General features: G+C 71.7%; 56 protein-coding genes (1 of these 56 only partly in view). 33 read left to right on the forward strand and 23 right to left on the reverse strand.

Annotated features, from left to right (window positions below; genetic code table 11):
- Positions 1–240 precede the first annotated feature (240 nt).
- Positions 241–1,746 carry an acyl-CoA synthetase gene (locus IE134_RS29835; RefSeq protein ID WP_189432253.1) on the forward strand — a complete coding sequence of 502 codons (1,506 nt, stop codon included), beginning with the start codon at positions 241–243 and terminating at the stop codon, positions 1,744–1,746.
- Positions 1,747–1,756: 10 nt separating this feature from the next.
- Here the strand turns inward: IE134_RS29835 and IE134_RS29840 are convergent, their stop codons facing one another.
- From IE134_RS29840 to paaK, 4 genes are all read right to left on the reverse strand, one after another.
- Positions 1,757–2,521, reverse strand: coding sequence for an amino acid ABC transporter ATP-binding protein (locus tag IE134_RS29840; protein WP_097883524.1), 765 nt, complete (start codon positions 2,519–2,521; stop codon positions 1,757–1,759).
- Positions 2,518–3,396, reverse strand: coding sequence for an amino acid ABC transporter permease (locus IE134_RS29845; RefSeq protein WP_097883526.1), 879 nt, complete (start codon positions 3,394–3,396; stop codon positions 2,518–2,520). Before IE134_RS29845 ends, IE134_RS29840 begins: the two co-directional genes overlap by 4 nt.
- The gene (locus tag IE134_RS29850) at positions 3,393–4,274 is read right to left on the reverse strand and encodes an ABC transporter substrate-binding protein (RefSeq protein ID WP_030719516.1); all 882 of its coding nucleotides are present in this window, start codon (positions 4,272–4,274) and stop codon (positions 3,393–3,395) included. Before IE134_RS29850 ends, IE134_RS29845 begins: the two co-directional genes overlap by 4 nt.
- A 110-nt stretch (positions 4,275–4,384) precedes the next feature.
- The gene (paaK, locus tag IE134_RS29855) at positions 4,385–5,686 is read right to left on the reverse strand and encodes a phenylacetate--CoA ligase PaaK (RefSeq protein ID WP_030719518.1); all 1,302 of its coding nucleotides are present in this window, start codon (positions 5,684–5,686) and stop codon (positions 4,385–4,387) included.
- Between the two features lie 169 nt (positions 5,687–5,855).
- Here paaK and IE134_RS29860 point away from each other — a divergent pair, with 169 nt between their 5' ends.
- Positions 5,856–7,385, forward strand: a complete 1,530-nt coding sequence (locus IE134_RS29860; RefSeq protein WP_189432255.1) for an alpha/beta fold hydrolase — start codon at positions 5,856–5,858, stop codon at positions 7,383–7,385.
- A gap of 70 nt (positions 7,386–7,455) precedes the next feature.
- On the opposite strand, the gene IE134_RS29865 is transcribed toward IE134_RS29860, so the two are convergent.
- Positions 7,456–9,081, reverse strand: coding sequence for an acyl-CoA synthetase (locus tag IE134_RS29865; RefSeq protein WP_098017783.1), 1,626 nt, complete (start codon positions 9,079–9,081; stop codon positions 7,456–7,458).
- 167 nt (positions 9,082–9,248) lie between these two features.
- Here IE134_RS29865 and IE134_RS29870 point away from each other — a divergent pair, with 167 nt between their 5' ends.
- From IE134_RS29870 to IE134_RS29900, 7 genes are all read left to right on the forward strand, one after another.
- Positions 9,249–10,049, forward strand: a complete 801-nt coding sequence (locus tag IE134_RS29870) for a crotonase/enoyl-CoA hydratase family protein (RefSeq protein ID WP_030719524.1) — start codon at positions 9,249–9,251, stop codon at positions 10,047–10,049.
- A gap of 15 nt (positions 10,050–10,064) precedes the next feature.
- On the forward strand, positions 10,065–11,012 hold the full coding sequence (locus IE134_RS29875; RefSeq protein WP_030719528.1) for a Zn-ribbon domain-containing OB-fold protein: 948 nt from the start codon (positions 10,065–10,067) through the stop codon (positions 11,010–11,012).
- Complete coding sequence (locus tag IE134_RS29880; RefSeq protein ID WP_098895452.1) at positions 11,013–12,065, forward strand: thiolase family protein; 1,053 nt, start codon at positions 11,013–11,015, stop codon at positions 12,063–12,065.
- A complete protein-coding gene (locus tag IE134_RS29885) occupies positions 12,058–13,224 on the forward strand; it encodes a thiolase family protein (RefSeq protein WP_030719533.1) in 1,167 nt (388 codons plus the stop codon). Before IE134_RS29880 ends, IE134_RS29885 begins: the two co-directional genes overlap by 8 nt.
- A 77-nt stretch (positions 13,225–13,301) precedes the next feature.
- Positions 13,302–13,802 (forward strand): hypothetical protein, encoded by a 501-nt coding sequence (locus IE134_RS29890; RefSeq protein ID WP_003971159.1) that lies wholly within the window; start codon positions 13,302–13,304, stop codon positions 13,800–13,802.
- Positions 13,803–14,012: 210 nt separating this feature from the next.
- Positions 14,013–15,254, forward strand: a complete 1,242-nt coding sequence (locus tag IE134_RS29895) for an MFS transporter (RefSeq protein ID WP_098017788.1) — start codon at positions 14,013–14,015, stop codon at positions 15,252–15,254.
- 64 nt (positions 15,255–15,318) lie between these two features.
- Positions 15,319–15,876: a TetR/AcrR family transcriptional regulator gene (locus IE134_RS29900; protein WP_126932640.1), complete on the forward strand. Its 558-nt coding sequence runs from the start codon at positions 15,319–15,321 to the stop codon at positions 15,874–15,876.
- 96 nt (positions 15,877–15,972) lie between these two features.
- On the opposite strand, the gene IE134_RS29905 is transcribed toward IE134_RS29900, so the two are convergent.
- From IE134_RS29905 to IE134_RS29915, 3 genes are all read right to left on the reverse strand, one after another.
- Positions 15,973–18,186: a terpene synthase family protein gene (locus IE134_RS29905; protein ID WP_030719537.1), complete on the reverse strand. Its 2,214-nt coding sequence runs from the start codon at positions 18,184–18,186 to the stop codon at positions 15,973–15,975.
- Between the two features lie 136 nt (positions 18,187–18,322).
- The gene (locus IE134_RS29910; protein WP_030719539.1) at positions 18,323–19,003 is read right to left on the reverse strand and encodes a transglycosylase SLT domain-containing protein; all 681 of its coding nucleotides are present in this window, start codon (positions 19,001–19,003) and stop codon (positions 18,323–18,325) included.
- A 475-nt stretch (positions 19,004–19,478) separates the two neighbouring features.
- Positions 19,479–20,615 (reverse strand): aminoglycoside phosphotransferase family protein, encoded by a 1,137-nt coding sequence (locus IE134_RS29915; protein ID WP_030719541.1) that lies wholly within the window; start codon positions 20,613–20,615, stop codon positions 19,479–19,481.
- Between the two features lie 231 nt (positions 20,616–20,846).
- Between IE134_RS29915 and IE134_RS29920 the strand changes: the two genes are divergently transcribed.
- Positions 20,847–22,334: a DNA-binding protein NsdB gene (locus IE134_RS29920; RefSeq protein WP_030719545.1), complete on the forward strand. Its 1,488-nt coding sequence runs from the start codon at positions 20,847–20,849 to the stop codon at positions 22,332–22,334.
- A gap of 131 nt (positions 22,335–22,465) precedes the next feature.
- Here IE134_RS29920 and IE134_RS29925 read toward each other — a convergent pair whose 3' ends face one another.
- Positions 22,466–23,896, reverse strand: a complete 1,431-nt coding sequence (locus IE134_RS29925) for a PP2C family protein-serine/threonine phosphatase (RefSeq protein ID WP_189432257.1) — start codon at positions 23,894–23,896, stop codon at positions 22,466–22,468.
- Between the two features lie 285 nt (positions 23,897–24,181).
- On the opposite strand from IE134_RS29925, the gene rpmG reads away from it, so the two are divergent.
- Positions 24,182–24,346, forward strand: coding sequence for a 50S ribosomal protein L33 (gene rpmG / locus IE134_RS29930; RefSeq protein WP_030719551.1), 165 nt, complete (start codon positions 24,182–24,184; stop codon positions 24,344–24,346).
- A gap of 64 nt (positions 24,347–24,410) precedes the next feature.
- Entirely contained in the window at positions 24,411–24,671 is a 261-nt protein-coding gene (locus IE134_RS29935; protein WP_030719561.1) for a type B 50S ribosomal protein L31, read from the forward strand.
- Positions 24,672–24,895: 224 nt separating this feature from the next.
- Here IE134_RS29935 and IE134_RS29940 read toward each other — a convergent pair whose 3' ends face one another.
- On the reverse strand, positions 24,896–25,654 hold the full coding sequence (locus IE134_RS29940; protein ID WP_373296771.1) for a YoaK family protein: 759 nt from the start codon (positions 25,652–25,654) through the stop codon (positions 24,896–24,898).
- An 89-nt stretch (positions 25,655–25,743) separates the two neighbouring features.
- On the reverse strand, positions 25,744–26,244 hold the full coding sequence (locus IE134_RS29945) for a tetratricopeptide repeat protein (protein ID WP_030719571.1): 501 nt from the start codon (positions 26,242–26,244) through the stop codon (positions 25,744–25,746).
- Positions 26,245–26,390: 146 nt separating this feature from the next.
- Here IE134_RS29945 and IE134_RS29950 point away from each other — a divergent pair, with 146 nt between their 5' ends.
- Positions 26,391–27,131 (forward strand): VanZ family protein, encoded by a 741-nt coding sequence (locus tag IE134_RS29950; protein WP_030719574.1) that lies wholly within the window; start codon positions 26,391–26,393, stop codon positions 27,129–27,131.
- A gap of 112 nt (positions 27,132–27,243) precedes the next feature.
- Positions 27,244–28,032, forward strand: a complete 789-nt coding sequence (locus tag IE134_RS29955; RefSeq protein WP_098017799.1) for a DUF4389 domain-containing protein — start codon at positions 27,244–27,246, stop codon at positions 28,030–28,032.
- Here IE134_RS29955 and IE134_RS29960 read toward each other — a convergent pair.
- Positions 28,029–29,045, reverse strand: a complete 1,017-nt coding sequence (locus IE134_RS29960) for a helix-turn-helix transcriptional regulator (protein WP_098017802.1) — start codon at positions 29,043–29,045, stop codon at positions 28,029–28,031. The genes IE134_RS29955 and IE134_RS29960 overlap by 4 nt on opposite strands.
- Before the next feature lie 99 nt (positions 29,046–29,144).
- Here IE134_RS29960 and IE134_RS29965 point away from each other — a divergent pair, with 99 nt between their 5' ends.
- The 6 genes from IE134_RS29965 (at position 29,145) to IE134_RS29990 (ending at position 33,628) form a co-directional block, all read left to right on the forward strand.
- Positions 29,145–29,714, forward strand: coding sequence for a DinB family protein (locus tag IE134_RS29965; RefSeq protein WP_030719583.1), 570 nt, complete (start codon positions 29,145–29,147; stop codon positions 29,712–29,714).
- A 79-nt stretch (positions 29,715–29,793) separates the two neighbouring features.
- Positions 29,794–30,894, forward strand: a complete 1,101-nt coding sequence (locus tag IE134_RS29970) for a winged helix DNA-binding domain-containing protein (protein WP_098017808.1) — start codon at positions 29,794–29,796, stop codon at positions 30,892–30,894.
- 139 nt (positions 30,895–31,033) lie between these two features.
- On the forward strand, positions 31,034–31,738 hold the full coding sequence (locus IE134_RS29975; RefSeq protein ID WP_098017811.1) for a DUF4230 domain-containing protein: 705 nt from the start codon (positions 31,034–31,036) through the stop codon (positions 31,736–31,738).
- Positions 31,739–32,012: 274 nt separating this feature from the next.
- Positions 32,013–32,528, forward strand: a complete 516-nt coding sequence (locus IE134_RS29980; RefSeq protein ID WP_030719592.1) for a lytic polysaccharide monooxygenase auxiliary activity family 9 protein — start codon at positions 32,013–32,015, stop codon at positions 32,526–32,528.
- Positions 32,529–32,713: 185 nt separating this feature from the next.
- Positions 32,714–33,388, forward strand: coding sequence for a TNT domain-containing protein (locus IE134_RS29985; RefSeq protein ID WP_098017814.1), 675 nt, complete (start codon positions 32,714–32,716; stop codon positions 33,386–33,388).
- 6 nt (positions 33,389–33,394) lie between these two features.
- On the forward strand, positions 33,395–33,628 hold the full coding sequence (locus tag IE134_RS29990) for a hypothetical protein (protein WP_030719597.1): 234 nt from the start codon (positions 33,395–33,397) through the stop codon (positions 33,626–33,628).
- 16 nt (positions 33,629–33,644) lie between these two features.
- Here IE134_RS29990 and IE134_RS29995 read toward each other — a convergent pair whose 3' ends face one another.
- A complete protein-coding gene (locus tag IE134_RS29995) occupies positions 33,645–34,010 on the reverse strand; it encodes an iron chaperone (protein ID WP_030719599.1) in 366 nt (121 codons plus the stop codon).
- A 65-nt stretch (positions 34,011–34,075) separates the two neighbouring features.
- Between IE134_RS29995 and IE134_RS30000 the strand changes: the two genes are divergently transcribed.
- The 3 genes from IE134_RS30000 to lepB all read left to right on the forward strand — a co-directional run bounded on the left by IE134_RS30000 (position 34,076) and on the right by lepB (position 35,788).
- Positions 34,076–34,585 carry a mycothiol transferase gene (locus IE134_RS30000; RefSeq protein WP_030719601.1) on the forward strand — a complete coding sequence of 170 codons (510 nt, stop codon included), beginning with the start codon at positions 34,076–34,078 and terminating at the stop codon, positions 34,583–34,585.
- 112 nt (positions 34,586–34,697) lie between these two features.
- The gene (locus tag IE134_RS30005) at positions 34,698–34,988 is read left to right on the forward strand and encodes a hypothetical protein (RefSeq protein WP_030719604.1); all 291 of its coding nucleotides are present in this window, start codon (positions 34,698–34,700) and stop codon (positions 34,986–34,988) included.
- A 95-nt stretch (positions 34,989–35,083) separates the two neighbouring features.
- Positions 35,084–35,788: a signal peptidase I gene (gene lepB, locus IE134_RS30010; RefSeq protein WP_030719605.1), complete on the forward strand. Its 705-nt coding sequence runs from the start codon at positions 35,084–35,086 to the stop codon at positions 35,786–35,788.
- A 3-nt stretch (positions 35,789–35,791) separates the two neighbouring features.
- Here the strand turns inward: lepB and IE134_RS30015 are convergent, their stop codons facing one another.
- From IE134_RS30015 to IE134_RS30040, 6 genes are all read right to left on the reverse strand, one after another.
- Positions 35,792–36,226: a protein-tyrosine phosphatase family protein gene (locus tag IE134_RS30015; RefSeq protein ID WP_030719608.1), complete on the reverse strand. Its 435-nt coding sequence runs from the start codon at positions 36,224–36,226 to the stop codon at positions 35,792–35,794.
- A gap of 29 nt (positions 36,227–36,255) precedes the next feature.
- On the reverse strand, positions 36,256–36,528 hold the full coding sequence (locus tag IE134_RS30020) for an HPr family phosphocarrier protein (protein ID WP_030719610.1): 273 nt from the start codon (positions 36,526–36,528) through the stop codon (positions 36,256–36,258).
- Between the two features lie 53 nt (positions 36,529–36,581).
- Positions 36,582–38,597: a PTS fructose transporter subunit IIABC gene (locus IE134_RS30025; protein ID WP_030719612.1), complete on the reverse strand. Its 2,016-nt coding sequence runs from the start codon at positions 38,595–38,597 to the stop codon at positions 36,582–36,584.
- A gap of 121 nt (positions 38,598–38,718) precedes the next feature.
- On the reverse strand, positions 38,719–39,666 hold the full coding sequence (pfkB, locus tag IE134_RS30030) for a 1-phosphofructokinase (protein WP_030719614.1): 948 nt from the start codon (positions 39,664–39,666) through the stop codon (positions 38,719–38,721).
- On the reverse strand, positions 39,663–40,424 hold the full coding sequence (locus IE134_RS30035; protein ID WP_030719616.1) for a DeoR/GlpR family DNA-binding transcription regulator: 762 nt from the start codon (positions 40,422–40,424) through the stop codon (positions 39,663–39,665). Before IE134_RS30035 ends, pfkB begins: the two co-directional genes overlap by 4 nt.
- A 202-nt stretch (positions 40,425–40,626) precedes the next feature.
- Entirely contained in the window at positions 40,627–40,875 is a 249-nt protein-coding gene (locus IE134_RS30040; protein WP_030719618.1) for a DUF6296 family protein, read from the reverse strand.
- A gap of 199 nt (positions 40,876–41,074) precedes the next feature.
- Between IE134_RS30040 and IE134_RS30045 the strand changes: the two genes are divergently transcribed.
- Both IE134_RS30045 and IE134_RS30050 read left to right on the forward strand, forming a co-directional pair.
- A complete protein-coding gene (locus IE134_RS30045) occupies positions 41,075–41,863 on the forward strand; it encodes a PepSY domain-containing protein (protein WP_030719620.1) in 789 nt (262 codons plus the stop codon).
- A gap of 179 nt (positions 41,864–42,042) precedes the next feature.
- Entirely contained in the window at positions 42,043–43,032 is a 990-nt protein-coding gene (locus IE134_RS30050; protein WP_030719622.1) for an alpha/beta fold hydrolase, read from the forward strand.
- A 33-nt stretch (positions 43,033–43,065) separates the two neighbouring features.
- Here IE134_RS30050 and IE134_RS30055 read toward each other — a convergent pair whose 3' ends face one another.
- From IE134_RS30055 to IE134_RS30070, 4 genes are all read right to left on the reverse strand, one after another.
- Complete coding sequence (locus IE134_RS30055) at positions 43,066–44,376, reverse strand: serine hydrolase domain-containing protein (RefSeq protein WP_189432259.1); 1,311 nt, start codon at positions 44,374–44,376, stop codon at positions 43,066–43,068.
- A 134-nt stretch (positions 44,377–44,510) separates the two neighbouring features.
- Positions 44,511–45,014 (reverse strand): GNAT family N-acetyltransferase, encoded by a 504-nt coding sequence (locus IE134_RS30060; RefSeq protein WP_098017830.1) that lies wholly within the window; start codon positions 45,012–45,014, stop codon positions 44,511–44,513.
- A gap of 94 nt (positions 45,015–45,108) precedes the next feature.
- Entirely contained in the window at positions 45,109–47,142 is a 2,034-nt protein-coding gene (locus IE134_RS30065) for an ATP-binding protein (RefSeq protein ID WP_189432262.1), read from the reverse strand.
- 143 nt (positions 47,143–47,285) lie between these two features.
- Positions 47,286–48,260, reverse strand: coding sequence for an LLM class flavin-dependent oxidoreductase (locus IE134_RS30070; protein WP_030719631.1), 975 nt, complete (start codon positions 48,258–48,260; stop codon positions 47,286–47,288).
- Between the two features lie 163 nt (positions 48,261–48,423).
- On the opposite strand from IE134_RS30070, the gene IE134_RS30075 reads away from it, so the two are divergent.
- From IE134_RS30075 to IE134_RS30110, 8 genes are all read left to right on the forward strand, one after another.
- Positions 48,424–49,128, forward strand: coding sequence for an alpha/beta fold hydrolase (locus tag IE134_RS30075; protein ID WP_030719634.1), 705 nt, complete (start codon positions 48,424–48,426; stop codon positions 49,126–49,128).
- Between the two features lie 2 nt (positions 49,129–49,130).
- The gene (locus IE134_RS30080; protein WP_030719637.1) at positions 49,131–49,310 is read left to right on the forward strand and encodes a hypothetical protein; all 180 of its coding nucleotides are present in this window, start codon (positions 49,131–49,133) and stop codon (positions 49,308–49,310) included.
- A gap of 107 nt (positions 49,311–49,417) precedes the next feature.
- A complete protein-coding gene (locus tag IE134_RS30085) occupies positions 49,418–49,960 on the forward strand; it encodes a DUF6630 family protein (RefSeq protein ID WP_030719640.1) in 543 nt (180 codons plus the stop codon).
- A gap of 173 nt (positions 49,961–50,133) precedes the next feature.
- Positions 50,134–50,295: a hypothetical protein gene (locus IE134_RS30090; protein WP_010060665.1), complete on the forward strand. Its 162-nt coding sequence runs from the start codon at positions 50,134–50,136 to the stop codon at positions 50,293–50,295.
- 660 nt (positions 50,296–50,955) lie between these two features.
- On the forward strand, positions 50,956–52,308 hold the full coding sequence (locus IE134_RS30095; protein ID WP_098017832.1) for an ABC transporter substrate-binding protein: 1,353 nt from the start codon (positions 50,956–50,958) through the stop codon (positions 52,306–52,308).
- 5 nt (positions 52,309–52,313) lie between these two features.
- Positions 52,314–53,282: a carbohydrate ABC transporter permease gene (locus IE134_RS30100; RefSeq protein ID WP_189432264.1), complete on the forward strand. Its 969-nt coding sequence runs from the start codon at positions 52,314–52,316 to the stop codon at positions 53,280–53,282.
- A gap of 17 nt (positions 53,283–53,299) precedes the next feature.
- Positions 53,300–54,253 (forward strand): carbohydrate ABC transporter permease, encoded by a 954-nt coding sequence (locus tag IE134_RS30105; RefSeq protein ID WP_030719648.1) that lies wholly within the window; start codon positions 53,300–53,302, stop codon positions 54,251–54,253.
- Between the two features lie 167 nt (positions 54,254–54,420).
- Positions 54,421–55,083, forward strand: the beginning of a protein-coding gene (locus IE134_RS30110; protein WP_189432266.1) for a glycoside hydrolase family 13 protein. It continues 939 nt past the right edge of the window; only the first 663 of its 1,602 coding nucleotides appear in the window; it begins with the start codon at positions 54,421–54,423; the stop codon falls past the right edge of the window.

A 55,083-nucleotide genomic window follows, 5' to 3' on the forward strand; every position in this document is an offset into this window, starting at 1 on the left:
CTGGCCCCCCGCGAGGGCCTGGGCGTCCGCGACCAGGAAATGCGCGAGCAGCACATCGACGCCATCAACCGCTTCCGGGTTCTCTGAACTCGCCCGGTCACCTCGCCCACGGGGTGGGGGCAGAAGGTTTTCGAGACGCGGAGGAAGCCCGACCGGGCTTCCTCCGCTCGATCCCCGTGCTGTACCCGCTTCGGCATCCGGCCTCTTGACCCCGGGGCCCGGCCCGCACAGGATCACGCCATGACAGGTGTACGCAGCAGCACAGTCGACGGCGTCCTCACCCGCAGCGCCCGGCGCACCCCCGACCGGACCGCCGTACGGTACGCCGACCGGGCCTGGACCTACCGCTCGCTGGACGCCGCCGTCTCCACGGCCGCCGCCGTCCTCACCGAGGAGCACGCTCTCGCCCCCGGCGACCGGGTGGCCGCATACGCGCACAATTCCGACGCCTATCTGATCGGCTTCCTCGCCTGTGCCCGGGCCGGCCTAGTCCACGTACCGGTCAACCAGAACCTCACCGGTGACGACCTGGTCTACCTCCTCGACCAGTCCGGCTCCTCGCTCGTGCTGACCGACCCGGACCTCGCCGGACGGCTCCCCGCCGGCCGCTCCGTGCGCGCCCTGCGGGACGCTCCCGGTTCGCTGCTCGACGCCCTGAAGACGGAACGGCCCTTCGCCCCGGAGCGCCCGCACGCCTCCGACGACCTGGTGCAGCTGCTGTACACCTCCGGCACCACCGCCCTGCCCAAGGGTGCGATGATGACGCACGGCGCCCTGGTCCACGAGTACGTCAGCGCGATCACCGCGCTCGGCCTCGCCGCGAACGACCGGCCCGTGCACTCCCTGCCGCTCTACCACTCGGCGCAGATGCATGTGTTCCTGCTGCCCTATCTGGCCGTGGGCGCGGAGAACACCATCCTGGACGCGCCGGACGCCGTTCGTATCTTCGACCTCGTCGAAACGGGCCTGGGCGACAGCCTGTTCGCCCCGCCCACCGTCTGGATCGCCCTCGCCAACCACCCGGACTTCGCCACCCGTGACCTCGGCGGACTGCGGAAGGCGTTCTACGGGGCCTCGATCATGCCCGTGCCCGTCCTGGAGCGGCTGCGTGAACGCCTGCCGCACCTGGCCTTCTTCAACTGTTTCGGCCAGAGCGAGATCGGCCCGCTGGCCACCGTGCTGGGCCCCGACGAGCACGAGGGCCGCATGGAGTCCTGCGGTCGGCCGGTCCTCTTCGTGGAGGCCCGCGTCGTCGACGAGAAGGGCGAGGACGTCCCCGACGGAACCCCCGGCGAGGTCGTCTACCGATCGCCCCAACTGTGCTCCGGCTACTGGGAGAAGCCCGAGGAGACCGCCGAGGCGTTCCGTGACGGCTGGTTCCGCTCCGGCGACCTCGCCGTCCGCGACGCCGAGGGTTTCCTCACCGTCGTCGACCGGGTCAAGGACGTCATCAACTCCGGTGGCGTCCTCGTCGCCTCCCGCCAGGTCGAGGACGCCCTCTACACCCACCCCGCCGTCGCCGAGACCGCCGTCATCGGCCTCCCCGACGACCGCTGGATCGAGGCCGTCACCGCCGTCGTCGTCCGGCGCGCCGAAGCGAGCGTGGACGAGGGCGAACTCATCGCCCACGCCCGGGAGAAGCTCACCGCCTTCAAAGCGCCCAAGCGTGTGGTGTTCGTCGACGAACTGCCGCGCAACGCCAGCGGAAAGATCCTCAAGCGGCAACTGCGGGACGAACTCAGCTGACAGCCGGCTCCTACAGCCGCCCCGCCGCCACGATCCGCCGCAGGAACCGCTGCGTACGCTCCTCGCGCGGTGCGCCGAACACCTCCTCGGGCGTGCCGTGCTCCAGCACCACCCCGGCGTCCAGGAAACACACCTGGTCGGCGACCTCACGCGCGAACGCCATCTCGTGCGTGGCGATCACCATCGTCATGCCGTCCTCCTTCACCTCCCGGACGAGACCCAGCACTTCGCCCACCAGCTCCGGGTCCAGGGCCGCCGTGATCTCGTCCAGGAGCAGCAGCCGGGGGCGGACGGCCAGCGCCCGCACGATCGCCGCCCGCTGCTGCTGCCCACCGCTGAGCCGGTCCGGGTACTCGTCCGCCTTCGCCCCGAGCCCCAGCCGCTCCAGCAGCTCCCGGGCATCCGCCTCGGCCCGGGGCCGGGAGAGCCCGTGGACACGGCGCGGGGCCAGGGTGATGTTCTGCAGCACGGTCAGATGCGGGAAGAGGTTGTAGGCCTGGAACACCACGCCGATCCGGCGGCGCACCGCGTCCGCGTCGGCCCGGGGGTCGGTGATCTCCTCACCGTCCAGGAAGATCGCCCCGTCGTCGACCTCCTCCAGGAGGTTGGCGCAGCGCAGCAGCGTCGACTTCCCCGACCCGGAAGCGCCGATCAGGGCGGTCACCGTGTGCGGGGCCACCTCCAGGTCCACGTCCCGCAGCACCAACGACGTACCGAACGATTTGCGGACCGCCTCCATGCGCAGTACCGGAGCCGTTCCCGCATCCGTGCTCATGCCAGCCCTCCCTGCGCCCGCCGCCGGTCCATCCGGGCCGTCACCCAGTCGGTGAGCCGGGTCATCGGGATGGTCAGCGCCACGAAGACCAGACCCGCGACCACGTACGGCGTGTAGTTGAAGTCCTTGCTCGCGATGATCTGCGCCGCGTACACGGCGTCCACCGCCCCGGCGATCGAGACGAGCCCGGTGTCCTTCTGGAGCGACACCAGGTCGTTCAGCAACGGCGGCACCACCCGCCGCACCGCCTGGGGGAGTACGACGAAACGCAGCGCCTGCCCGCTGCTCAGCCCCAGCGAACGGGCCGCCGCCCGCTGCGAGGGGTGCACGGACTCGATGCCCGCCCGGAAGACCTCCGCGACGTACGCCGAATACGTCAGCACCAGCGCGCTGCCGCCCAGCAGCACCGGATCCGTGGTCACCCCCTCCAGCCGCAGGGCGGGCACCCCGAACACCACCATCAGCAGACAGATGATGAGCGGCAGCCCCCGGAAGAAGTCCGTGTACGCGGTGGCCAGCGCGCGAAGAGGGAAGAACACCGGACCGCGCAGGGTCCGTGCCACCGCCAGCAGCAGACCGAGCGCCAGCACGGCCGCCCCGCAGACAGCCAGCAGCCGCAGGTTCAGCCAGAGCCCCTCCAGGACCTGCGGGAAGGCGACGCGCGCGTAATGGGCGCTGAAGAACGTCTCCTTCGTACGGGTCCAGCCCGGCGAGTTCGTGATCAGTACGAACAGCGCCGCACCCACCACCAGCGTGCTGGTCGCGGCGATCGCGGTGGCCCGCCGGGTGCGCCCCCGCCGGTAGCGCTCGCGGGCGATCCGGCGCTCGGAGGGGACGTAGGCGTCCTCCGCGGCCGGAGTCTTGTGCAGGGTCACTTGAGCACCGGCGCGTCGACGGCGTCGGAGAGCCACTCCTTCTCCAGGCCGGCCAGCGTGCCGTCCTTCCGCAGCGCGTCCACCGCCCCGCTCACGCAGGAGGTCAGCACGCTCTCCCGGTCCAGGACGAGACCGAACTGCTCGGGTTCACCGGGGGATTCGGCGAACTGCCCCACGACCTCCGCCTCCGGCACCTCGGCTCCGGTGATGTAGAAGGCCGTCGGCAGGTCCACCACGATGGCCTCCACCTGACCGGTCTTCAGCGCCGACTTGGCGAAGTCGTTGCGCTGGTAGACGGCGGGCTTCTCCTTCGGCTTCACCAGATCGGTGATGAAGTCGAGGCTGGTGGTGCCCACCTGCGCACCGAGCTTCACGTCCTTGAGATCGGCGACGCCCTTCGCCTTCGCGGCCTTCGACGACTTCAGTGCGACGACGGCCTGGCGCACGTCGTAGTAGCCGGAGGAGAAGGCGACGGCCTTCTTCCGTTCCTCGCTGATGGAGACCTGGTTGATGTCGAAGTCGAACTTCTTCGCACCGGGCGCGAACGCGCTGTTGAACGGTACGTGCTGCCAGACCACCGCATCGCGGCCGTACCCCAGCTCCTTCGCCACGGCGTACGCCACCGCCGACTCGAAGCCCTTCCCGTTGGACGGCTCGTCGTCGGCGAACCAGGGGGCGTACGCGGGCTTGTCGGTGCCGACGGTGAGCTTTCCGGGCACCTGGGTGGCGAGCTTGCCGGGGGCGCACGACGCCGTCGCACCGGGTCCGTCCGACGCCCCCTTCTCCTCCGCTTGCGGGGCACAGCCCACGAGGGCGGCGCAGAGGACGACGGCGGAGCTCAGAGCGGTGATGACCAGGGGCCGGTGGGCGAGATGCATAGCGGGAGACTCGCAGGGCGCGGCCCCCTCTGTCGAGGTGTTTCGGCACCTGTCCGCATAGTGGGAACGGGTGTTGCGACGGTGTGAACAGCGCCGGTCAGCGCAGCTGTTCACCCCGTGCCGGACTCCTTCTCCCGCAGGTCGACGATCCGGCGGATCTTGCCCACCGAACGCTCCAACGTCTCCGGATCCACGACCTCGACGCTCACCGACACCCCGACGCCGTCCTTCACCGCCGCCGCGATGGCCCGCGCCGCCTTCTCCCGTTCGCCGGTCGTCGCGTCCGCCCGCGCCTCCGCGAGGACCGTCAGCGCGTCCAGCCGCCCGTCCCGGGTGAGCCGCAGCTGGAAGTGCGGAGCGACGCCGGGCGTACGAAGCACGATCTCCTCGATCTGGGTGGGGAAGAGGTTCACCCCGCGCAGGATCACCATGTCGTCGCTGCGGCCGGTGACCTTCTCCATCCGCCGGAACGTCCGCGCCGTCCCCGGCAGCAGCCGCGTCAGGTCCCGGGTCCGGTAGCGGATCACCGGCATCGCCTCCTTGGTCAGCGAGGTGAAGACCAGCTCCCCCTCCTCGCCGTCGGGAAGCGCCTCACCGGTGAACGGGTCCACGACCTCCGGATAGAAGTGGTCCTCCCAGATGTGCAGCCCGTCCTTCGTCTCCACGCACTCCTGCGCCACCCCCGGGCCCATCACCTCCGAGAGCCCGTATATGTCCACCGCGTCGATCGCGAACCGGTCCTCGATCTCCCGGCGCATCCCCTCGGTCCACGGCTCCGCACCGAAGATCCCCACCTTCAGGGACGTCGAACGCGGATCGACACCCTGCCGCTCGAACTCGTCCAGCAGCGTCAGCATGTACGACGGCGTGATCATGATGATCTCGGGCCGGAAGTCCTGGATCAGCTGGACCTGCCGCGCGGTCATGCCTCCGGAGGCCGGGATCACCGTGCAGCCGAGCCGCTCCGCCCCGTAGTGCGCCCCGAGCCCGCCGGTGAACAGCCCGTATCCGTACGCCACATGGACCTTGTGACCGGGCCGGCCGCCCGCCGCCCGGATCGACCGGGCCACGACGTCCGCCCAGGTGTCCAGGTCCCGTTCGGTGTACCCGACGACGGTCGGCCGCCCCGTCGTACCGCTGGAGGCGTGGATCCTGCGCACCTCGTGCTCCGGCACGGCGAACATCCCGAAGGGGTAGTTGTCCCGCAGATCCGTCTTCGCGGTGAACGGGAAACGGGCCAGATCCGCGAGCGTGCGGCAGTCCTCGGGCTTCAGCCCCGCGCGGTCGAAAGCGTCGCGGTAGAAGGGAACGTTGTCGTACGCGTGCCGCAGTGTGGACCGCAGCCGTTCCCGTTGCAGGGCCTCCAGCTCGCCCCGGCCGAGCCGTTCCGCCGCGTCCAGCATGGCCGTCATCAGGACCCTTCCTCTCCCGGACCGGGCGACCGATCATTCGGTCGATCTTCCTGGGAGCAGTAATTCAGGCGGCCGGGGGTGCTGGCAAGAGGCGCGCGGCGTCCGGAGTCGATCAGCCCGCGGCGAAGTCCGCTGTGCCCGCTCACGGCTTCCTGTTTGGATGGGGCGTATGCCGACCTTCTCCGCGTACGACAAGACCCCGCTCGCCTATCACCTGGTGGGCGAGGGGGAACCGCTGATCTGCCTGCCCGGCGGGCCGATGCGGGCGAGCGCGTATCTCGGCGACCTCGGAGGGCTCGCCGCCCGGTGCCGGCTCGTCCTGCCGGACCTGCGCGGCACCGGCGCGTCCGGTGTGCCCGAGGACCCCTCGACGTACCGCTGCGACCGCCTCGTCGACGATGTGGAGGCCCTGCGCGAACACCTGGGCCTGGAGCGGATCGACGTACTGGCGCACTCCGCCGGAGCCGATCTGGCCCTGCTGTACGCCGCCCGCCACCCGGAGCGGCTGCGCACCCTGACCCTGGTCACGCCCAGCACCCGGGCCGTGGGCATCGAAGTGACCGATGACGACCTGCGCGAGGCCGCCGAGCTGCGGCGCGACGAGCCCTGGTACGAAGAGGCGCGGGCCGCCCAGGAGGCGCTGCTCGCCGGGGGGCCGTTCGCCGAGCTGTGGCCCGCCGTCCGGCCCCTCACCTACGGCCGCTGGGACGAGACGGCCCGCGCCCACGCCGAGGCCTCCGCCGGTCAGACCAACGTACAGGCCCGCGAACGCTACGCCGGGGAAGGCGCCTTCGACCCCGCCGCCACCGCCGCGGCCCTGCGCGGACTCACCGTGCCGGTCCTCGTCCTCGCCGGGGAGTACGACGGCCACCCCAGCCCGGACCGGGCCACGGAGCTCGCCGCGCTCTTCCCGGGCGCCGAGTTCGTCGTCCAGCGCGGGGCCGGGCACTTCCCGTGGCTGGACGACCCGGGAGCCTTCGCCCGTACGGTTGCGGCCTTCCTCGACCCGGAGGTCTCCAGCGTCCAGGCGGGCGGGGTCCGGCTCGCCTACCGGGTGTGGGGCGCCCCCGATGCCCCGCCCGTCGTCCTGCTGCACGGCCGGGCGGGCTCCGGCGAGACCTGGACCCGGATCGCGCAGGACCTGGCCGCCGAACACCGTGTGTACGCCCCCGACTTCCGCGGCCACGGGCTGAGCGACTGGCCCGGCCGCTACTCCTTCGAGATGTTCCGCGACGACCTGCACGCCTTCCTGGAGGCCCGCAACCTCGCCGGAGCGACCGTCGTCGGACACTCCATGGGCGGGGTCGCCGCCTACCTCCTGGCCCAGCGGGAGCCGGGCCTGATCGGGCGGCTCGTCATCGAGGACGCCCCGCCCCTCCTGCCGCTCGACCCGCCCCGCCCGCCCTCCGTCCGCCCCGAGGGCGACCTCGACTTCGACTGGCCCGTCGTCCCCGACATCGACGCGCAGATCAACGACCCCGACCCGGCCGTCCGTGAGCGCTTCCCGGAGATCACCGTGCCCACCCTCGTCATCGGCGGCGGGCCCGACAGCCACATCGACCAGGAACAGCTCGCGCAGATGGTCCGCGCGATACCGGACGCCGAGCTGGTCACCGTCGACGCGGGACACCTGATCCACACGGACCGGCCGGAGGAATTCCTCGCGGCGATCCGGGCGTTCGGGCTCGGAGGCTTCTGAGGGGCGCCGATGGTCGCCTGCCCGGAACGGTTTGGCCGCCGACCGGCGGCCCGGACGGGGCGCCCCCCGCTCAGTCCCGGCCGGCCCCCGCCGCCACCGCCTTCGCCCACCGGTAGTCCGCCTTGCCGCTGGGCGAGCGCTGGATCCGGTCGGTGAGCACCAGCGCGCGCGGGATCTTGTAGCCGGCCAGCCGGGTCCGGCAGTGGGCCTGCACCGCGTCCAGGGTCAACGCATCTGCTCCCTCGCGCAGTTGGACCACTGCGGCGACCCGGTTGCCCCAGCGTTCGTCGGGGACGCCCGCGACGAGCGCGTCATACACATCCGCATGGGACTTGAGTGCCTGCTCGACCTCTTCCGGATACACCTTCTCCCCACCGGTGTTGATGCACTGCGATCCCCGGCCGAGCACGGTGACGATGCCGTCCGCGTCCACGGTCGCCATGTCGCCCAGCAGCACCCAGCGCTCATCGCCCCGGCGGAAGAAGGTGTCGGCGGTCTTGGCCGGGTCGTTGTAGTAGCCGAGCGGGACGTGGCCGCGCTGGGCGATGCGGCCCGGCTCGCCGGGGGCCACCGGCTCGTACGTCACCGGATCCACCACCGCCGTACGGGCGTTGACCTGGACCCGGAATCCCTTCTCGGGGCCCGAGTCGGCGGTGGCCGTGCCGTTGAAGCCGGACTCGGACGATCCGAAGTTGTTCAGCAGCAGCACCGTCGGCACGAGCGCCTGGAACTCCGCCCGCACCGAGTCCGACATGATCGCCCCGGAGCTGGAGACGGAGAACAGCGACGAGCAGTCCGTGCCGCGCAGCGACCCCTTCAGGCAGTCGATCAGCGGGCGCAGCATCGCATCCCCGACCAGCGACACGCTGGTGACCTTCTCCTTCTCGATCGTCCGCAGCACCTCCTCCGGCACGAACTTGCGGTGCACGACGACACGTTGGCCGAAGTTGAAGCCGATGAACGCGGTCAGGGTGGAGGTCCCGTGCATCAGGGGCGGGGTGGGGAAGAAGGTGATGCCGTCGCCGCCCGCCGCGACCCGCTCCGCCAGCTCCTGCGGGGTCTTCACCGGCTCGCCGGTCGGTGCTCCGCCGCCCAGCCCCGAGAAGAACAGGTCCTCCTGACGCCACATCACCCCCTTGGGCATGCCGGTCGTGCCGCCCGTGTAGATGATGAACTGGTCGTCGGCGGAGCGCTGTGCGAACCCGCGGTCCGGGGAGCCGGACGCCTCCGCCTCGGCGAAGGACACGGCCGCGGGCCCGGGACCCGCCGTCGGGGCAGCCGCCCCCACCCGGACCAGATGGCGCAGTCCGGGAGCCTGCGGGGCGGCCGCCGCCACCCGCTCGTCGAACTCGCCGTCGAAGACCAGCGCCGCCAGGTCCGCGTCCCGGTAGAGGTAGACCAACTCCTCCTCGACGTAACGGTAATTGACGTTCACCGGCACGATCCGCGCCTTGAGCGCGCCCAGCACCGTCTGGAGGTACTCCACCCCGTTGTAGAGGTGCAGCCCCAGATGCTCGCCCGGTCCGATCCCGGCGTCGATGAGGTGGTGGGCTATGCGGTTGGCGGCTGCGTCCAGCTCCGCGTAGGTGAGCCGACGCTCCGCGCCCGTACCGGGATGGTCGACGTACAGGAGCGCCTCACGGTCGGGCACCGCGTCGACGACCGACTCGAACAGGTCGGCAAGGTTGTACTCCACCGTTCCTCCTGACCCCGGGTGACTGGCGACTCGGCCGTCATTAGAGCGCCGGTCGGCACAAGTGGGAAGGGGTGGCGTCGCAACAATCTGACGAGCTGTCAGAAAACTATTGAACTGCGCCCCCTCCTCCTGCAACCTGTTCCAGATCCGGAGAACAGGAGTCGGTCATGGGCGGTACGGAACACCTCACCGTGCGGCGCGAAGGCGCCACGCTGGTGCTCACCCTGAACAGACCACAGGCCAGGAACGCGCTCTCGTTGCCGATGCTCGTCGGCCTGTACGACGGCTGGCTCGCGGCCGACGCGGACGACACGGTCCGCTCCGTCGTCCTCACCGGCGCGGGCGGCGCGTTCTGCTCCGGCATGGACCTCAAGGCGCTCGCGGGCGACGGAATGGCGGGGGAGGAGTACCGCGAGCGGATGACGGCCGACCCCGACCTGCACTGGAAGGCGATGCTGCGCCACCACCGCCCCCGCAAGCCCGTCATCGCCGCCGTGGAGGGCCCATGCGTCGCGGGCGGCACCGAGATCCTCCAGGGCACCGACATCCGCATCGCCGGGGCCGGAGCCACCTTCGGGCTCTTCGAAGTCCGCCGGGGCCTCTTCCCGATCGGCGGCTCCACCGTCCGGCTGCCCCGCCAGATACCCCGCACCCACGCCCTCGAAATGCTCCTCACCGGCCGCCCGTACACCGCCGAAGAGGCCGCCGCCGTCGGGCTCATCGGCAGGGTCGTGCCCGACGGCACCGCCCTGGAGGAGGCCCTCGCCGTCGCCGAACAGGTCAACGCCTGCGGACCGCTCGCCGTCGAGGCCGTCAAGGCCTCCGTCTACGAGGGCGCCGAGCTGACCGAGAGCGAGGCCTTGGCCGCCGAACTCAAGCGCGGCTGGCCCGTGTTCGCCACCGAGGACGCCAAGGAGGGCGCCCGCGCCTTCGCCGAGAAGCGCCCGCCCGTCTACCGGCGCGCCTGACCCCAGGAGAGAGCCATGCCCGACGTCCTCAGCGCCCCGCTGGTGGTCGAATTCCCCTTCACCCGCTCGCTCGGCCCCGTCCAGAGCGCCTTCCTCACCGGACTGCGCGAACGCACCGTACTCGGCGTCCGGGCGGACGACGGCACGGTCCTCGTGCCCCCCGTCGAATACGACCCGGTCACCGCGAACGAACTGGGCGACCTCGTCGAGGTCGCCCCCACCGGCACCGTCACCACCTGGGCCTGGAACCCGTCCCCACGCCGCGACCAGCCGCTCGACACCCCCTTCGCCTGGGTCCTCGTTCGCCTCGACGGGGCCGGCACCGCACTCCTGCACGCACTCGACGCACCCGGACCCGACGCCGTACGCACCGGTATGCGCGTCCGCATCCGCTGGGCCGCGACCCGCACCGGCGCCATCACCGACATCGCCTGCTTCGAACCGTACGAGGGCGAGCCCGGCCCGTCCGAACCCGCCCCGCACACCGGCGAGTTCACCGACCCCGTCACCGGCATCGTCGCCCCGGCCCGCCTCGACTACGTCCACACCCCGGGCCGCGCCCAGAGCGCCTACATCAAGGCCCTGGAGGAACGCCGCACCGTCGGCGAACGCTGCCCGTCCTGCCGCAAGGTCTACGTACCGCCGCGCGGCGCCTGCCCCACCTGCGGGGTCGCCACCGCCGAACAGGTCGAGGTCGGCCCGCGCGGCACGGTCACCACCTTCTGCATCGTCAACATCAAGGCGAAAAACCTCGACATCGAAGTCCCGTACGTCTACGCCCACATCGCCCTCGACGGCGCGGACCTCGCCCTGCACGGCCGCATCGCCGGAATCCCGTACGACCAGGTGCGCATGGGGCTGCGCGTCGAGCCAGTCTGGAGCGAGGGCGCCCGCCATGTGGACCACTACCGGCCCACCGGCGAGCCCGACGCCGACTACGACACGTACAAGGAGCTGGTGTAGATGCGGGACGTGGCCATCGTCGCCTTCGGCCAGAGCGCGCACCGCCGGCGCACCGACGAACTCTCCGAGGTCGACCTGCTGATGCCCGTCCTCCACGAGGTCCTGGGCGCGACCGGGCTCAAGGCCAACGAGATCGGGTTCACCTGCTCCGGCTCCGCCGACTACCTCGCCGGGCGGGCCTTCTCCTTCACCATGGCGCTCGACGGCGTCGGAGCCCACCCGCCCATCTCCGAGTCCCACGTCGAGATGGACGGGGCCTGGGCGCTGTACGAGGCCTGGGTCAAGATCCAGACCGGCGAGGCGGACACCGCGCTCGTCTACTCCTACGGCAAGTCGTCGCCCGGCCGGGTCCGCGACGTCCTCACCCGCCAGCTCGACCCCTACTACCTCGCCCCGCTCTGGCCCGACTCCGTGGCCCTCGCGGCTCTTCAGGCCCAGGCCCTCATCGACGCGGGCGACACCGACGAAGGAGCCCTCGCCGAGATCGGCGCCCGCAACCGCACCGCCGCCGTCGACAACCCGTACGCCCAGCTCACCGGCGACGTCCCGGCGGGCGACCACCTCGTGCACCCGCTGCGCACCGGCGACTGCCCGCCCATCGGCGACGGGGCCGCCGCCGTGGTCCTCGCCGCCGGGGACACCGCCCGCGCCCTGTGCGAACGGCCCGCCTGGATCCGGGGCATCGACCACCGCATCGAGGCCCACAGCCTCGGCGTCCGCGACCTGACCGACAGCCCCTCCGCGCGGCTCGCCGCCGAACACGCCGGAGCCTTCGAGCGGCCCGTCGACACCGCCGAGCTGCACGCCCCGTTCACCTCGCAGGAAGTCGTCCTGCGCAAGGCGCTCGGGCTCGGCGACGAGGTCCGCGTCAACCCCTCCGGCGGCGCGCTCGCCGCCAACCCGATCATGGCCGCCGGACTGATCCGGCTCGGCGAGGCCGCCGCCCGCATCCACCGGGGCGAGTCCGACCGGGCACTCGCCCACGCCACCTCCGGGCCCTGCCTGCAACAGAACCTGGTCGCCGTCCTGGAAGGGGAGAGCGCTCATGAGTAAGGAGCCCGTCGCCGTCGTCGGCATCGGCCAGACCAAACACGTCGCCGCCCGGCACGACGTCTCCATCGCCGGACTCGTCCGCGAAGCGGCGGTCCGCGCCCTGGAGGACGCCGGGCTGAGCTGGGCCGACATCGACGCCGTCGTGATCGGCAAGGCGCCCGACTTCTTCGAGGGCGTCATGATGCCGGAGCTCTACCTCGCCGACGCGCTCGGCGCCGTCGGCAAACCCATGCTCCGCGTCCACACGGCGGGCTCCGTCGGCGGATCGACGGCCCTGGTCGCCGCGAACCTCGTCGCCGCCCGCGTCCACCGCACCGTCCTCACCCTCGCCTTCGAGAAGCAGTCCGAGTCCAACGCCATGTGGGGGCTCTCCCTGCCCGTCCCCTTCCAGCAGCCGCTGCTGGCCGGCGCGGGCGGCTTCTTCGCCCCGCACGTGCGCGCGTACATGCGGCGCACCGGAGCGCCCGACACGGTCGGCTCGCTCGTCGCGTACAAGGACCGCCGCAACGCGCTGAAGAACCCCTACGCGCACATCCACGACCACGACCTCACCCTGGAGAAGGTCCAGTCCTCGCCCATGCTCTGGGACCCGGTCCGCTACTCCGAGACCTGCCCCTCCTCCGACGGGGCCTGCGCCATGATCCTCACCGACCGGGCCGGCGCGGCCCGCTCCCCGCACCCGCCCGCCTGGGTCCACGGCGGGGCGATGCGCAGTGAACCGACCCTGTTCGCGGGCAAGGACTTCGTCTCCCCGCAGGCCGGCAAGGACTGCGCCGCCGACGTCTATCGGCAGGCCCGCATCACTGACCCGCGCCGCGAGATCGACGCCGTCGAGATGTACGTACCGTTCTCCTGGTACGAACCTATGTGGCTGGAGAACCTCGGATTCGCCGACGAGGGCGAGGGCTGGAAACTCACCGAGGCGGGCGTCACGGAACTCGACGGCGACCTCCCGGTCAACCCCTCGGGCGGCGTGCTGTCCACCAACCCCATCGGCGCCTCCGGCATGATCCGCTTCGCCGAGGCGGCCCTCCAGGTCCGGGGGAGAGCCGGGGAGCACCAGGTCGACGGGGCCGCCCGGGCGCTCGGCCACGCCTATGGCGGCGGGTCCCAGTTCTTCGCCATGTGGCTCGTGGGAACACAGCCTCCGCCCGGCTGAGAAAACGCGACGGGCCCGGTCCCGCGCGGCCCGGGCCCGGCTCCGCAACGTGAGCCGGGACACGTACCATGGGCTCCATGTCCTTCCTCCGCCGCCGTAGCGCCGCAACACCCGCGGGCCCGGACTTCGACGTCCTGGCCATGGACCCCGGGGACTGGCCCGGCAACCTCGGCGCCGGTCTGCTCCCCGCCCCCGACGGCAGCTGCCAGGGCGTCTTCCTCCGTTACGACCTGTACGGCGGCCGGGGCCCGGCGATGATCATCGGCAACCTGCCGGAAGGCTCGCCCGCCCGCGAGACCGAGGAGGGCCAGGTCCCCTTCGAGGTGGCCCAACTGCTCCTCGCCCTGGAGAACGACGAGCCGATCGAGGTCGTCAGCTCCGAGGACGTCCCCGTCATGCAGGGTGACAATCTGCTGATCGTCCGCCGCGTCAAGCTCTCCGAGAGCCGCATCGCCTGCGTCCAGTTCGACCGCAGCGACGGCGTCCTCGTGACCATCGCCAGCTGGGACCGGCCGATCACCGACGACCTCTACACCCTGCTGAAGCCCCTGCCCGCGGAGCTGTTCCAGCAAGGCTGAAACGTATCTCCCTAGGCCGCCCGCATATGCCGGGCGGCCTTTTTCATGCCCGGACGCCCCGGCGGGTCGATTCTCGCCGCCCATGACGTCCGGAAATACGCGTCGACACCGATGGCGGGGGAGCGGCTCCGGTGAGAAAATGTAACGAGTGTTCAATGTGTAACAGTCGTTCAGGTTCCTTGCTGCTCCCCCGTCCGGAGGTCCGTCCCCATGGCCAACCCCTACGGCGCTCTCTTCAAGGCGCCGGGCTCCGCAGCCTTCTCCGCCGCGGGCTTCGTCGCCCGTATGCCGCTGTCGATGACCGGCATCGGGATCATCACGATGCTGTCCCAGATGCGCGGGCAGTACGGCCTGGCAGGAGCCGTCTCCGCCACCTTCACGCTGTCCATGGCCCTCTGCGGCCCCCAGATCTCCCGTGTCGTCGACCGGCGCGGGCAGAGCAAGGTGCTGCTGCCCGCCGCCGGCCTCAGCGTCATCGCCATGGGCGTGCTGCTCCTCTGCGCCCGCTACGACGCTCCCGTCTGGACGCTCTTCGTCAGCGCGGTACTGGCCGGGACGATGCCCAACATGGCTGCGATGGTCCGCGCCCGGTGGACCCACGTCCACCGGGGCTCGGACCGCCTGCACACCGCGTACTCGCTGGAATCGGTCGTCGACGAACTCACCTTCGTGGTGGGCCCCGCGCTCGCGGTCGCGCTGAGCACCGCGCTCTTCCCGGAGGCCGGGCCCCTGGTCGCGGTGGTGCTGCTCGCCCTCGGTGTCCTCATGTTGGTCCCGCAGAAGCGCACCGAACCGCCGGTGCTCCAGCCCACCGACGACGGCGCCCCGAACGTCTCCGCGCTGCGCGGCGGACCGCTCGTCGTGCTGGCCCTCACCCTCGTCGCGGGCGGCACGATCGTCGGCACCGTCGACGTGGTGAGCGTCGCCTTCGCCGAGGAGCAGGGATCACCGGCCGCCGCGGGCATCGTCCTGTCCGTCTACGCGATCGGTTCGGCCGGCGCCGGGCTGGTCTTCGGCGCCCTCCGGCTCACCGTCCCGCTGCCCCGGCTGCTCCTCCTCAGCACGGCCGGCACCGCCCTGACCACGCTTCCCCTGCTGCTCGTCGGGGGCATCGCCACGCTCTCCGCGGCCGTCTTCTTCTCCGGCCTGTTCTTCGCGCCTACCATGATCGTGGTGATGGGGCTGGTGGAGAGGACGGTGCCGCCGGCCGCCCTCACCGAGGGGATGACCTGGGCGATCACCGGCCTCAGCGTGGGTGTCGCACTCGGCGCCTCGGTGTCGGGCGGTATGGTCGACCGCTTCGGCCCGTCCGGCGGCTTCGCCTTGGCCATCGCCGCGGGCGGCGCGACGGTGCTGCTGGCGCTGACCGCCCAGGGCCCGCTCAACCGGAGTCTGCGGGCGAGCGCCGTCGAGAGGCCCGCCGACGAGGGGCGCGCGAAGTCGGTCCTCTAGCCCCCGGCCGTAAGCAACGGCACGCCGCTCCTGTCCCGCTCGACCACGACGCCCGGAGGGCACGATGACCGCATCACCGACCGACGGCCGCCTGCTCAAGGGCGAGCTCCGACGGCAGGAACTCATCGAGGCCACCCTCCAGCTGGTCGCCCGCGAGGGCGTCGCGGGTGTCAGCCACCGGGCGGTGGCGCGCGAGGCGAACCAGCCCGCCACCGCTGCCGCCTATTACTTCAAGAGCATCGACGACCTGCTCACCGCCGCCCTCACCGTCTGTATGGACCAGGACGCCGAACGGATGCGACGCCTGGCCGAGAGCGCCGACGGCAGCCCCAAGAGCCTCACCGCCCTCGCCGAGCTGCTGGCGAACGTGATGGGCGGCCCCGGCCGGCTCCTCGCCGAGTACGAGCTCTACCTGCTCGCCGCCCGCCGGCCGGAGCTGCGCACCTCCACCGGGCGCTGGCTGGAGGCCCTGGCCGGATACGCCCTGCGCTACACCGACGACCCGGTCCGGGTGCAGACCTTCACGAGCGTCGTCGACGGACTGCTCCTCCAGGGACTGCTGACCGACACCCCGCCGACGGCGGCGGAGTTCGAGGCCGTGCTGCGGCACGTCCTGCTCTGACCGGGCCGCTTCGAGACCCGCGCCCGGAAACGGCCAGGGTCCGCCGTGGGAATCCCACGGCGGACCCTGTTCCCGGGAGCCGTACGGCCCGAGGCGTCAGCCCCGGCTGCCCGTCAGCTGGGCCATCATCCGGGTCACCTGCGCCGCCGACGTCCCCAGGCCCGTGGGCCCGCCGAGATGCCAGGGCGCGGCGTGGCCGCCCCGCAGATCCTCTTCGCGGTAGCGGCGGCAGCCCCGGTGCCAGATCAGGATGCCCGCCAGCCAGTGCTCCAGCTCCCGCACATAGCCCGCCAGGACCTCCCGCGCCTCGGCGTCCAGGCCGAAGTCGTCGTACAGCACCGGGAGTTCCACCTCGGCGACATGCCGGAACTGTCGCAGCCGCGAGTTCATCAGGTCGTGCACGATCGCCACGCCCGTCGGATAGTCGACGCCGAAGAAGTTCTGCACGACCAGGGCGCCGTTGTGCACCTCACCCTCGTACTCGATCTCCTTCTGGTACGAGAACAGGTCGTTGAGCAGACACGCGTAGTCCGCCGCGGCGTTCTCCAGGGAACGCATCGGACCGCTGCGGTAGACCTCCTCCGGAACCTTCCGGCCGTGGCCGAGCCGGCACAGGCTCATCGTCAGGTCCGAACCGAACGTCGCCCGCCGCATCTCCACGTAGTCCACCGGATCGGGGATGCGGTTCTGCGCCTGGTTCGCCAGCTCCCACAGCCAGCTCTCGGTCATCGTCTCGATCGCGGTACGGAAGGTGCGCCGCGCGTCCGCATCCATCGGGCCGGCCGTCCTGCGCCACAGGTCGCCCAGGCTCCGCTCCAGCGCGTTCACCGGCTCCGGCGTTCCCTCGTCGTCCAGCGGCATGAACAGCGACAGCCGGTCGTTCGCCAGCCGCGCCCCCGCCAGGTCCCGGGTCCGCCCGTGCACGACCGGGAACCAGTCGTCCCCGTACGTCCCCCAGGCCAGCCAGCCCGACGACAGGTCCAGCTCGTCCGGGGTCGCGTCCGGGTGGATGCCCGCGGCGCAGAGCGGCAGGTCGATCGCGCGGATCCGCTCCTCGTCCCAGATGTGCGAACCCGGCACACCCGGCTGGGCCTCCAGGATGCCCATCCGCCGTGCCCAGTCGACCAGCCGGACGCGCGCCCCCTCCAGGTGGGGGCTCAGCGTGGTGGTGAAGGGCAGATCGAAGTCGGGGAGCAGCGAGGGGCCCACGTGCTGGTACGGCACATGGCTGTGGCTGCGGGCCCGCGCGGTCTCCGAGCGGAGCGTGAGTTTGATGGAGGCGGCCGACATGCCGAAGCCCGGCACGGCCTCGCCCGCGCCGCCGCCGTTCATGTAGCGGCTGGAGCGCATGTGCCATTCGTGGCCGCCGGACTGCCAGTCCTGGAGCCCCTTGGCGTACGCCAGCACTGCGGCGGTCTGCGCCGGGTCCAGGGCCTTCTCGGCGCAGAGCGGGCCGAGTTCGGTCAGGGCGGTGTTCTCGAACTGCTGGAGCCGTGAGGTCAGCAGGTCGTTGACGGCTTCGGCGGCTTCCTGGGTGGAGCAGTCGAGGAACTTCTCCAGCACCAGCACACCGTTGCTGTTCTCCCCCTCGTCCTCCACCTCACGCTGGTAGGAGAAGAGGTCGTTGCGCAGGTGTACGGCGTCGGAGAAGGCGTCCCGCAGGACCCGCAGCGGCCGGGATGCGGCGACCGAGGCCGGTACCTCCGCGTTCGCCGCGTACTCGACCAGGCCCGCGGACCAGGGCGCGCCGCCCACCTTGCGGCGCATCTCGATGTACTCGACCGGGTTCGCGATGCGGCCCTCGTGGATGTTGGCGAGCTCCCACAGGGACTCGTTGAGGAGGTTCTCCGTCGACTCCGCGAACCGGGCCCGCCAGTCGTCCGTCATCGCGGGCACGGTACGGGCCCACAGATCGGCGAGTCCCGCCTCGACGGGATTCTCCGGTTCGGGTGTCGCGGCTCCGCGCTCCATCGGCATGAAGGCGGGCAGCCGGTCCAGATACCGCTTGCCGCCCTCCCGGTCGGGCGTGCGCTTGAACAGTTCCAGGAAGTGGTCGTCGAAGAAGAAGACCCACACGTACCAGTCGGTGACGAGGCTGAGTGCTTCCGCCGAGCAGTCGGGATGGGTGTAGGCGCACAGGAGGGCGTAGTCGTGCGCCTCGAGGTCCTTCTCCTCCCAGATGCCGGATCCCTCCAGCATCCCCATGGAACGGGCCCACTCCCGGGTGTGGGTGCGTGCCGCTTCCACATGAGGGTTGAGCCGGGCCGGATACGGAACATAGAAATCCGGCAGTGAGAAGGGCTGTGCCATGTGCGTCAGGCCTTTCCAGAAGCCTCCGCGCGGGGACTCGCGCGGACCGGTGGTGTCCGCGCAGCACTACCCTTCGGCCATCCGGGGCACGCACGATGACAATTAGTCACATCATCGGCACGTCGGGGGTGTCGGCTCAGTAGGCGGAGTCGACGTTGTCGATCGAGCCGTACCGGTCCGCGGCGTAGTTGGCGGCGGCGGTGATGTTGGCGACCGGGTCGGTGAGCTTCTTCGGGGTGCCCTTGACGTGGTACGCGTCGAAGGTGGGCTGGATCACCTGGAGGAGACCCTTGGAGGGAATGCCGTTCTGCGCGTTGATGTCCCAGTCGTTGACGGCGTTCGGGTTGCCGCTGGACTCGCGCATGATGTTGCGGTGCAGCCCCTCGTAGGAGCCGGGGATGTTCTTCTTGTCCATGATGTCGAGCGACTCGCGGATCCAGCCGTCGAGGTTGTTCGCGTACTTCTTCGGCGTGACGGCCTTGCGCTCGGTGGAGCGGTTGGCCGCCTGCTTCTCGGAGCGCTCCTTCTCGGCCGCCTTCTTCGCGGTCGCCTTCTCGGCCAGCGCCTTGGCGGCGGCCTTCTTCGCCGCGGCCTCCTTGGCGGCGTTCTCCTTCGCGGCCTTCTCGGCCGCGTCCTTCGCCGTGGGGACGCCCGCGGCGGCGACCGGCTCCACGGAGACGGAGGACCGGGTCGAGGTGGTCTGCGCTTCGCTCGGGCCGCCGGTGGCGGTTATGGCGGTGACGGAACCGGCCGCGACGAGCACGGCGGTGGCGATCTTGTGCGAGCGGGTGATGCGCAGGGTGGAGATGCGGGGCATGCGTGAGCTCTTCCTATGGGGGACGGGCTTCGCGGCCTTCGCGCCGCGTCGGCGGGTACCGGACCGTCCGGGCCGCGGTCGCCGGTGGGCGATCGACGCGGACTCGAACTCGGTGCCTGCCGGGATCCATGGTTAGCGGGCACCGACATAGGAAGCAATGACCGCCTTTACTACGCTTCATCGTGAGATGCCAATTTATGAGCCATATGGGCGGTTCGTTACGCCGGACGGGAGGGCTCACGCCTACTACCGCACGTCGTAGGTGACGTGGGTCTCGTGGCGGGCCTCACCCGTGAGGGACCCCGGAACGGCACAGGGTCAGCGCTCGGTCACCGAACGCAGAACAGCGCGCTGCGGGACCGGTGTGTCGGCACCGGTCCCGCAACGCGCTTCTTCTTCACAGTGGTCTGGTCACTGTGGTTTTCGATCGGCGGGCCCTGCCCCGCCCTCTTGTCCGGCTCGGCGTCGTCCCGCCTCAGCGGGTACCGACCGCCGCCCGCACCGCCCTCCGCGCCATCGCGCAGTCGTCGTGCAGCCTCCGCAGCAGCAGCCGCTGCTCCTCACCCGAGGAGAGCGCGCCTGGGCGGTCCGCTCCCGCACCCACCGCGGGCGCCTCCCGCATGGTGCGCTGCACCGCCGTCTCGTAGTTCCGGATCTCGCGGGTCAGCACCAGCATCAGGTTCACCAGGAACGCGTCCCGCGCGGCCGGGCCCCTGGCCTGGGCCAGCTGACTGATCTGGCGGCGCGCCACCGGGGCGTCACCGAGCACCGCCCACAGCGTCGCCAGGTCGTACCCCGGGAGATACCAGCCGGCGTGCTCCCAGTCGACGAGCACCGGTCCGGTCGGCGACAGCAGGATGTTGGAGAGCAGGGCGTCCCCGTGACAGAACTGCCCCATGCCCTGCCGGCCGCCCGCGTGGGCCAGACCGTGCAGCAGCTTCTGCAGGTCGCCGAGGTCACGGTCGGTGAAGAGACCGAGCTCGTGGTAGCGGGCGATCCGCGAGGCGTAGTCGAGGGGCGCCTCGAACAGTCCGGGCGGCGGGCGCCAGGCGTTCACCCGGGCGATCGCGCCCAGGGCGGCGCGGATGTCGGCCCGCGGCGGCGCCTCCGCCGGGTGCCGGGTGAGGGCGGCGACCCGGCCGGGCATCCGCTCGATCACCAGCGTGCAGTTCTCCGGATCCGCCGCGATCAGCCGGGGCACCCGAACCGGGGGCCGGTGCCGGACGAACGCGCGGTACGCCGCTATTTCGTGCCGGAACCGCTCGGTCCACGCCGGCGAGTGGTCCAGTAAACACTTCGCCACGGCGGTCGCCCGCCCGGTCGTTCCGACGATCAGGACCGAACGGCCGCTGCGGCGGAGCACCTGGACCGGGTTGAACTCGGGGCAGATACGCTGCACGGAGGCGATGGCCATCCGCACCTGCGCGCCCTGCGGCCCGGACAGGTCGATCCTTCCGCTGAGCGGTCCGGCGCCCGGCCCCTGGGCCCGTCGGGCCCGGCCCGGACCCTGCACCGGTGCGCCGGCGTGAGGAGCGAGATAGGGCCCGCCGCCCGCGCCCATCGGGCGGAGCGGACGGGGCGGGGCGGACACGGAGGACGATGCTGTGTACATGGGCGAGACAGATCCCTTCGTGCGCCGACAAGGTACGTGCGCCAACCCGGCCGACGGCCGTTCGGCACCCTGGGGAGTACCTAGGGCTGCCGGGCGGGGTGGCGCACTCCTACCTGACAACGGGTCACGGGTGGCAGACCATCTGGCGGACCCTGGCGAACCCTGGCGAATAGTCACAGCGCATCTGACAGGGGGTTAGTGTCAAGTCAGCCGAGAACCTGGGGGCTTGAAGTGACCGGAGAACCCAACACCCGTCTCAGCGACCTGTTCGGCCTGGCCGGCTGGTCCAAGGGCGAACTCGCGAGAATGGTGAACCGGCAGGCGGCGGCCATGGGCCACCCGCAGCTGGCCACCGACACCTCGCGCGTCAGGCGCTGGATCGACATGGGGGAGTCCCCCCGTGATCCCGTGCCCGAAGTGCTGGCAGCTCTGTTCACCGAGCGGCTCGGCCGTGTCGTGACCATCGAGGACCTCGGGTTCGGCCGACGCGGGCGTGTGGGGAAACGGCGTGACTCCGGGACGGAACACAATCCCGATCAACTGCCGTGGGCGCCCGAGCGGACGGCAGCGGTCCTCACCGAATTCACGGGAATGGACCTCATGCTCAACCGACGCGGCTTGGTGGGTGCGGGCGCCGCGCTCGCCGCCGGCTCAACCATCGCCGGCCCCATGTACGACTGGCTGCACAGCGACCCCGCTCTGGCGGCCGACGCGCCACGGACCAACGATCCCCTGCACGCCGATCCCGCCGGTTTCGACCGGTACGAAGCCGCGCCGGTCGGCTCCGAGGAGATCGAGGCGCTGGAGCACTCGGTCGAGGTCTTCCGCGCCTGGGACGCGTCCCGGGGCGGCGGACTCCAGCGCAAGGCGGTCGTGGGCCAGCTCAACGAGGTGGGCGGCATGCTCGCCTACCGCCACCCCGACCATCTCCAGCGCCGCCTGTGGGGCGTCGCCGCCAACCTCGCCGTCCTGGCGGGCTGGATGTCCCACGACGTCGGCCTCGAACCCACCGCCCAGAAGTACTTCGTCATCGCCGCCCACGCGGCCCGCGAGGGCGGCGACCGGCCGCGCGCCGGAGAGGCGCTCTCCCGGGCGGCACGCCAGATGGTGCACCTGGGCCGCCCCGACGACGCGCTCGACCTGATGAAGCTCGCCAAATCCGGCTCCGGCGACGAGACCCTGCCCCGTACGCAGGCGATGCTCCGCACCATCGAGGCCTGGGCACAGGCGTCGATGGGGCGCGGCCAGGCCATGCGGCGCACCCTCGGCGAGGCCGAGGAGCTGTTCGTCTCGGACAAGAGCGATGTGCCGCCGCCCAGTTGGATGCAGATGTTCGACGAGGCCGATATGCACGGCATGCAGGCGCTCGCCTTCCGTACGCTGGCCGAGCACGACCCGGGAGCGGCGATCATCGCCCAACGCCACGCCAAGCAGGCGCTGGAGCTGCGCATAAACGGTCGCCAGCGGTCCAAGATCTTCGACTACATCTCGCTGGCCTCCGCCTGCTTCATCGCCAACGACCCGGAACAGGCCGACCGTTACGCCCGGCTCGCGCTGGTGTCGATGGGGGAGACCTCCTCGCACCGCACCTGGGACCGGCTCCGCGAGATGTACCGGCTCACCGGTCAGTTCGCCGGATACGCGGGCATCCAGGATCTGCGCGAGGAGATCGAACTGTCGCTGCCGAGCCAGAAGAAGGCCAGGGGCACGCAGATCTGAACCGGCCCCGCCGCGCCGCTCGTCGCTCCTTCACACCCTGATACGTCCGTGCCCCCGCACACAGCGTGTGCTCCTTGAGGCACTGACACAGGGCGCACGCCTGCACGCGCTGACGCGCAGTCCGCGTTCCCTCACGCCCCGATGCGGGCGACCAGCACGCACGCGTCGTCCAGGCGCTCGGTCCCGCCGAACTCCTCGACGACGCACCGGACGCACTCCTGTGCCGTACGGGCCTCTGCGAACCGGGGGGCGAGGGCGAGCAGTGCCTCCGGGCCCGCACCCCGGTCGCCGCGTCGGGTCAGCCCGTCGGTGTGCAGGACGAGTACGTCGCCGGGGAACAGCCGTACCTCGTCCTGCTCGAACACGGCCTGGGGCGCGGCGCCGAGCAGTATCCCGTCCGGCGGAGGCAGCAGCCGTCCCGTACCGCCGCGGAAGAGGACCGGCGGGGGGTGACCTGCCTGCGCCCAGGAGAGAACGGAGGTTTCGGGGTCGAAGCGGCAGCACAGGGCACTGCCCAGCGCCGGCTGTATCGACGTCTCCAGCACCTGGTTGAGGTGCCCCATCAGCGCGCCCGGCTCGATGCCGGCGACGGCCATGCCACGCAGCGCGCCCAGCAGCATCGCCATCGCCGAGGTGGCGGGGATGCCGTGCCCGGTGAGGTCGCCGACGGTGAGGAGGGTGCGTCCGTCCGGCAGCTCCATCGCGTCGTACCAGTCGCCGCCGATGAGCCCGCTCGACGCGGAGGGGAGGTAGTGCGCGGCGATGTCCAGGGCGCCGGGGCCCTGCGGCGGGAGGCGCAGCGATCCGCGCCACGGCGGCAGGACGGTCTCCTGGAGCTCCACGGCCATGCGGTGCTCGGTGCGCTCGATGTGCTCCTCGCGCTGTACCGACGCGCGGCTCCTGGTCACGGCCTGCTCGCTGCGGCGCAGCTCGCTGACGTCCCGCAGGACCGCCCACATGGAGGCGGTGCAGCCCTCGGCGTCGAGGACCGGCTCGCCCGTCATGTGCAGAGTGCGCGTGCCGCCGTCGGGACGCACGATGCGGAACTCGCCGTCCATCGGCCGGCCGTCGACCAGGCAGCCCGTCACCATCGCGGTGAGCACCGGCTGGTCCTCGGGCAGCAGCACGGACGGCAGGTCGTCCAGGGAGAGGGGGGTGGAGTCGAGCGGCCGGCCGAAGATCTCGTACAGCTCCTCGGACCAGCTGGACTCGTCGGTGAGGAGGTTCCACTCGGCGCTGCCCACCCGGCTCAGCAGGGAACCGGCCCGCGGGTCCTCCGGCGCCTCCTCGCCCTCGGGGGCGGAGGCGCCGGAAGGCGGGCCCGGCAGACCCGCCCTGAGCTGGCCCAGGTGCTCGCCGAGAGTGTCCAGGTGGTGCACGGCCAGTTCGCACAGGGCGCGCTGCCAGCGCAGCTGCGGGTCGTCCTCGTCGAACATGGCGGCGTCCCGCCGCACGGCATCCACGTCCCCGCGCAGCCGGCGCGTCCGGTCGATCAGGTCGTCGACGGCGTCGTGCGGGGGAAGTTGTGGTGCGGGGCGGTCCGCGAAGAGGGGGGACGGCATCTCGTACTCCGTTACAGGCGCGGCCTAGCCGGTTCTGAAGGGTGGACCGCTACCGACTGTCGCACAGGCCGCGGCGGGCCGTAAGGGATTCGGCAACACTCGATGCGTAGTTGCTTCTGGCATATGCCAGCGGCTGTCCAGTACGGCGACTATCCGAACAGGCTTGCGTGCAGGGCGAGTTGGCTGCGGCATCTCGGGGTGCGGAGGTGCGGGAATGCCGAGCGGGCGGCCCGCGTTACCCGACCAGAACGAAAACGAATCCCATTACCGATACGGGAGGCGCCCATGGCACGCAGCGAGACCAGGCCCGTCGTCACTCTCCGGTCCACCGCCGGAACGGGCCGCAGCTATGTGACCCGCAAGAGCCGCCGCAACGACCCGGACCGGCTGGAGCTCCGCAAGTTCGACTCCGCCGTCGGCCGCCACGTCCTGTTCCGCGAGGTCCGCTGACCATCCGGAAAAGGCACGTCACTCTGTACGCCACCGCAGTGCGCGGTGAGGAAGGAACGCATCGATGAAGCCCCGTATCCACCCCGCGTCCCGTCCCGTGGTCTTCCGCGACCGCGCGGCCGACGTCGCCTTCCTGATCCGCTCGACCGCCGACTCCGCCGAGCGCGTGGAGTGGCAGGACGGCAACACCTACCCCGTCATCGACGTGGAGACCTCGTCGGCCAGCCACCCGTTCTACACCGGCGGCACCCAGGTGCTCGACACGGCGGGCCGCGTCGAGCAGTTCCGCCGCCGCTACGGCACCGGCGAGCTGTCCGGAAGCTGACCGAACGTGGCCTGACCTGGGGGAGATCCGGGAATACCGTGCCGTGGATCACATCCGCGGGGGCGGATTCCCGGGAACGCCCCGGGATGGTTTATCGTTCATCTATACGTGGGTGTGAGGGGGACAGTGTCCCCGGGCCTCACCGGTAGCCCATGGGGACGATCGGCACCGCCGAAGCCCCTTGGAGCCCTCCGCCGAGAGGCGACCGCCCTTCACGCCCGCACTCAAGCCGCCCCGGCTGGATTCCCCCGATCCGGCCGGGGCTTCTCCTTGCCACGGTCCCGGAACCGGCCGCCCCGTCCCGGGACCGTCTCCAGGACCAGCGCACCGGCGGCCATCACCACCGCCCCCAGCGCTGCCCCGGGGCTCCACCACCGCTCGGCCAGCGCCGCGACCGCCGCCCCCGCCACCACCGCGGCAAGCCGCCCCAGCACCCAGCCGTCCCCGCCCCGCAGCTGACGCAACGCCACGCGACCGGCGAGCGAGGTCAGCGTCCCGGTGAAGTAGTTCGTCGGCGTCACCCGTACCCGCCCCTGGATGCCCATCGCCACCGCCACCAGCGCCAGCAGCCCGATCCGGTCCCCGTACGACGTGACCAGCTCAAGACCCCACAGCGCGGCGGCCGCCCCCAGCAGGACCACCTCCACCCCCAGCAGCATCGGAACCCGGAAACCCCGCCCGGCCATCAGCGCACCGGCCGCCACCCCGCAGAAGTACGCCGCCAGAGCGACGACGACCTTCAGCGCCACGCCGTCCTCGCCCGCACCGGCGGCCGAAGCCCCCAGCAGCACAAGGTTTCCGGTCATCACCCCGGCGAAGACCTGCCCCACGCACAGGAAGACGAAGGCGTCCGCCGCCCCGGACGCCGCGGACAGCAGAAGCAGCGCCGCCTCGCCGCGCGACGGTGCGTCACCGTCCCGGGAGGCACCGGAAGCGGAGGCGGAAGGCGGGGACGGCGGGAACGCCGGGGGAGCGGAGGGCACCCGAGCATTCTCGGCACGCGTCGCCCCCCGACCGGCGCGTCGCCGGCTGCGCGGCGTGCCGCGCAGCACCGCTCCCGGTTCCGCGCGGGTCACACGATCTCGTGGAGATCCTTCGCATAGTGCTCGATCGCCCGCCGGTACTGCTGGACGTACGGGTCCTGGCTGGTCGAGGCCGTCAGCTCCAGCAACAGCCGCATCGCCTCGTCGTGCTCGCCGGTGTTGAACAGCGCCATCGCCAGGAACGTCCGCAGCGCCCCGTCGTCCGGGAACTCCTCGACGCCCCGGCGCAGCGTCTCCACCGCCTGCCCGTACCGCCCGAGGACCCGGTAGGTACTGCCCAGACCCAGCAGCGACCCGCGCCGGTCCTCCGTGGCGAGCTCCGGATGGGCCAGTGCCCGCTCGTAGTACGGCACCGCCTCCGACTCCAGGCCCAGCGCATCGTGGATCCACGCCGTCCGGCAGGCCACCTCGGCGTCGCCCGGGTACGCGGCGGTCAGGGCGAGCAGCCGCTTGCGCGCCTCCTCGGGCTTGCCCTCCTCGCGCAACCGGTCGGCCTCGTCCAGCAGGTCCTTCTTCTTGTCTGCGCTCATGCGCACATCGTCGCAGGTGGAGTCGGACGGTCGTACGAGATTTCGCTCCAAGGCCCGACCGGGTGTGTGTTCCGGCCGGGCGGGGGCATCTGTCGCCCATGACAGCAGAGGCGAATCCCCCTGTACGCCAGGGGACATGGGTACGAGTGCTGGTACGCGGGCTGGTGCTGGCGGCGGCGCTGGTGGGACTGGTGGCGTTCTCCGTCCTGCTGGCCAAGGTGACGCTCACCCCCTCACCCGCCTCCGAGGACATCGTCACGTCGAACCTCCAGCCGGGGCGGTCGCTGCGCCAGTACGCCGAGGACTACACCTTCCTCGCCGCGTGCAAGCAGGCGGGCGGAAACGTGCTGCTCGGCGTGCCGTTCGGACTCCTGCTGCCGTTCTTCGTGCCGCGCCGTCTGCGGATGATCCGGACGACACTGCTGGCGGCCGTCGCCATGGCCGTCGTCGAGCTGATCCAGGGGGCCCTGGTCCAGGGACGCGCCTTCGACATCGACGACGTCATCCTCAACACGACGGGCGCACTGCTCGGGTACTTCGTGCTGGGCCGCCGCATCAGCCACCGCTACTACACATACGCCGAGGTTCCCCGGGCCCCCGAGCAGCGCGATGAGCCCGAGCCCACGCCCGAGCCGAAGCGCACGCCCGGGAAGGCCGCCCGTACGAAGCTCGCCTGGAGGAAGGCCTCCGACATGAAGGCCGGCGGTACGAAGACCGCTGATACGAAGGCCAGGGGTACGAAGACCGCGGGCACGAAGGCTGCCGGTGCCAAGGCCGCCGCCAAGAAGGCCACCGGCACGAAGGGCAACGGCGCCAAGGCCACTAGCGCCAGGGCCACCAGCGCCAAGGCCCCTCGCCCCCTGCTCGACCGCCTCCGCAGGCGCTGAGCCCGGGCACCCGTTCGGGCCGGGCCGTTTGCGAGCGGCCCGGACCGGACGCACGGTGGGGACACGTCCTGCGTGCGGATGCCGTACGGATCCCCTGCCGAGGAGGAGCGACATGGCCGAAGGCCAGTGGAGCCCGGGCCGCAAGGAGACGGACGCCGACGAGTTCAGGCCGGTCCTGGACATCGTCGAACCGGCACGCCAGCGGCGGCTGACCGTACTCCTGCGACTCCTGCTGCTGATCCCGCACTTCATCGTGCTGTTCTTCCTGCACATCGCGGCGTTCTTCACCGTCATCGTGGGGTGGTTCGCGGCACTGTTGCTGGGGCGGCTGCCCGACCCCGTCTTCCGCTTCCTGACCGGTGTCCTCGGCTACGACATGCGCGTCTCGGCGAGCGACATGCTGCTCATCGACCGCTACCCGCCGTTCGCCCTCACCCCGCCGGCCGACTACCCGGTGCAGATCGAGGTGCGGCCCACCCCGCTCAACCGGCTCGCGGTGCTGTTCCGCATCTTCCTGATGATCCCGGCGGCGATCGTCCAGAGCCTCGCCGTGTACGGGTGGTGGGCGCTGGCCTTCGTCTGGTGGCTGATCACGCTCTGTCTCGGCCGGATGCCCCGGCCGCTGTTCGAGGCGACGGCGGCCACCCTGCGCTACCGGATGCGTTTCTCCGCGTACGTCATGATGCTCACCCCCGCCTACCCCAAGGGCCTGTTCGGCGACGACGCTCTCGCCGTGGCCCCGGAGCACTCACGCTCGGCCACCCGCCCCCTGGTCCTGAGCAGCGCCGGCAAGTGGCTCGTCGTGCTCTTCCTGGTGCTCGGCCTCGCCGGACACATCACCTCGTCCGTGACCGCCTCGACGACCGACGACACGACCGACACCCGGCTCGTCGGCCGCTAAGGGGCATCGGACCCCGCGGCGCCACGGTGCCCCCGGCCCGCCGCGACGGCGAAGCGGCGTGCCAGACCGGCGAAGGCGTTCCTGAGCTCGTCGGGCCCCACGACCTCGATGTCCACGTCGAACCTGCCGAGTACGGCGGCCAGGCCGGGCCACGACCAGGCGCCCAGGACCACCCGGCAGCGGTCGGGGCCGTGCTCCTCGACGATGCCGTCGCGGATGTGGCCCGCCACCGCGGAGGCCGGCGCGTCGAGGATCACCTCGCCGCGGCAGGGCCACGCGCCGGGGCCGCCGGAGCCCTGGAACCGGGCGGCGACGAACGCGGCCACATCGCCCCCGGGCACCTCGCGGGCCGTGAACCGGGGGCCCGTGGGGGTGCGCGGGGTGATCCGGTCCGCGCGGAAGGTCCGCCAGTCCTCGCGGTCCAGGTCCCAGGCGACGAGATACCAGCGCCCGCCCCAGGTGACCAGCCGGTGCGGCTCCACCCGCCGCACCACGGGCGGTACGTCGTCGGCCGCCGGGGTGTGCCCGGGGGAGTAGGCGAAGCGCAGCACCTCCTGGGCGCGCACCGCGTCGCTCAGCGCGAGAAGAACGCGCGGATCGGCCTGGGGCCGGGGCGGGCCTCCCGTCCGTTCGACGGCGGTGACGTCCAGGGCGTCGACGCGATGGCGCAGCCGGGCGGGCATGACCTGCCGGACGGTGGTGAGCGCGCGGGCCGCGGCCTCCCCGATCCCGGCGCCGGTCGCGGTGGCGGTCCGCAGGGCGACGGCCAGTGCGACGGCCTGATCGTCGTCGAACAGCAGCGGCGGCAACCGGGCGCCCGCGTCCAGCCGGTATCCGCCGTCGGGCCCCTTGAACGCCGCGATGGGGTAGCCCAGCTCCCGCAGCCGGTCGACGTCACGCCGCACCGTGCGCGGGCTGACCTCCAGCCGCTCGGCCAGCAGCTGACCCGGCCAGTCGCGGCGCGCCTGGAGCAGGGAGAGCAGCGCCAGCAGTCGTGCTGAAGTCTTCGGCATGACACGAGTATGAGGGGAGAAGAGGCCACACCCTGGCCGCTTCTCCTGAGATGGTCGATCCGTACCGCACGACAGGAACTCCGGAAGGACCCGATCGTCATGACCACCCCCTCCGTATCGCCCGACGCCGAGCGCACCGACCTGCTCGCCGCCCTCGCCGAGGCACGAGCCGCCCTGACCGCCTCGGTGAGCGGCCTCACCGACGAGCAGGCCGGCCAGACCCCGACGGTCAGCGCCCTGTGTCTCGGCGGCCTCGTCAAGCACGTCACGGCCATGGAGGAGGGCTGGCTGAACTTCGCGACCGAGGGCCCCTCGGCGATGTCCTTCGCCCTGCCCGACGGCGTCACCTGGGACGACCTCATGGCCGGTACCGCACGCGAGTTCCCGAAGTGGATGGCCGACCGGGAGAAGGAGTTCCGGATGCTGCCCGGGGAGACGGTGGCGGGGATCCTCCAGGCGTACGAACAGGTCGCCGCCCGCAGCGAGAAGATCGTCCTCACGGTCCCCGACCTCTCGGCCTCGCACCCGCTCCCCGAGGCGCCCTGGAACGAACCCGGCGGCGAGTGGAGTGTCCGGCGGGTGCTGACCCACGTCATCGCCGAGACTTCTCAGCACGCCGGGCACGCGGACATCCTGCGTGAGACGCTCGACGGGCGGACGGCGACGTGACCACCGGGGGGGGCGGGGGCGCGCGAGGCGCCGACGGCCGGCCGACGAGGGCGAGCAGCCGACAGGGAGAGACGACACCGTGACCGTCCTGGACAACCGGGCCCTGAACCGTGCCACCCTCGCACGCCAGTTGCTGCTGGAGCGGGCCGACCTTCCGGTCGTGGACGCGGTGGCCCACCTCTGCGGTCTCCAGGCGCAGGAACCGCAGGAGCCCTTCATCGGGCTCTGGTCCCGGCTGACGGCCTTCGATCCGGCCGTTCTCTCGGACCTGCTGACCCGGCGGAGCGTGGTGCGGACCCACCTGATGCGCCGCACGGTCCACCTCGTCACCGCCGACGACGTCCTCGCCTGGCGGGCCCGCCACGACGCGATGCTGCGCCAGCGGGTCCTCGGGGTGTACCGCGAGGAGCTCAAAGGGGTCGACCTCGAAGAACTCGCTGCGGACGCCCGGAACTTGATGTCCGACGGCGAGCCCCGTACCGCAGCCGAGATCGTGCGGGCGCTCGCCGAGCGCTGGCCCGGGCCGGGGCCGCGCCCCTTGGGCGAGATGGTGGTCGCCGGCCTCGTCCCGATGGCGCAGGCGCCGCCCCGGGGGCTGTGGCGCACCAAGGGCGGGGTGCGCAATGTCGCGCTGTCCTCCTGGCTGGGCCGCCCGGTCGATCCGCCCGCCTCCGACGGCGCCGACCCGGTCGGACAGGCGCTGGTCAGGCGCTACCTGGCCGCGTACGGGCCGGCCGCCACGGCCGACCTGCGCGCCTGGTCCGGCCTGGCCGGACTGCCCGGCGCGGTGGCCGCCGTACGCGACCGACTGGTCCGCTTCCGCGACGAGCGGGGACGGGAACTGCTCGACCTGCCCGACGCGCCGCGCCCGGACCCGGACACTCCCGCGCCGGTACGGTTCCTGCCCGCCTTCGACAACGCCATCCTCGGCTACCAGGACCGCGGCCGGATCATCGACGACGCCCACCGCGGCCTCTCGGTGGCCGGTGAGCGCGTCGTCCTGGTCGACGGCCGCGTCGCCGCCACCTGGACCGTCACCGAGGACGTCGTCACGGTGGAACCCCTGCGTGCCCTTTCCCGGGCCGATCGGGCCGCCGTCGCCGACCAGGGGAGAGAAGTCGCCACCTTCCTCTCCGACGGTGACAGCGACCGCGTGCGAGTGGCGGCCTCACCGCGCTGAGCGGCTCCGGGCTCCAGGACGTCGGTGGTGTCCGGGTGTCTGCCCGTCCGTACCGGAACAGGCCTATTTTGTGGAGGAGTTTGAACGAGAGGCGACGCAAGGCGGACTGAAAACACCGGATGCGGGTCACACGGAGAACATGACGTCCAGCGACGTAACCACAGAGCCCGCGCCGTACGGCGACCGAAAGCGCACCGCCCGCCCCTCGCGGGGATGGCTGAAAGTCCTCGTCGCAGGCGCGGCCGTGCTGGCCCTGCTGTTCGCCGGCAGCCGGCTCAGCCTGCTGCCGGGGCTCGACGACTTCTTCGGCGAGGAGACCCACGACCGGTCGGGGCCCGCGGTGCTCAAGTCCATCCAGGACATGAGCTCGTACGAGGCCGCCTCGGGCAACTTCCAGGTCGTCGTCGACCTGGAGAAGGACACGAAGTACGTCCCCGACGCCCTGCGCGGTACCCGCACCCTGTTCGTCGGGGCCGGCACGGTCGACGCCTCCGTCGACCTGGGCAAGGTCACCGAGGGCGGCGTCGTGGTCAACGAGGACCGCACCACGGCCGAACTGCGGCTGCCTCGCGCTGTGTTGGGTGAACCGGCCCTCGACCCGGACCGCTCCTACGCGGTGTCCAAGCAGCGCGGTCTCCTCGACCGTCTCGGCGACCTCTTCTCCGACAACCCCGGCAGCGAGCAAGCGGTCAACAAGCTCGCCGCCCAGCACATCTCGGAGGCGGCGAAGGAGAGCGAACTGACCGCCCGGGCGGAGAAGAACACCGCCGACATGCTGAAGGGTCTGCTCGGCTCTCTCGGCTTCGAGCGGGTCACGGTCCGCTTCGGCGACGACCAGGAGTGATCGCGTCAACCGGGCGGCCGCACGCGGTGCGTGCGGCCGCCCGCGCGGCTCCGGGGGCGGGGCGCCCGTCGGTCCTCACCCTTGACGTGCACGCGTCGGTAGGTATGGTCTAGTCCAAGTGCAAGGCCTTTCCGGACACCTGTCATCAGGCTTGTCCGGCAAGGGGCTTGCAGCCCTTCGCGCCTCTTGGCCCCACACTCGCGAGGCCTCGCCGTCGAAGCCGGACCCCCCACGGTCCGCCACTGCGCGGTGCGGTCTCATGTGAAGGAGAAGCATGCACGCGAAAAGGAAGACCGCACTCGCCGTCGGCGCCATGATCGCCCCGATCCTCGCCCTGAGCCTCCCGGCGAGCTCCGCCAGTGCCCACGGCTACATCTCCAACCCGCCGAGCCGTCAAGCCCAGTGCGCCGCCGGAACCGTCAGCTGCGGCGCGATCAAGTACGAACCGCAGAGCGTCGAAGGCCCCAAGGGGCTGACCAGCTGCAGCGGCGGCAACAGCGGCTTCGCCGAGCTGGACGACGACTCCAAGGGCTGGGCCGTCACTCCGGTGAACCGCTCCCAGCAGTTCGAGTGGAAGATCACCGCACGCCACTCGACCAGCACCTGGCAGTACTTCGTGGGCGGCGAGAAGATCGCCGAATTCGACGACGGCGGCGCGCAGCCCGGCGCGACCGTGACCCACCAGGTCGACTTCGGCAACAAGACCGGTCAGCAGAAGGTCCTGGCCGTCTGGAACATCGCGGACACCTCCAACGCCTTCTACGCCTGCATCGACGTCAACGTCAGCTAGCAGCCGTACCGGCCGGGGGTGCACACCCGGCCGGGCCGCCACGCCCCGGACGCGCACCGTCGCGACCGGGGCGCGGTGCTGTTCCGGCGGCCGGAAAGCGGCATGGCGCGAAACACGGGAGTAGCCGAGCGGTTACCCTACGTCAGCTGTCCTGATGGATCATCAGTGCTCAAGGGGACTCCTGAATGAACCGTATGCGTACCGCACTCGCCGCGCTCGGCATCACCGCCGGACTGATCACCGCCCCGGCGGCGAGCGCCGCACCGGGGCCCGAGAAGCCCGCTCCCGCCGCAGAACGCCACGAACCGTGCACCGGAGAGTTCCGCGGCGACGCCCGCCTCGGACCCAAGTGGCTGCCGAACAAGCGGCTCGCCCCGGTCGGCCCGCTCCTGAACGGCTACCAGCGCACCGGAGACCTCACCCCGAAGGACTTCCTGAAGAAGTACTGGGAAGGGCCCGCGGACACCGGCAGCTGGAAGTACCCGCCCAACGACGGCTTCGCCGAGGTGAACGGCGAGATCGACAAGGAGCCCGTCAAGCTGCGCACCGGCCAGCGCCTGGACCGCTTCGGCTCGGAGTACGGCGGCTACCTGGCCCCCGCCGGAGACGCCTACGCCGAGCGCGCCCTGCCCCCGCAGAACCTCAACACCCGTGACGCGGACACCCCGTGCGACTACCGCGTGTACAAGGTCGCCAAGCCCTTCTGGGTCTGGCAGGGCTCCATCGCCCCCTGGTTCGAGCAGCCCGGCGGCGGGCAGCAGATCAAGCTCGACGCCGTGTTCCTCGACCCGGGCCAGGGACAGCGGCTCAATGTGAAGTGGCTGCTGGACAACGCCTACCTGACGCCCGCGGGCGCGTAACCCGGTATGGACCGCCGGGCCCTGCACGCCGCACTCGTCGAAGCACGGATCCCCGGCGGCTACTACCGCATCGAGGACGTCCACGAGCCCGTCCCCACCCCACCCGACTTCCTCTTCGTCCGGCGGAGCGGGGACGGCGGCTGGGAGACCGGGGCGTACGAGCGCGGAACGTACGAGGTCATCGCCCGCCACCCGGACGAGGCCACCGCCTGCTCCCACCTGCTGAGCCTGCTCGTCTGAACCCTCCCCGCGCCCGTCAGCAGGGCGTGCCGGGGGTCGCCGCCGTCGCCCGCAGAAGGTCACGGACAAGCCCGAAGTCGATCTTCTGCGGCTGACGGAACCGCAGACAGCCCTTGCCCATGTCGTGCGAGGCCAGCCGGTCCGCGAACGCGTCGCGGACATCCGTGCGGAGCAGATAGAACGAGATGTACTGCTTCTGGTCGGCGAAGGCGATCTCGCCCTTCCCCTCCCGCTCGTAGGCGGGCATGCCGTACGCCATGACCTCGCGGAACCCCGTCAGCTCCTGGCGGCACAAAGCGCGCAGCCTCGTGAGGGCCTCCCGGCGGGCCTCCGGGGCCTCGGCGAGATACTGATCGACATCCTGCGCGCTGCTCTGCACCATGAGCCGATCGTACGGCGGTGTGTCGCACCCCGGGCCCCCGACGCCCGGTGAGCGACAGTGGGCGGATGAACACCGCAGGCATGCTGGCCGAAGCGTTCGACCGGGTCGGGGAGGCCGTCCACGCGGCGGTTGAGGGGCTGCCGCCCGACGACCTCAACGCCCGGCTCGACGAGGGGGCCAATTCCATCACCTGGCTCGTCTGGCATCTCACCCGCATCCAGGACGACCACATCGCCGACGCCTCCGGCACGGCACAGATCTGGCTCACCGAAGGCTGGGCCGACCGTTTCGCGCTCCCTTTCGACGCGACGGACACCGGGTACGGGCACAGCAGTGACGAGGTCGCCGCCGCCCGCGTGGACTCCGCCGAACCCCTCCTCGGCTATTTCGACGCCGTACAGGAGCGGACGCTCGACTTCGTCGCGGGACTGGAGGGCCATGCCCTCGACCGGATCGTCGACGAGGGCTGGTCGCCCCCGGTGACTCTGGGTGTCCGGCTGATCAGCGTCGTCGCCGAGGATCTCCAGCACGCGGGCCAGGCCGCGTTCGTCCGCGGAGTGCTTCGGAGGGCCTGAGACCGGGGCCCGTGGGCCGGCGCGCACGGACCCGTGCACTGTTCCACCGGCGGTGCCATACTCGAAGGAAATCGGCCGGACAAGCAGTGTCATCGTCCGAAAGGTGACCATCATGAGCTGGGCATCCTGGACGACCAGCGGGGTCTACACGGGCACCGGCGGAGTGCGCACCGAAGAAGCGGGCATCCTCAGCGGCGACCTCACCGTGCATACGACATGGTTCGACGGACAGGCGTCGGTGGCCGTGCAGTACAGCGGTTCCTCCGACTGGTTCACCCTCGTGGGCAGCCCCGTGCCCTGCCCCTCCGAGGAGGAGAGCCGCACCTTCCACCAGAGCGTCGTCGAAGCCGTGCGCGCCGGAGAGGGCGCGAGAGTCCCGCCGGTCGGCGCGGAACCCGCATAGCGACCGTCGTCGCGCTCCACGCCCCATAGAGTGGATCACCGGACCCGTCCCCCGAGGGACGGGCGCAGGCGGCTCACGGGGCGAGGAGCGGTGGCATGGGGCGTGCGGGAGCGCGGCGTTCGAGGACACGGAAGAAGCGGCCGTTCTGGGTGGAGCTGCCGCTCCTGATCGTGATGGCCCTGGTGCTGGCCCTGCTCATCAAGACGTTCCTGGTGCAGGCCTTCTCCATCCCCTCGGACTCGATGCAGAACACCCTCCAGCGGGGCGACCGGGTCCTGGTCGACAAGCTGACCCCCTGGTTCGGCTCGGAGCCGGAACGCGGCGAGGTGATCGTCTTCCACGACCCGGCCGACTGGCTCGCGGGCATGCCCGTGGACGAGCCCAACACCGTGCAGAAGGTGCTGAGCTTCATCGGTGTGATGCCCTCCGCCGAGGAGAAGGACCTCATCAAGCGGGTCATCGGCGTCGGCGGCGACACCGTGGAGTGCGCGGGCGACGGGCCGGTGAAGGTCAACGGCACCGCCCTGGACGAGCCGTATGTCTTCCCCGGCAACACGCCCTGCAGCAACGACGAGGAAGGTGGCCAGTTCAAGGTCACCGTGCCCGACGGCAAGGTCTGGGTCATGGGGGACCACCGCCAGGAATCCGCCGACTCCCGCTACCACCAGGACGATCCCAACGAGGGGATGGTCCCGGTCGACGAGGTCGTCGGCCGGGCCGTCGTCGTCGCCTGGCCGATCGGCCGCTGGGCCACCCTGCCGGTGCCCGAGACCTTCAAGAACGTGCCCGACAAGCCCTGATACTCAGCGCGGCGCGAAGTTCCGTACGTACCGGCGCTGCCAGGGCGTCTCCACCGCCCGCGGGTGGTAGCCGGCGCGGACGAACGCCACCGCTTCCTCGGGGGGCACCCCGTCCAGGACGGCCAGGGCGGCCAGCGCCGTCCCGGTCCGGCCCATCCCGCCGCCGCAGGCCACCTCGACCCGCTCGTCGGCCGCCCGCTCCCACACCTCCCGGAGCAGGACCCGCGCCTCCTCCCGGTCCGCCGGGAGCCGGAAGTCCGGCCACCGCAGCCAGCGGGACTCCCAGCGGACCGGGGGCGGGGTGCGGCCCAGCAGGTATACGGCGAAGTCCGGTTCGGGGCCCGGAGGGAGCGGCTTGCGCAGACCCCGCCCCCGGACCAGCCGCCCCGACGGCAGGGCGAGGACGGCGGGGTCGGCGGCGTTCCAGTGTTCGGTCACGTCCCCCAACCTAGAGGGCCTTCTGCCGGTCAGGCGGCGGTATCGAGATCCCGCGCCAGCAGCTCCGCGAGCTCCTCGACCGCCGCCTGCCCGCCGTCGCCCTCGGCGCTGAGGACCACGGCCTCCCCGTACGGCGCCGCCAGGGCCAGGACCGCGAGCATGCTGCGGGCGTCGACCGGGTCGCGGCCCTCACGGGCGATGGTCACCTTGACCGGCTGACGGGCGGCGGCCTTGACGAACAGCGATGCCGGACGGGCGTGCAGCCCGCTGCGGGAGCCTATGACGACGGTCTGCTGGTGCATGGATCACTCCTGGGTGAGAGGGATGGTGGTGTCGTGCGGGGGTGGTGAGGTGCTCAGGCGGCGACCGTGACCCGGGAGTCGTCGGAGCCCGTGGCCCCTGCCTCCCCGGCCGCGTCCGGTGCCGCCCGGCGTGCGCCCTTGAGCAGGACGACGAGCGCGGTCGCCACCAGCGTTCCGGCGGCGATGGCGAGCAGGTAGAGGAACGGCTCGCCGATCAGCGGGACGACGAAGACGCCGCCGTGCGGAGCGCGCAGCGTCGCGCCGAAGGCCATCGACAGCGCGCCGGTGACCGCGCCGCCCGCCATCACGGACGGGATGACCCGCAGCGGATCGGCGGCGGCGAACGGGATCGCGCCCTCGGTGATGAACGAGGCCCCCAGCACCCAGGCCGCCCGGCCGTTCTCCCGCTCGGTCTTCGTGAACAGCTTCTTGCGTACGGTGGTGGCGAGCGCCATCGCCAGCGGCGGGACCATCCCGGCCGCCATGACGGCGGCCATCACCTTCAGGCTGCCGTCGGTCGGATCGGCGAGACCGCCGACCGCGAAGGCGTACGCCACCTTGTTCAGCGGGCCGCCCATGTCGAAGCACATCATCAGGCCGAGGACGACGCCGAGAATCACCGCGTTGGAGCCCGACAGGCCGTTCAGCCAGTCCGTCAGCGCGTTCTGCAGCGAGGCGATCGGCTTGCCGACCACGATGAACATCAGGAAGCCCACGACCGCCGACGCGATCAACGGGATCACCAGCACCGGCATGATGCCGCGCAAGGTCGCATGGACCGGCACCCGCTGGATCGCCATCACCACCGCACCGGCCAGCAGACCGGCGACCAGACCGCCGAGGAACCCGGCGTTCACCGTCAGCGCGATGGACCCGCCGACGAAGCCCGGCACCAGCGCGGGCCGGTCCGCCATCCCGTACGCGATGTACCCGGCCAGCACCGGCACCAGGAACGCGAAGGCCGCCGAACCGATCTGGTTGAGCAGCGCCGCCCAGCTGTCCGCCTCGCCCCACACGAAGTGGTCGGCCACCGACTTGGCGCTCGCTATCTCGTAGCCGCCGATGGCGAACGACAGGGCGATCAGCAGACCGCCCGCCGCGACGAACGGAACCATGTAGCTCACGCCGGACATCAGATACGTACGGAGCCGGACGCCGAAGTGCGCGTGATCCGCGCCGGATCCGTCACCGTCGCCGGAGCCCCTGTCGTCGTCGGCCTCGGACACGGCGGCGACCTCTCCGCGTTCCGCCTTGCGGCGGGCCTCGGCGATCAGTTCGGCGGGCCGGTTGATGCCCGCCTTCACCCCGACGTCGACCAGGGGCTTGCCCCGGAAGCGGGCCTTCTCCCGGACCTCCACGTCATGCGCCCAGATCACGGCGTCCGCCGCCGCGATGACGCCGGCGTCCAGCTTCTTGAAGCCGGCCGAGCCCTGGGTCTCCACCGTCACCTCGACGCCCTCGGCGCGGCCCGCCGCGGCCAGGGACTCGGCGGCCATGTAGGTGTGGGCGATGCCGGTGGGGCAGGAGGTGACGGCGACGATCCGGAACGGTGCGCTCCCGGTCGCTTCGGCGGTCTCGGACTCCGTGTCCTCTGCCCGCTCCTCCTCGGGGGCGTGCTCCTCCGCCGGCTCCTCGCCCCGGATCAGCGCGGCCACCGCCGCCGGGTCCGTTCCGGCGCGCAGCGCTGCGGTGAACTCCGGATCCATCAGCCGGCGGGCCAGCCCCGACAGGATGGTGAGGTGATCGTCGTCGGCCCCGGCCGGGGCGGCGATGAGGAAGATCAGGTCGGCGGGACCGTCGGCCGCTCCGAAATCGATGCCCGCCGCGCTGCGCCCGAAGGCCAGCGTCGGGGCGTTCACATGCTCGCTGCGGCAGTGCGGGATGCCGATGCCGCCGTCGAGGCCGGTCGGCATCTGTGCCTCACGTGCGGCGACGTCGGCCAGGAAGCCGTCGAGATCGGTGACGCGGTGCGCGGCCACCATCCGCTCGGCGAGCGACCTCGCCGCGGCGTCCTTCGTTGTGGCGGACAGATCGAGGTCGACCAGTTCCGCGGTGATCAGCTCACTCATCGCGGTGCTCCTTGCTCGGGGACCGCCGGGGCGGCGGCTCGGGGGGACGGGGCGGAGCTCGCGTACGGGTGGGGACCGTACGGGAGGTGCGGGGGCCGTGGGGGCGTGGGCGGTGTGGGGGTCATGGGGCCGGCTCGCTCAGTGCGCGGTGCAGCGGTACGTCGGAGGTCGTCACGACCGACGGCAGATCGAGGTCGGCCGGGGTGGGCATGAGGCTTCCGGCCAGCTGCACGGCCGCGGCCCCGTGGGCGACGGCCGAGGCGAGCGCTTCCGGGCCCCGCCCGCCCGCCGCGAGGAAGCCGGCCAGCGAGGCGTCCCCGGCGCCGACATTGCTGCGTACGGCGGCCACCGGGGCGGTCGCGAAGTAGGCGCCCGACGCCTCGACCAGCAGCTGTCCGTCCGCTCCCAGGCTCGCCAGCACCGACCGGGCGCCGCGCTCGCGCAGCTCCTCGGCGGCCTTGAGCGCGTCGCCCACCGTGGCCAGCGGGCGGCCCACGGCCTCGGCCAGCTCCTGGGCGTTGGGCTTGATCACGTCGGGCTCCTCGGCGAGCGCGGCGGTGAGGGCCGCACCCGAGGTGTCCAGCGCGATCCGGGCACCGGCACGGTGACTCCGCTCGACCAGGTCCGCGTACCACCGCGGCGGCAGTCCGCGCGGCAGGCTCCCGCAGCAGGCGATCCAGTCGGCGGCGGCGGAGCGGACCCGTACCGCTTCGAGGACGTCCTCCGCCTCGGCCGGACTCAGTTCGGGGCCCGCCGCGTTGACCTTGGTGAGGGTGCCGTCGGGTTCGACGAGGGTGACGTTGATCCGGGTGTTCCCGCCGATCGGCACCCCGGCCGCCTCGATGCCCAGGTCGCCGAGGAGCCGGGTGAGCAGGGCGCCCTCCGGACCGCCCATCGGGGCGACGGCGACGGTGCGGTGCCCGGCCGCCGCGACCGCGCGGGAGACGTTGACGCCCTTGCCGCCCGGGTCGACGCGGTCCGCCGTGGCGCGCAGGACGGTGCCGCGCGTGAGGCCGGGCAGCTCGTAGGTCCGGTCCAGGCTGGGGTTGGGGGTGACGGTGAGGATCATGCGCGTACTACTTCCGTGCCCCGGCTCTCGATGGAGCGGGCGTCGTCGGGGCTGAGGCCCGTGTCGGTGATGAGCAGGTCCACATCGGTGAGGTCGCCGAAGCGGGCGAAGTGCTCCTGCCCGAACTTGCCGGAGTCGGCGAGCAGGACGACCCTGCGGGCCGCCTTGATCACGGCCCGCTTCACCGCGGCCTCGGCGAGGTCGGGCGTGGTCAGACCGCGGTCGGGACAGAAGCCGTTGGTGGCGAGGAAGACCACGTCGGCGTTGATCTCGGCGTACGAACCCAGCGCCCAGGCGTCGACCGCCGCGCGCGTACGGTGCCGGACCCGGCCGCCCACCAGATGCAGTGCGATGCCCGGGTGGTCGGCGAGCCGGGCGGCCACCGGCAGCGCGTGCGTCACGACGGTCAGCGCCGCGTCGACGGGTACGGCGGCGGCGAGCCGCGCGGTGGTGGTCCCGGCGTCGACGATCACATTGCCGTCGGCGGGCAGTTCGGCGAGGGCGGCCTGCGCGATGCGGTCCTTCTCGTCGGCGGAGAGGGCGTCGCGCTCGGCGAGGTCCGGCTCGAAGTCCAGCCGCCCCACCGGGATCGCCCCACCGTGCACCCGGCGCAGCAGCCCCGCCCGGTCCAGGGCCTTGAGGTCCCGCCGGACGGTCTCGGCCGTCACCTGGAACTCCTCGGCCAGGGACAGCACGTCGACCCGGCCGCTCTCCTGGGCGAGGCGGAGGATCTCCTGCTGACGCTCCGGTGCGTACATGTGGTTTCGTTTCCGTTTCATGCCCGAGTCTGTGGTTTCGCGCTCAGGTTACGTCTGGGGTGCGGGAATGTAAACACATTCGGGCGACGTATGGGCATGAACGGACGCGGCGGGCTCCTGCCGGGCGTGGGCACACGAGGGGGATGGGCGCACGCGCGGGCGGGGCGCACCGGTCACCGGTGCGCCCCGCCCGACGGTCCGGTCAGCGCGTGCCGGGCGCGTCCTCGGTCAGGGGGCGGGCCAGCAGGGGAGCGCCGGGGACCTGGTGGCCGCCGCTGGCGAGCATGCGGACCTCGCCCCGGTCGCTGATCTCGGCGCGGACGATCCCCGTCTCGTCCTCGTACACCGGGAACCCGCCGGCCCCCAGCCGGTCGGTCAGCCGGACGGAGACCACGTCGTCCGCGGCGCCGGACATCTGGAAGATCAGCTCGTAACGCTCGGTGTGCACCATCTGGTTCATGACGTTCTCCCGGCCGTGCGCGGAGAATACGGCCCTGCCGCCATTGTTTCGCACCCCGGCGTGGACCGCCCGGGGAGCGACGGCCAACGGGCGGAGCCGCCCGGTCGATCGGGTGACTCCGACCGGTAGGACAACATGACAGAAGGCGTGGAGGGCTAGGCATGCGTGCATGAGACTTGAGCCTCGACGAATGAACAGTGCCTCCTCCCGTTCCCGCACTCTCAAGGCGGTCGGCGCCCTCTCCCTGGCCGCGGCCACGGCCCTCCTGATGACCGGCTGCGGTCAGAGCTCGGACGGCGCGAGCAGCGCGGCCACCTCCGAGGCGGCCAAGGTCGTCCCGCAGAAGCAGACGACGACGCCGTCGGCCACCGCCCAGCTCACCGAGGACCAGCAGGAACGCAAGACGGTGCTCGACGCCACGAAGGTCACCTTCGACGACGCGGCCACCACCGCCACCGGCGAGGTAGCCGGAAGCAAGCTCGTCGAACTGGACCTGGAGGGTGTGGACGACGACGACAACCAGAGCCCCAGCCCCACCGCGACGGGCAGCCCCACGGGATCGCCCAGCCCGACCGGCTCCCCGAGCCCGACCGGAACCGGCAGCCCGAGCGCGAGCCCCGGCGCCGACGGCCCGGTCTGGGTCGCGGAGGTCGCGGAGAAGGACGGCACGATCCACACCGTCCGGATCAACGCGGTCGACGGCAAGGTGATCGAGGCCCGGGTCGACGCGGACCAGGACGCGGACGACAAGAAGCAGACGGCCGACTGGCTGGCCCAGGCCACCCAGACCCCGCAGCAGGCGGCCAAGGTCGCCACCGAGAAGAAGAAGGGGACGGTCACCTCCGTCAGCCTGGACGACAACGACGGCAAGGGCGTCATCTGGCAGGTCGACGTGGTCGGTTCCGACTGGAAGAAGACGACCTTCGACGTGGACGCCAAGAACGACACCATCGTCCGCGAGGAGACCGACGAGGACTGACCGCCTCACCACCCGACCCGCGAAGGGGTACGCCGGACACCCGGCGTACCCCTTCTTCCTGTACGCGCCGCCTTGTTGTGCGAGTTTGCCGGAATGGCAACTCTGATCGCGTCGGACGGGCACCGCGCCGCATGATCGCCGCGTACCCGCATCCGTCCCCGAGCCGAGGAGAAACGCCCATGCAGCCCGGATCTTCCGCCGCACCGCGCCACCGAACCGTCGAAGCGCCGCCCGGACGACTGCACCTGGTCGAGCAGGGCTCCGGCCCGCTGGTCCTCCTGGTGCACGGCTTTCCCGAGTCCTGGTACTCCTGGCGGCACCAGCTCCCGGCCCTCGCCGCGGCCGGCTACCGGGCGGTGGCGATCGATGTGCGCGGCTACGGCCGCTCCTCCAAGCCGGCCGAGACCGACGCCTACCGGATGCTGGACCTCGTGGCGGACAACGTCGCCGTCGTCCGCGCCCTCGGGGAGGAGAGCGCGGTGATCGTCGGCCACGACTGGGGCTCCACCATCGCCTCAGCCTCCGCCCTGCTCCACCCCGAGGTCTTCACCGCGGTGGCCCTGCTGAGCGTCCCCTACGCGCCGCCCGGAGGCCCCCGCCCCACCGACATCTTCAGCCGGATCGGCGGCCCCGAGCAGGAGTTCTACGTCTCCTACTTCCAGGAGCCCGGCCGTGCGGAGGCGGAGATCGAGCCCGACGTCCGGGGCTGGCTCGCGGGCTTCTACGCCGCCCTGTCCGCCGACACCATGCCCGCCCCGAACGATCCCGACCCGCACTTCGTCGCCCGTGGCGGCGGCCGGCTGCGCGACCGCTTCCCCACGGGGGCGCTTCCGGCCTGGCTGAGCGAGGACGACCTCGACGTCTACGCCGGGGAGTTCGAGCGCACGGGAATCACCGGAGCGCTGAACCGCTACCGCAGCATGGACCGGGACTGGGAAGACCTCGCCCCGTACCGCGGAGCCCCGGTCGAGCAGCCGTCCCTGTTCATCGGCGGCGCCCTGGACGCCTCCACCACCTGGATGTCCGACGCCATCGACGCCTACACCACCACCCTGCCCGGCCTCGCGGCCTCCCACCTCCTGGACGGCTGCGGCCACTGGATCCAGCAGGAGCGCCCCGACGACGTCAACCGGCTGATGACCGACTGGCTCGCCACCCTCCAGGGCTGAACCGGGCGGGCTGTCGGGGCACGATGACCTGTTCTAGTACGCGCCGCCCGGCTTCCGGCGGTCGAGCAGCCGGCAGACGAAGTCCTCCTGGAGCTTGCGGAGGGTGGCCAGCAGCCGCGGGTTCGTCGAACTGTTCACCTGGGAGGTGAGGGAGACGGTCAGGGAGCGTTTGCCGTCCTTGGTCGCCGCGGCCAGCTGGGTGTAGCCGGGGAAGTTGCCGGTGTGGCCGTACACGGTGCCGCAGCGCGTCGCGTACGAGAAGACGGCGAGACCGGCCTTGTTACGCCCGGGACCGGCGGGTTCGGAGCTGCCCGCCACGAACGACAACTGCTGTTTGCGGACCGCCGGGCCGAGCCCCAGCCCGCCGGCGTAACCGCGGATGAAGGTTCCCAGGTCCCGGGGCGTGGAGACGATACCGCCCGACGCCCACACACCCGAGGCGCTGAGCACCGTGCTGACGTCCTCCGGCGCGCCCGGCTCGTCCACCGCGTAGCCGTGCAGATAGGGCGTGGGCAGCCGGTAGCCCTGCGGGAGGCTGGTGTCGCGCAGGCCGAGCGGCCGGTAGACGAGTTCGGCGAGGAGCTTCTCGTACCGCTGACCCGTCACCGCCTCGGCCATCAGCGCCACGGCGATGTTGTCGGAGTTGGAGTAGCGGTACGCGGACCCGGGCCGGAACCGCAGCGGGTCCCCGGCGACGTAGTCCAGCAGCCGGCGGGAGTCGAAGTGCCTGCGGGGATCGGCCGTCAGCTCGGCGATGAACGTCGGGTCCTCGGTGTAGTCGGGGAGCCCGCTGGTGTGGTTCAGGAGCTGGCGCAGTGTCACCCGGTGCCAGGCGGCGGGCAGCCTGGGCAGCCGCCGGCCGATGGTGTCGTCGAGACCGAGCGCGCCCCGCTGGGTGAGTTGCAGGGCGACCGAGCCGCTGAAGGCCTTCGCCGTGCTGGCGATCCGCATGTGGTCGGTGGTCCGGGGCGGGCGCCCGGTGCCGAGCTGCGAGGTACCCGCCCGGTACACCTCGCTCCGGCCGTCGGCCGTGAGGACGGCGATGGCGCCGGGCGGCCCGCCCGGGGTGTCCACGAGCGCCTGGAGCCCGCGCCGCAACGCGGGGTCGGCCGGTCCGTGCGGGCCGCCGCCCCCGTCCGGGCCTCTGTCACCGCCCGCGTGGGCCGGGCCGCTCATCAGCCCGGCGAGCGATGCGGCGGCGAGGGCGGCGACGACGGCCCTCCGCCGCCGGGGCCGAGGGCGGGGGAGCGGGGCGTCCGAGTGGGAACGTGCGGGCACGGGGGCCTCCTGAAGGCGGTGGGCGAAAGGCGGAGCGGTACGGTCCGCTCCCGCGAGCCCCAGCATCGGGCGGCCGGACCGTGCTTGCCCCCGAGGTGGACCATCCGGGCGACCACCGCCACACCCCCGGCGTCAGGCCGCGTGCCCGGCCCTGCCCGCTCTGCCGCCGCTCCTGGCCGCCGCTCTCTCCGGCGCGGCGGTCAGTGGGCCGGGGGAGCGCCCCCGCTCAGATCCAGGACGTACCGCCGCCCGGGGCGGTCGCCGAACATGACGTCCTCCAGCGGCTCGAACCCCGTACGTGCCAGCACCGCGCGGGAGCCCGTGTTGTCCAGCGTCGTCTCGGCGCGCAGCGAGGTGAGCCCGTACTCCTCGACCGCCAGCACACAGATCTGCTGGACCGCCCAGGTGGCCAGCCCCTGGCCCGCGGCCTTCTCCGCTATCCGGTAGCCGAGCTCGGCCGAACCGTCCCGCACCTCGACGAGGTTGATCCGGCCGAGGACGCCGCCGTCGCCGTCCTCGATGAGGTGGAGGTGGTGCAGCCCCGCGTCCTGCTCGGCGAGCAGGACGCGATGGCGTTCGGCGAACTCGGCGAAATAGGCGTCGCCCCGGTCGGTGATGGACGCGGCGAAGTAGGTCCGGTTCTCCCGCTCGAAGGCGAGCAGAGCCTCGGCATGGTCGGGGCGGAGTCGGCTGATCGACGTCATACCCGGGATGCTAAGCCCACGCTCCCCCGGGGTGTCTCCCCGATTCACCGGCCACATCCTGCCGGACTGTCCGACGGGAAGGGCCGGACTGGACCTAGCCGGGGTTCCCGCGCTCCAGCGCGAGGGCCAGGCCGCGTTCGGCGTCGTCGGCCGATGCGCGCCGGTAGGCCCGCTCGTACGCCGAGTCACCTGCGGCCTGCCGGGCCCTCAGCTCCCACTGCTCGCGGATCGCCCCGAGCTCCGGGGTGCCCCGGTGCGGGTGGCCGATCATGCGCCAGTAGGCGTGCCCCGTACCGGACGCCCGGGCCGCGGCCACCCCGTTCCCCTGGGCGGCGATGGCTCCTGCGAGCAGATCGAGACCGAGCGCGATGCCGAGGCTGTCGTGGAGCTCGTGCTTGCTCGCGAGCATCGCGCGAGCGTGGCTCTCCGCATGACGGGGACGGCCCTGGAGAAGGTGTATGAGGGCGAGCTGATGATCGGCGTACGCCCGTGCCCAGTGCTCGCCGAACCGCAGACTGATCCGCTGGAGCCGCATGGCCTCCTCGTACGCCTCGTCGAGCCGACCGAGCGCCGACAGGGCGAACAGGCGTATCACCCGGCAGCGGAGCTGCGAGGGCGTGTCGGCCGGGTCCCCCGGGTGGTCCTTCAGCGCGCGGTCGCTGACCGAGTACGCCGTGAGCGGCCGGCCCATCATCAGATACGTGAAGCTCACGGAGTGGGCCGCGAGGAGCACCGACTCCGGGGCCTCCTCGCGGCGGGCCGCCTGCTCGCACTCCTCGCCGGTGCGGCGGGCCGCCTCGTGGTCGCCCTGGAGCGTCAGCGTGATCCCCAGGGCCCAGAGCGCCCGGGTGCGGTGCGGGCCGGAGGAGAGCGGCAGGGCGAGCACCCGTTCCAGGTACGTACGGGCCTGGTGCAGATGGCCGCAGCAGCTCCAGAAGAGACCGGCGCACCCGGCCATCTCCATCGCCATCTCCGGGTCCTCGGCCAGCAGATGGTCCAGGGCCGCGCACAGGTCCGCGTGGGTGTCGGCGATCCGGTGGTACCAGAGGACCTGCGAGGGCCCGAGCCACCCCGCGTACGCCTGGACGGCGACATGGGCGAAGTGCCGGGCGTGACGGTCGGCGAGGAGCGCGTCCTCCGCCAGCTCCGCCAGCCACATCGCCCCGTACTCGCGCAGCGTGTCCAGCATCCGGTAGCCGTCCCCGGTCCGCCGGAGCACGGACTGGTCGGCCAGGCGTTCCAGCGCGGGCGCGACGGCCTCCGCCTCCAGCGGCCCGCCCGCGCACACCGCCTCCGCGTCCGGCGCCGTGATGACGCCCCGGAAGACGGAGAGCCGTGCCCACAGCAGCCGCTCCAGCGGGGCGCAGAGCTCGTGGCTCCAGCCGATGGTGGTGCGCAGGGCCCGGTGGCGGCGCGGCCAGACGGTGTCGTCGGTGAGGTCCTCCGCCCGGGAGGCCAGCCGCCCGGTGATCTCCTGCGCGCTGCTCTCGCGGAGCTGGGCACAGGCCAGTTCGACGGCGAGCGGTATGCCGTCGAGGCGGCGGCAGATCTCGGCGACGGCGGCCGTGCTCGCGGGATCGTCGAGCGAGACATCGGGAGCGACGGCGGCCGCGCGTTCGCGGAAGAGCCGGGCGGCCTCGTCGCCGTCGTCGCCCGCGGACAGAGGGGGCACCTCGACGCACCTCTCGCCCGCCGAACCCAACGGCTCCCGGCTGGTGGCCAGGACCGTCAGCCCCGGGGCCGCGGCGAGCAGTTCGGTGACGAGCCGGCCGCAGGGGCCGACGATCCGCTCGCAGCAGTCGAGGACGAGGAGCAGCTCTTTGCCGGACAGCCATTCACCGAGCGCTGCCACCGGCCGGCGCGGACTGTGGTCCAGGAGCCCGACGCCGTCGCAGACCGTCGTGGCGAGCAGCTGGTCGTCGTGGAGATGGGAGAGGTCGGCCCACCAGACGCCGTCCGTGTACCGGCCCTGGGCACGCTCGGCGGTGCGCAGGGCCAGCCGGCTCTTGCCGACCCCGCCGCTGCCGGTGAGCGTGACCAGCCGATGATCTCGAAGTGCCCGTTCGATGCTGACCAGTTCGCTGGTGCGGCCCACGAAACTGGTCGTCACGACGGGAAGGTTGCCCATCACGGGGACATCCTGCCTCGCCCGGGCCCACCGCCTCCGTTCATAGCGAAAAGCAGTCAGAAACGGCCGACAATGCATCTCTTTCGATCGGCGAGCGGCATTGATCGAAAGGTGTGGCGGTGCCCCGGTAGTTGTGGTGCTGCTCAGACGTCGAGAACGGCCGCCAGTGAATCGAGGGCTCCCAGCGGATCGGGGCCGACCGGAGCCAGCACGGTGTCGGTGACTCCCGCCGTCCGTAGCCCGTCGAGACGGGCCCGGGCCTCCGCAGGCGTCCCGGCCACGGCGAGCCGGGCGACCCAGCCGTCGGGCATGCGCGTCACGAACTCCTCGCGGCTCGCGCACCCGGCCCGCAGCGCGACCAGTTCGTCGGCGAACGGGAGCGGCGCGATGTGCGCGTGCCAGTCGGGCTCGCCGATCCACTCCAGACCCGGGCGGGCGGCGGCCAGCGCAGCGGCCGGATCGGCGTCGACGGACGCGATGTTGTACGCGACGAGCCGGTGGGGGCCCTCGGCGGCGATGTGTCCGAGCGCCGCCCGCGCGTACTCCGGGGCGACCGGCTCCGCGAGGACCGTCCCGTCAGCCACCTCACCGGCGAGCGCCAGGGACTTGGGGCCGCGTACGCCCGCCAGGATGTCGGGCACGACGTCGGGCAGCGCGCTGCGGTCGAGCTGTACGCCGTCGAGGTGCACGTACTCCCCGCGAAGCTGGAGCAGTTCGCCCCGGAGCAGGGCCCTCAGGGCGTCGACGTACTCGCGGAGGAAGGTGAGCGGGCTGCGGGGCCACTGGCCGACGCTGCGCATCCAATGGGGCATACCGTGCCCCACGGTCACGTCGATCCGGCCGGGGAAGAGCTGCGCCAGCGACGCGATCTCCAGCGCGGCGAACGCCACGTTGCGGGCTCCGGCGGGCAGCAGTCCGATGCCGACCCGGATCCGGTCGGTGGACGCCAGCACGGCGGCCGCCTGGGCGATGCCGCCACGGAAGCCGAGGTCCTCGACCACCCAGACGGCGTCGAACCCCAGCTCCTCGGCCCGTCGCGCGTACGGCAGGACGCGGTCGGCGGGCAGGTCGCGCGGCAGCAGGACGCCCACGGTCCGGTCGGCGGCGGGGGAACGCACAGGTGCTCTCCTTCGGTCGGCGGCCGGACGGCGGCGAACACTCCGTCCACCACGCAGCCCCGGCCTGCGAGGACAGACAAGCAGACAGCGAGGCACCGAGGGCCCGCGGGGCGGGGGACGGCGACGGCGAGGCGCTGTCATACCCCTGCGCTACGTTGCTGACATGACGCAATTCGTACTCGTGGCAGGGGCTTGGCTCGGTTCGTGGGCGTGGCGCGACGTGGAGCCCGACCTGCGCGCGGCCGGTCACGCGGTCCACCCGTTGACGCTGTCGGGGCTCGCCGACAAGCGGGGGACGGCGGCGGGGTTGCAGACACACGTCCAGGACATCGTCGACGAGGTCGAGCGCCTCGGCCTGCGCGATGTGGTGCTCGTCGGCCACAGCTACGCGGGTATCCCGGTCGGGCAGGCGGCCGAGCGGATCGGTGACCGGCTCGCCCGCGTGGTCTTCGTCGACTCCAACGTCCCGGTCGACGGCGAGTCGTTCGTCTCCGGCTGGCCGGACGGCCGGGCCGGTGTGGAGGCCGCCATCGCCGCCAACGAGGGCTTCTGGCCGTCGCCGGCCGCCGACGACTGCGCGGACCAGGGCCTCACGGACGAGCAGATCGCCCGGTTCATCGGCGGCGCGACACCCCACCCCGGCGCCACGCTCACCGATGCCGCCGTCCTGGCAGGCCCGTTGGGGCTGCTGCCCGCGACGTACGTCAAGTGCCTGCTCGACTGGCCCGAGCCGAGCCCCGAGGTGGCCGAGCTGCTGACGAGCGAGCGCTGGCGGCTGGTCACGATGGACACTGGCCACTGGCCGATGTTCTCGCAGCCGCGCGAGCTGGCCCGGATCCTGCTCGACGCGGCGGGAACGGAGGGGTGACGATGCCGAGCTCACCGGAAGAGCCGGCCACGGAGCACCCGGAGATCACGTTCATCGGTTGCGCGCGGTGCGGCACCCTCATCGCGGGCCTCGACGGGCGGTACGCCTGCTCGGGCTGCGGCTGGGTCAACGAGTGGACCGAGGGCCACCGCCCGCTGCCCGAGGCCCGCCGCCGCACCTGAGCCCCTCCGGCGAGCGGCATCACGACCGACGCCACCCCGACCCGACGACCCGACCACACCTCGACCTGACGACCTGGCGGCCGCCCGGCCGCGGAGGAGCCCCTGCCATGCCCCACCCGCACGACGCCGACCCGGTCCGCGCCTCCCTGGCCGGGGTCGCCGCCCTGCTCGCCCCGGCGCACCCCGGCGTCGCCGAGGAGGTGCTCCGCGCCCACGACAGCCCGCACGACTACGTGAGCGCCTTCGCGGACCGGCTGGACGACCGGGGCATCGACGAGCCGTTCGACGGACTCGCCTGGATCGCGCTCGTCGACGCGCTCGCCGCACACGGCCTGCTCGCGGAGTTCGACTGGAAGGAGGACCCCCAGGAGATCCGGGCTCAGCTGCGCAAGCTGGAATCGCGGCCCTCCGTGGACCCATGGGCCCTCTTCGAGGCCGACGCGGCCACCACCCTGCCGACCGACGAGTTCCTGGAAGCCTGCGGCCGCCACTACCGCGAGACCGGTGCGGCTCTGGCCGTCCTCGACATCGAATCCGACTGCTACCCGGTGGTCGGTCTGCGGGCGGCCCGGGCCGACGAGCTGACCGCGCTCGCGGGCCGGGCGGGCTTTCCCGTGCACCACCTCGGCACGGACTCCCGCAGGCCGTGACGGAGATCTCGCCCGCGGCCTCCGGGCCGCTACGGACCGGTGTTCCAGCAGGTGCGGCGGGGTCCGCGCGCCGGAACGGAATCGCGAGCGCCGCCGCCCACCACGTACACTCGCCCCCGCCTCCGCTGACCGGCAGAGGCGTTCCGCATCCGACCGACGGGGAAGCACACCGTATGAGTTCCGCAGACAGCACCGAAGCACCGATCTACGCCGGCCTCGTCGAGGAGCAGGGCGACGTGCCCGCCGAAGTGCGCCGGGTGGCCGAGGAAGTCCTGCGCGAGGCCGACCGCGCCCTCGACTTCGGCACCGTACGAGCGGCCGCCGCAGCCCGATAGCAGCGAGCCGCCGGACCTCCGGTCGCAGCCGCCCGAGGGCGGCCATGTCCATCACGGGACGATAAACGTCCTGCAACTATTGCCATATTCTTGCGTTCGCGACGCGATGGTTTGCTGAAGAACCGTCGCCGGTGGATGTGGGTGAGGCCGCGGCAGCCCGGGCGCCCGTACGACGGGCCCGACACCACCGCGGCCCCCCGGCCACCCGCTGCGATCGCCCCGGCGGCCGTGCTTCGGTGAGCGGTCCACGCACCCGTGTGGAGAGCGCTCCCAGCCGGCCGCCGAGGGGCGGAAATCCGCTCGTCATGCCGCCCGCGCCGCGTCTGCGGGCGGTGCGGGCACCGTGAAGCGCCGCCCGCCGGATAGGGGCCCGCATGTCTCCGGCCCCGTGAACCCCCGGGGCGGCTCCCCGTGACCGCGTCAGAGGCACCTCCGCGCTCACCGCGAACTCACTCCTTGCCCGCCCCCGGCTTGCCCCGGAACCGCCGTCGATCCGACCGTTTCCGTCAGTCGGCGCAGCACCCTACCGGCAGAGGCTGTCAAAGAATTACGAAACCCGCGCGACATCTTGCGGACATTCGTCGGCGGTGGTTGAGTGTGGGTCGCCGCACAGCTCGGGGCTGTCGGCTTCCCGCACTCCTGCCCTAAAGGGGTCCACCGATGAGAAGTTCTGTTCTTCGTCGTACCTGCACCGCCGCCATCGCCACCGCACTGGCCGTCACCGGCCTGGCCGCCTGCAACTCCGAGGGCGACAGCGCGGCGGACGGCAAGACGCGCATCACGGTCAACTGCTGGCCCCAGCCGAGTGCGAAGATCGACCACAAGCGGTTCGACGAGGACGTCAAGACGTTCGAGAAGCAGAACCCCGACATCGACGTCGTCGCGCACGACGCCTTCCCGTGCCAGGACCCCAAGACCTTCGACGCGAAGCTCGCCGGTGGTCAGATGGAAGACGTCTTCTACACGTACTTCACCGACACCGAGCGCGTCGTCTCCATCAACCAGGCCGCCGACATCACCGAGTACGTCAAGGACCTCAAGGCGTACAAGGACATAGCCCAGCCCCTGCGCGACGCCTACACCGTCGACGGCAAGATCTACGGCATCCCGCGCACCAACTACTCCATGGGCCTGCTCTACAGCAAGCCGCTCTTCACCAAGGCCGGGCTCGACCCCAGCAAGCCGCCCACCACCTGGGCAGAGGTCCAGACCGCGGCCAAGAAGATCGCCGCGCTCGGCGACGGGACCGTGGGCTTCGCCGAGTACAGCGCGCAGAACCAGGGCGGCTGGCACTTCACCGCCTCGATCTACTCCCAGGGCGGCGCGGTCGTCAGCGAGGACGGCAAGAAGGCCACGGTCGACACCCCCGAGGGCAAGGCCGTCCTGCAGAATCTCAAGGACATGCGCTGGCGCGACAACTCCATGGGCGCCAAGCAGCTCCTCATCATCAACGACACCCTCCAGATGATGGGCTCCGGCAAGCTCGGCATGTACCTGGCCGCCCCCGACAACGTCCCGCGCATCGTGAAGGAGGCCGGCGGCACGTACGAGGACCTCGCCTTCGCCCCGATGCCCGGCGGCAAGGGCACCCTCATGGGCGGCGACGGCTACATGTTCAACAAGAAGGCCACCCCCGAGCAGATCAAGGCCGGCCTCAAGTGGCTGGAGTGGACCTTCCTCACCCCCGGCCAGGGCTACATGAACAACTACGCCCGCGCCGCCTCGGACAAGTCCCCGGTCGGCCTGCCCGAGCCGCGGCTGTTCACCGGCGCCACCGACGCCAAGGACCAGGAGCTGAAGAAGGCGTCCGCCAACGTGCCGGTCGAGAACTACCAGGCCTTCATCGACGGCGGCCAGCAGCTCGACATGAAGCTGGAGCCCAAGCACGGCCAGCAGATCTACGCGGTCCTCGACGGCGCCGTCTCGGCCGTCCTGACGAAGAAGGACGCGGACATCGACGCCCTGCTCAAGGACGCCCAGTCCAAGATCGACGGAATCCTGGCCCGAGGCTGAACGCCATGAAGACCACCTCCCTCCCCGCAGCGCCCGCGAGAGGGCGGTCCGCCGGTGCGACGCCTCCCCCAGGGGACGCGCGCCCGGCGGGCCGCGGGCCCCGGCCACCGCTGCGCAGGAAGATCGCCGACCAGGCCACCGCGTACGGGTTCCTGATCGGCGGGCTGCTCTGCTTCATCCTGTTCTCGTGGTACCCGGCGGTCCGGTCGGTGATCATCGCGTTCCAGAAGTACACCCCCGGCTCCGACCCCGAGTGGGTCGGCACCGCGAACTTCACCCGGGTCTTCCAGGACCCGGAGTTCACGGCCGCCTGGCGCAACACGCTCACCTTCACCGTGCTCGCCCTGGTCATCGGGTTCGCCATTCCCTTCGTCATGGCGCTCGTCCTCAACGAACTCCGGCACGCCAAGGCGTTCTTCCGGGTCGTCGTCTACCTTCCCGTGATGATCCCGCCGGTCGTCAGCGCCCTGCTGTGGAAGTGGTTCTACGATCCGGGCGCCGGCCTGGCCAACGAGGTGCTCGGCTTCCTCCACCTGCCGACGTCGAACTGGACCAACGGCGCCGACACCGCGCTCGTCTCGCTGGTCATCGTCGCCACCTGGGCCAACATGGGCGGCACCGTCCTCATCTACCTCGCCGCCCTCCAGGGCATACCCGGCGAGCTGTACGAGGCGGCCGAGCTCGACGGCGCGTCCGTCTGGCAGCGCGTCCGGCACGTCACGATCCCGCAGACCCGCTTCATCATCCTGATGCTGATGCTCCTTCAGGTCATCGCGACGATGCAGGTGTTCACCGAACCCTTCGTCATCACCGGCGGCGGCCCGGAGAACTCCACCGTCACCGTGCTCTACCTCATCTACAAGTACGCCTTCCTCTACAACGACTTCGGCGGCGCGTCCGCCCTCACCGTGATGCTCCTCCTGGTGCTCAGCGCGTTCTCCGCCCTGTATCTGCGACTCACCCGCACCGACTGAGAGGAGCGTCGCCCGCCATGACCCAGACAGCTCCGCCCCCGGTGGCCAAGCCGCCCGCCGTCCGCGCCAAGCGCTCCGGCGAGACCCCGGCCGCCCGCTCCGTACGCACCGTCATCTCCCCGCTGGCGCTCGCCGGACGCCGCGGCAAGGTCACGTACTGGTCGGTGTTCACCCTCGTCGTCCTGCTCTTCGCGTTCGCGTTCCTCTTCCCCGTCTACTGGATGGTCACGGGCGCGATGAAACCGCCCGAGGAAGTCGTGCGCACCCCGCCCACCCTCGTCCCCGAGCAGTGGCGGGTGAGCGGCTACACCGACGCCTGGGATCTGATGCGGCTGCCGACCCACCTGTGGAACACGGTCGTCCAGGCGACCGGCGCCTGGGTGCTGCAGATCGTCTTCTGCACCGCCGCCGCCTACGCCCTGTCCAAGCTCAAGCCGGCCTTCGGCAACGTGATCCTCGGCGGCATCCTCGCCACCCTCATGGTGCCGGTGCAGGCCCTCGTCGTACCGAAGTACCTCACCATCGCCGACATGCCGCTGATCCACGTCAACCTGCTGAACGACCCGCTGGCCATCTGGCTGCCGGCCGTCGCGAACGCCTTCAACCTCTATCTGCTCAAACGGTTCTTCGACCAGATCCCGCGCGACGTCCTGGAAGCCGCCGAGATCGACGGGGCCGGCAAGCTGCGCACCCTCTGGTCCATCGTCCTGCCCCTGTCGAGGCCGGTGCTCGGCGTCGTGTCGATCTTCGCGCTGGTCGCCGTGTGGCAGGACTTCCTCTGGCCGCTGATGGTCTTCTCCGACACCGAGAAGCAGCCGATCAGCGTCGCCCTCGTGCAGCTCTCGCAGAACGTCCCGCTGACCGTGCTGATCGGGGCCATGGTCATCGCGAGCATCCCGATGGTCCTGATGTTCCTGGTCTTCCAGCGGCACATCATCGCCGGAATCAGCGCGGGCAGCACCAAGGGCTGACCCACGCCACCCCGGTGGCGCAACCCCCCAGGACCCGCCGCCGTCCCCGGCCTTCCCGCCCCGCTCCGGGGCGGCGGCGTCAGATCCGCCAGCTCCCTCGCTCCTCCCTGTCGCGCGTACCGGCCCACCCCGTCGGCGACCGCGCCCGCCCGAAAGGAACCCGCCTTATGGAAGGCAGCCAGCTCGCCGCCGACGACTGGTGGCGCTCGGCCGTCATTTACCAGGTCTACGTCCGCAGCTTCGCCGACGGCGACGGCGACGGCACCGGCGATCTGGCGGGCGTACGGTCCCGGCTGCTCTACCTGGCCGAACTCGGCGTCGACGCTCTCTGGTTCACCCCCTGGTACCTGTCGCCGATGGCGGACGGCGGATACGACGTCGCCGACTACCGGGCCATCGACCCCGCCTTCGGCAACCTCGCCGAGGCCGAGAAGCTCATCGCCGAAGCCCGCGAGGCCGGCATCCGCACCATCATCGACATCGTCCCCAACCACGTCTCCGACCAGCACGTCTGGTTCAAGGCGGCACTCGCCGCGGGCCCCGGCAGCCCGGAGCGTGAACTCTTCCACTTCCGCCCCGGCCGCGGCGCACACGGCGAACTGCCCCCCAACGACTGGGAGAGCGAGTTCGGCGGGGTGCCCTGGACCCGTGTCGAGGACGGCGAGTGGTACCTCCACCTGTTCGCCACCGAGCAGCCCGACCTCAACTGGGCGCACCCCGCCGTACGCCAGGAACACGAGGACGTCCTGCGCTTCTGGTTCGAGAGAGGCGTCGCGGGGGTGCGCATCGACTCCGCCGCCCTCGTGGCCAAGGACCCGGCCCTCCCCGAC

This window comes from Streptomyces rubiginosohelvolus, assembly GCF_014649875.1.
Lineage (GTDB): Bacteria > Actinomycetota > Actinomycetes > Streptomycetales > Streptomycetaceae > Streptomyces > Streptomyces rubiginosohelvolus.

Excerpts from the sequence above, each read along its gene's own strand:
- IE134_RS30000 (WP_030719601.1), top strand. The coding sequence starts at position 34,076 with ATGAACACCGCAGGCATGCTGGCCGAAGCGTTCGACCGGGTCGGGGAG.
- IE134_RS29935 (WP_030719561.1), top strand. The coding sequence starts at position 24,411 with ATGAAGCCCCGTATCCACCCCGCGTCCCGTCCCGTGGTCTTCCGCGAC.
- IE134_RS29945 (WP_030719571.1), bottom strand. The coding sequence starts at position 26,244 with ATGAGCGCAGACAAGAAGAAGGACCTGCTGGACGAGGCCGACCGGTTG.
- IE134_RS30085 (WP_030719640.1), top strand. The coding sequence starts at position 49,418 with ATGCCCCACCCGCACGACGCCGACCCGGTCCGCGCCTCCCTGGCCGGG.
- IE134_RS29980 (WP_030719592.1), top strand. The coding sequence starts at position 32,013 with ATGCACGCGAAAAGGAAGACCGCACTCGCCGTCGGCGCCATGATCGCC.
- IE134_RS30065 (WP_189432262.1), bottom strand. The coding sequence starts at position 47,142 with ATGGGCAACCTTCCCGTCGTGACGACCAGTTTCGTGGGCCGCACCAGC.
- IE134_RS29900 (WP_126932640.1), top strand. The coding sequence starts at position 15,319 with ATGACCGCATCACCGACCGACGGCCGCCTGCTCAAGGGCGAGCTCCGA.
- lepB (WP_030719605.1), top strand. The coding sequence starts at position 35,084 with ATGGGGCGTGCGGGAGCGCGGCGTTCGAGGACACGGAAGAAGCGGCCG.
- rpmG (WP_030719551.1), top strand. The coding sequence starts at position 24,182 with ATGGCACGCAGCGAGACCAGGCCCGTCGTCACTCTCCGGTCCACCGCC.
- IE134_RS30060 (WP_098017830.1), bottom strand. The coding sequence starts at position 45,014 with ATGACGTCGATCAGCCGACTCCGCCCCGACCATGCCGAGGCTCTGCTC.
- IE134_RS30045 (WP_030719620.1), top strand. The coding sequence starts at position 41,075 with ATGAACAGTGCCTCCTCCCGTTCCCGCACTCTCAAGGCGGTCGGCGCC.
- IE134_RS30050 (WP_030719622.1), top strand. The coding sequence starts at position 42,043 with ATGCAGCCCGGATCTTCCGCCGCACCGCGCCACCGAACCGTCGAAGCG.
- IE134_RS29975 (WP_098017811.1), top strand. The coding sequence starts at position 31,034 with ATGACGTCCAGCGACGTAACCACAGAGCCCGCGCCGTACGGCGACCGA.
- IE134_RS29925 (WP_189432257.1), bottom strand. The coding sequence starts at position 23,896 with ATGCCGTCCCCCCTCTTCGCGGACCGCCCCGCACCACAACTTCCCCCG.
- IE134_RS30105 (WP_030719648.1), top strand. The coding sequence starts at position 53,300 with ATGACCCAGACAGCTCCGCCCCCGGTGGCCAAGCCGCCCGCCGTCCGC.
- IE134_RS29955 (WP_098017799.1), top strand. The coding sequence starts at position 27,244 with ATGGCCGAAGGCCAGTGGAGCCCGGGCCGCAAGGAGACGGACGCCGAC.
- paaK (WP_030719518.1), bottom strand. The coding sequence starts at position 5,686 with ATGACGGCCATGCTGGACGCGGCGGAACGGCTCGGCCGGGGCGAGCTG.
- IE134_RS29985 (WP_098017814.1), top strand. The coding sequence starts at position 32,714 with ATGAACCGTATGCGTACCGCACTCGCCGCGCTCGGCATCACCGCCGGA.
- IE134_RS30090 (WP_010060665.1), top strand. The coding sequence starts at position 50,134 with ATGAGTTCCGCAGACAGCACCGAAGCACCGATCTACGCCGGCCTCGTC.
- IE134_RS30005 (WP_030719604.1), top strand. The coding sequence starts at position 34,698 with ATGAGCTGGGCATCCTGGACGACCAGCGGGGTCTACACGGGCACCGGC.
- IE134_RS30020 (WP_030719610.1), bottom strand. The coding sequence starts at position 36,528 with ATGCACCAGCAGACCGTCGTCATAGGCTCCCGCAGCGGGCTGCACGCC.
- IE134_RS30040 (WP_030719618.1), bottom strand. The coding sequence starts at position 40,875 with ATGGTGCACACCGAGCGTTACGAGCTGATCTTCCAGATGTCCGGCGCC.
- IE134_RS29905 (WP_030719537.1), bottom strand. The coding sequence starts at position 18,186 with ATGGCACAGCCCTTCTCACTGCCGGATTTCTATGTTCCGTATCCGGCC.
- IE134_RS29995 (WP_030719599.1), bottom strand. The coding sequence starts at position 34,010 with ATGGTGCAGAGCAGCGCGCAGGATGTCGATCAGTATCTCGCCGAGGCC.
- IE134_RS29890 (WP_003971159.1), top strand. The coding sequence starts at position 13,302 with ATGTCCTTCCTCCGCCGCCGTAGCGCCGCAACACCCGCGGGCCCGGAC.
- IE134_RS29840 (WP_097883524.1), bottom strand. The coding sequence starts at position 2,521 with ATGAGCACGGATGCGGGAACGGCTCCGGTACTGCGCATGGAGGCGGTC.
- IE134_RS29990 (WP_030719597.1), top strand. The coding sequence starts at position 33,395 with ATGGACCGCCGGGCCCTGCACGCCGCACTCGTCGAAGCACGGATCCCC.
- IE134_RS30080 (WP_030719637.1), top strand. The coding sequence starts at position 49,131 with ATGCCGAGCTCACCGGAAGAGCCGGCCACGGAGCACCCGGAGATCACG.
- IE134_RS29885 (WP_030719533.1), top strand. The coding sequence starts at position 12,058 with ATGAGTAAGGAGCCCGTCGCCGTCGTCGGCATCGGCCAGACCAAACAC.
- IE134_RS29875 (WP_030719528.1), top strand. The coding sequence starts at position 10,065 with ATGCCCGACGTCCTCAGCGCCCCGCTGGTGGTCGAATTCCCCTTCACC.
- IE134_RS29835 (WP_189432253.1), top strand. The coding sequence starts at position 241 with ATGACAGGTGTACGCAGCAGCACAGTCGACGGCGTCCTCACCCGCAGC.
- IE134_RS29965 (WP_030719583.1), top strand. The coding sequence starts at position 29,145 with ATGACCACCCCCTCCGTATCGCCCGACGCCGAGCGCACCGACCTGCTC.
- IE134_RS29870 (WP_030719524.1), top strand. The coding sequence starts at position 9,249 with ATGGGCGGTACGGAACACCTCACCGTGCGGCGCGAAGGCGCCACGCTG.
- IE134_RS30100 (WP_189432264.1), top strand. The coding sequence starts at position 52,314 with ATGAAGACCACCTCCCTCCCCGCAGCGCCCGCGAGAGGGCGGTCCGCC.
- IE134_RS30035 (WP_030719616.1), bottom strand. The coding sequence starts at position 40,424 with ATGTACGCACCGGAGCGTCAGCAGGAGATCCTCCGCCTCGCCCAGGAG.
- IE134_RS30075 (WP_030719634.1), top strand. The coding sequence starts at position 48,424 with ATGACGCAATTCGTACTCGTGGCAGGGGCTTGGCTCGGTTCGTGGGCG.
- IE134_RS30095 (WP_098017832.1), top strand. The coding sequence starts at position 50,956 with ATGAGAAGTTCTGTTCTTCGTCGTACCTGCACCGCCGCCATCGCCACC.
- IE134_RS29860 (WP_189432255.1), top strand. The coding sequence starts at position 5,856 with ATGCCGACCTTCTCCGCGTACGACAAGACCCCGCTCGCCTATCACCTG.
- IE134_RS29895 (WP_098017788.1), top strand. The coding sequence starts at position 14,013 with ATGGCCAACCCCTACGGCGCTCTCTTCAAGGCGCCGGGCTCCGCAGCC.
- pfkB (WP_030719614.1), bottom strand. The coding sequence starts at position 39,666 with ATGATCCTCACCGTCACCCCCAACCCCAGCCTGGACCGGACCTACGAG.
- IE134_RS30025 (WP_030719612.1), bottom strand. The coding sequence starts at position 38,597 with ATGAGTGAGCTGATCACCGCGGAACTGGTCGACCTCGATCTGTCCGCC.
- IE134_RS30055 (WP_189432259.1), bottom strand. The coding sequence starts at position 44,376 with ATGCTGGGGCTCGCGGGAGCGGACCGTACCGCTCCGCCTTTCGCCCAC.
- IE134_RS29910 (WP_030719539.1), bottom strand. The coding sequence starts at position 19,003 with ATGCCCCGCATCTCCACCCTGCGCATCACCCGCTCGCACAAGATCGCC.
- IE134_RS29850 (WP_030719516.1), bottom strand. The coding sequence starts at position 4,274 with ATGCATCTCGCCCACCGGCCCCTGGTCATCACCGCTCTGAGCTCCGCC.
- IE134_RS29915 (WP_030719541.1), bottom strand. The coding sequence starts at position 20,615 with ATGTACACAGCATCGTCCTCCGTGTCCGCCCCGCCCCGTCCGCTCCGC.
- IE134_RS29880 (WP_098895452.1), top strand. The coding sequence starts at position 11,013 with ATGCGGGACGTGGCCATCGTCGCCTTCGGCCAGAGCGCGCACCGCCGG.
- IE134_RS29960 (WP_098017802.1), bottom strand. The coding sequence starts at position 29,045 with ATGCCGAAGACTTCAGCACGACTGCTGGCGCTGCTCTCCCTGCTCCAG.